48 protein-coding genes (1 of these 48 running past the window's edge) are annotated in these 57,671 nt (G+C 40.9%); 25 read left to right on the forward strand and 23 right to left on the reverse strand.

Annotation, left to right across the window (positions count from 1 at the left end):
* The first annotated feature begins 101 nt into the window (after nucleotides 1-101).
* From hppD to ACFQ1G_RS11480, 10 genes are all read left to right on the forward strand, one after another.
* Nucleotides 102-1,238, forward strand: coding sequence for a 4-hydroxyphenylpyruvate dioxygenase (gene hppD / locus ACFQ1G_RS11435; protein WP_380739662.1), 1,137 nt, complete (start codon nucleotides 102-104; stop codon nucleotides 1,236-1,238).
* Nucleotides 1,239-1,535: 297 nt separating this feature from the next.
* Nucleotides 1,536-2,309 (forward strand): DUF3108 domain-containing protein, encoded by a 774-nt coding sequence (locus tag ACFQ1G_RS11440; protein WP_380739664.1) that lies wholly within the window; start codon nucleotides 1,536-1,538, stop codon nucleotides 2,307-2,309.
* Nucleotides 2,310-2,313: 4 nt separating this feature from the next.
* A complete protein-coding gene (locus tag ACFQ1G_RS11445) occupies nucleotides 2,314-3,285 on the forward strand; it encodes a tryptophan 2,3-dioxygenase family protein (RefSeq protein ID WP_380739666.1) in 972 nt (323 codons plus the stop codon).
* Complete coding sequence (locus tag ACFQ1G_RS11450) at nucleotides 3,282-4,517, forward strand: M23 family metallopeptidase (protein WP_380739668.1); 1,236 nt, start codon at nucleotides 3,282-3,284, stop codon at nucleotides 4,515-4,517. The genes ACFQ1G_RS11445 and ACFQ1G_RS11450 overlap by 4 nt, the downstream gene beginning before the upstream one ends.
* 14 nt (nucleotides 4,518-4,531) lie before the next feature.
* Entirely contained in the window at nucleotides 4,532-6,163 is a 1,632-nt protein-coding gene (pgi, locus tag ACFQ1G_RS11455) for a glucose-6-phosphate isomerase (RefSeq protein ID WP_380739669.1), read from the forward strand.
* Nucleotides 6,164-6,351: 188 nt separating this feature from the next.
* Complete coding sequence (locus tag ACFQ1G_RS11460; protein ID WP_380739671.1) at nucleotides 6,352-8,898, forward strand: TonB-dependent receptor; 2,547 nt, start codon at nucleotides 6,352-6,354, stop codon at nucleotides 8,896-8,898.
* Nucleotides 8,899-8,910: 12 nt separating this feature from the next.
* Nucleotides 8,911-10,071, forward strand: coding sequence for a hypothetical protein (locus ACFQ1G_RS11465; RefSeq protein ID WP_380739673.1), 1,161 nt, complete (start codon nucleotides 8,911-8,913; stop codon nucleotides 10,069-10,071).
* Nucleotides 10,072-10,174: 103 nt separating this feature from the next.
* Entirely contained in the window at nucleotides 10,175-11,524 is a 1,350-nt protein-coding gene (locus ACFQ1G_RS11470) for an endonuclease (RefSeq protein WP_380739675.1), read from the forward strand.
* 90 nt (nucleotides 11,525-11,614) lie between these two features.
* On the forward strand, nucleotides 11,615-12,052 hold the full coding sequence (locus tag ACFQ1G_RS11475) for a hypothetical protein (protein ID WP_380739677.1): 438 nt from the start codon (nucleotides 11,615-11,617) through the stop codon (nucleotides 12,050-12,052).
* A gap of 105 nt (nucleotides 12,053-12,157) precedes the next feature.
* Nucleotides 12,158-13,234, forward strand: coding sequence for an acyltransferase family protein (locus ACFQ1G_RS11480; protein ID WP_380739679.1), 1,077 nt, complete (start codon nucleotides 12,158-12,160; stop codon nucleotides 13,232-13,234).
* Nucleotides 13,235-13,258: 24 nt separating this feature from the next.
* Here ACFQ1G_RS11480 and ACFQ1G_RS11485 read toward each other — a convergent pair whose 3' ends face one another.
* Nucleotides 13,259-14,317, reverse strand: a complete 1,059-nt coding sequence (locus ACFQ1G_RS11485; RefSeq protein WP_380739680.1) for an endonuclease/exonuclease/phosphatase family protein — start codon at nucleotides 14,315-14,317, stop codon at nucleotides 13,259-13,261.
* 105 nt (nucleotides 14,318-14,422) lie between these two features.
* On the opposite strand from ACFQ1G_RS11485, the gene ACFQ1G_RS11490 reads away from it, so the two are divergent.
* Together ACFQ1G_RS11490 and ACFQ1G_RS11495 are read left to right on the forward strand one after the other, a co-directional pair.
* Nucleotides 14,423-17,233 carry a carboxypeptidase-like regulatory domain-containing protein gene (locus ACFQ1G_RS11490; protein WP_380739683.1) on the forward strand — a complete coding sequence of 937 codons (2,811 nt, stop codon included), beginning with the start codon at nucleotides 14,423-14,425 and terminating at the stop codon, nucleotides 17,231-17,233.
* A gap of 4 nt (nucleotides 17,234-17,237) precedes the next feature.
* Entirely contained in the window at nucleotides 17,238-18,635 is a 1,398-nt protein-coding gene (locus ACFQ1G_RS11495) for a DUF5689 domain-containing protein (RefSeq protein ID WP_380739685.1), read from the forward strand.
* Here ACFQ1G_RS11495 and ACFQ1G_RS11500 read toward each other — a convergent pair.
* On the reverse strand, nucleotides 18,628-20,832 hold the full coding sequence (locus ACFQ1G_RS11500) for a S9 family peptidase (protein ID WP_380739687.1): 2,205 nt from the start codon (nucleotides 20,830-20,832) through the stop codon (nucleotides 18,628-18,630). The two genes, ACFQ1G_RS11495 and ACFQ1G_RS11500, sit on opposite strands and share 8 nt — an antisense overlap.
* 144 nt (nucleotides 20,833-20,976) lie before the next feature.
* Here ACFQ1G_RS11500 and ACFQ1G_RS11505 point away from each other — a divergent pair, with 144 nt between their 5' ends.
* Nucleotides 20,977-22,530, forward strand: coding sequence for an NAD(P)/FAD-dependent oxidoreductase (locus ACFQ1G_RS11505; RefSeq protein WP_380739689.1), 1,554 nt, complete (start codon nucleotides 20,977-20,979; stop codon nucleotides 22,528-22,530).
* Nucleotides 22,531-22,562: 32 nt separating this feature from the next.
* On the opposite strand, the gene ACFQ1G_RS11510 is transcribed toward ACFQ1G_RS11505, so the two are convergent.
* The 12 genes from ACFQ1G_RS11510 to ACFQ1G_RS11565 all read right to left on the reverse strand — a co-directional run bounded on the left by ACFQ1G_RS11510 (nucleotide 22,563) and on the right by ACFQ1G_RS11565 (nucleotide 32,659).
* Entirely contained in the window at nucleotides 22,563-23,324 is a 762-nt protein-coding gene (locus ACFQ1G_RS11510) for a hypothetical protein (protein ID WP_380739690.1), read from the reverse strand.
* Between the two features lie 94 nt (nucleotides 23,325-23,418).
* Nucleotides 23,419-24,639: a GTPase HflX gene (gene hflX, locus ACFQ1G_RS11515; protein WP_380739691.1), complete on the reverse strand. Its 1,221-nt coding sequence runs from the start codon at nucleotides 24,637-24,639 to the stop codon at nucleotides 23,419-23,421.
* A 123-nt stretch (nucleotides 24,640-24,762) separates the two neighbouring features.
* Nucleotides 24,763-25,653, reverse strand: a complete 891-nt coding sequence (locus ACFQ1G_RS11520) for a DUF3078 domain-containing protein (RefSeq protein WP_380739693.1) — start codon at nucleotides 25,651-25,653, stop codon at nucleotides 24,763-24,765.
* Between the two features lie 3 nt (nucleotides 25,654-25,656).
* The gene (locus tag ACFQ1G_RS11525; RefSeq protein WP_380739695.1) at nucleotides 25,657-26,160 is read right to left on the reverse strand and encodes a DUF2480 family protein; all 504 of its coding nucleotides are present in this window, start codon (nucleotides 26,158-26,160) and stop codon (nucleotides 25,657-25,659) included.
* 12 nt (nucleotides 26,161-26,172) lie between these two features.
* Nucleotides 26,173-26,496 (reverse strand): SUF system Fe-S cluster assembly protein, encoded by a 324-nt coding sequence (locus ACFQ1G_RS11530; protein WP_093111660.1) that lies wholly within the window; start codon nucleotides 26,494-26,496, stop codon nucleotides 26,173-26,175.
* 4 nt (nucleotides 26,497-26,500) lie between these two features.
* Nucleotides 26,501-26,878 carry a SufE family protein gene (locus ACFQ1G_RS11535; RefSeq protein WP_380740801.1) on the reverse strand — a complete coding sequence of 126 codons (378 nt, stop codon included), beginning with the start codon at nucleotides 26,876-26,878 and terminating at the stop codon, nucleotides 26,501-26,503.
* Between the two features lie 93 nt (nucleotides 26,879-26,971).
* Nucleotides 26,972-28,210, reverse strand: a complete 1,239-nt coding sequence (locus ACFQ1G_RS11540) for an aminotransferase class V-fold PLP-dependent enzyme (protein WP_380739697.1) — start codon at nucleotides 28,208-28,210, stop codon at nucleotides 26,972-26,974.
* Nucleotides 28,211-28,243: 33 nt separating this feature from the next.
* On the reverse strand, nucleotides 28,244-29,557 hold the full coding sequence (gene sufD / locus ACFQ1G_RS11545; RefSeq protein ID WP_380739698.1) for a Fe-S cluster assembly protein SufD: 1,314 nt from the start codon (nucleotides 29,555-29,557) through the stop codon (nucleotides 28,244-28,246).
* A 76-nt stretch (nucleotides 29,558-29,633) separates the two neighbouring features.
* The gene (gene sufC / locus ACFQ1G_RS11550; RefSeq protein ID WP_380739700.1) at nucleotides 29,634-30,389 is read right to left on the reverse strand and encodes a Fe-S cluster assembly ATPase SufC; all 756 of its coding nucleotides are present in this window, start codon (nucleotides 30,387-30,389) and stop codon (nucleotides 29,634-29,636) included.
* 34 nt (nucleotides 30,390-30,423) lie between these two features.
* Entirely contained in the window at nucleotides 30,424-30,825 is a 402-nt protein-coding gene (locus ACFQ1G_RS11555; protein ID WP_380739701.1) for a hypothetical protein, read from the reverse strand.
* A 4-nt stretch (nucleotides 30,826-30,829) separates the two neighbouring features.
* Nucleotides 30,830-32,275 (reverse strand): Fe-S cluster assembly protein SufB, encoded by a 1,446-nt coding sequence (gene sufB / locus ACFQ1G_RS11560; protein ID WP_380739703.1) that lies wholly within the window; start codon nucleotides 32,273-32,275, stop codon nucleotides 30,830-30,832.
* Nucleotides 32,276-32,329: 54 nt separating this feature from the next.
* The gene (locus tag ACFQ1G_RS11565; protein ID WP_380739705.1) at nucleotides 32,330-32,659 is read right to left on the reverse strand and encodes a HesB/IscA family protein; all 330 of its coding nucleotides are present in this window, start codon (nucleotides 32,657-32,659) and stop codon (nucleotides 32,330-32,332) included.
* Nucleotides 32,660-32,946: 287 nt separating this feature from the next.
* Here ACFQ1G_RS11565 and thiL point away from each other — a divergent pair, with 287 nt between their 5' ends.
* Nucleotides 32,947-34,002, forward strand: a complete 1,056-nt coding sequence (gene thiL, locus ACFQ1G_RS11570) for a thiamine-phosphate kinase (protein ID WP_380739707.1) — start codon at nucleotides 32,947-32,949, stop codon at nucleotides 34,000-34,002.
* 327 nt (nucleotides 34,003-34,329) lie between these two features.
* Here the strand turns inward: thiL and ACFQ1G_RS11575 are convergent, their stop codons facing one another.
* Together ACFQ1G_RS11575 and ACFQ1G_RS11580 are read right to left on the reverse strand one after the other, a co-directional pair.
* Nucleotides 34,330-35,103 (reverse strand): alpha/beta fold hydrolase, encoded by a 774-nt coding sequence (locus tag ACFQ1G_RS11575; protein ID WP_380739709.1) that lies wholly within the window; start codon nucleotides 35,101-35,103, stop codon nucleotides 34,330-34,332.
* An 89-nt stretch (nucleotides 35,104-35,192) separates the two neighbouring features.
* Nucleotides 35,193-36,485, reverse strand: coding sequence for an aminopeptidase P N-terminal domain-containing protein (locus ACFQ1G_RS11580; protein ID WP_380739711.1), 1,293 nt, complete (start codon nucleotides 36,483-36,485; stop codon nucleotides 35,193-35,195).
* A 235-nt stretch (nucleotides 36,486-36,720) separates the two neighbouring features.
* On the opposite strand from ACFQ1G_RS11580, the gene ACFQ1G_RS11585 reads away from it, so the two are divergent.
* The 4 genes from ACFQ1G_RS11585 to ACFQ1G_RS11600 all read left to right on the forward strand — a co-directional run bounded on the left by ACFQ1G_RS11585 (nucleotide 36,721) and on the right by ACFQ1G_RS11600 (nucleotide 41,453).
* A complete protein-coding gene (locus tag ACFQ1G_RS11585) occupies nucleotides 36,721-37,386 on the forward strand; it encodes a succinate dehydrogenase cytochrome b subunit (protein ID WP_380739713.1) in 666 nt (221 codons plus the stop codon).
* 9 nt (nucleotides 37,387-37,395) lie between these two features.
* Nucleotides 37,396-39,399, forward strand: a complete 2,004-nt coding sequence (locus ACFQ1G_RS11590) for a fumarate reductase/succinate dehydrogenase flavoprotein subunit (RefSeq protein ID WP_380739714.1) — start codon at nucleotides 37,396-37,398, stop codon at nucleotides 39,397-39,399.
* 71 nt (nucleotides 39,400-39,470) lie between these two features.
* Nucleotides 39,471-40,214 (forward strand): succinate dehydrogenase/fumarate reductase iron-sulfur subunit, encoded by a 744-nt coding sequence (locus ACFQ1G_RS11595; RefSeq protein ID WP_380739716.1) that lies wholly within the window; start codon nucleotides 39,471-39,473, stop codon nucleotides 40,212-40,214.
* Nucleotides 40,215-40,298: 84 nt separating this feature from the next.
* Nucleotides 40,299-41,453: a methionine aminotransferase gene (locus ACFQ1G_RS11600; protein WP_380739718.1), complete on the forward strand. Its 1,155-nt coding sequence runs from the start codon at nucleotides 40,299-40,301 to the stop codon at nucleotides 41,451-41,453.
* On the opposite strand, the gene ACFQ1G_RS11605 is transcribed toward ACFQ1G_RS11600, so the two are convergent.
* Entirely contained in the window at nucleotides 41,450-41,968 is a 519-nt protein-coding gene (locus ACFQ1G_RS11605) for a DUF1440 domain-containing protein (RefSeq protein ID WP_380739720.1), read from the reverse strand. The two genes, ACFQ1G_RS11600 and ACFQ1G_RS11605, sit on opposite strands and share 4 nt — an antisense overlap.
* A gap of 104 nt (nucleotides 41,969-42,072) precedes the next feature.
* Here ACFQ1G_RS11605 and ACFQ1G_RS11610 point away from each other — a divergent pair, with 104 nt between their 5' ends.
* Nucleotides 42,073-42,852, forward strand: a complete 780-nt coding sequence (locus ACFQ1G_RS11610; protein WP_380739722.1) for an amidohydrolase — start codon at nucleotides 42,073-42,075, stop codon at nucleotides 42,850-42,852.
* Here ACFQ1G_RS11610 and ACFQ1G_RS11615 read toward each other — a convergent pair.
* Both ACFQ1G_RS11615 and ACFQ1G_RS11620 read right to left on the reverse strand, forming a co-directional pair.
* Complete coding sequence (locus ACFQ1G_RS11615; RefSeq protein WP_380739724.1) at nucleotides 42,839-44,452, reverse strand: Ig-like domain-containing protein; 1,614 nt, start codon at nucleotides 44,450-44,452, stop codon at nucleotides 42,839-42,841. The genes ACFQ1G_RS11610 and ACFQ1G_RS11615 overlap by 14 nt on opposite strands.
* 50 nt (nucleotides 44,453-44,502) lie before the next feature.
* Nucleotides 44,503-45,183, reverse strand: coding sequence for a ComF family protein (locus tag ACFQ1G_RS11620; RefSeq protein ID WP_380739726.1), 681 nt, complete (start codon nucleotides 45,181-45,183; stop codon nucleotides 44,503-44,505).
* A gap of 70 nt (nucleotides 45,184-45,253) precedes the next feature.
* On the opposite strand from ACFQ1G_RS11620, the gene ACFQ1G_RS11625 reads away from it, so the two are divergent.
* From ACFQ1G_RS11625 to ACFQ1G_RS11650, 6 genes are all read left to right on the forward strand, one after another.
* A complete protein-coding gene (locus tag ACFQ1G_RS11625) occupies nucleotides 45,254-46,135 on the forward strand; it encodes a hypothetical protein (protein WP_380739728.1) in 882 nt (293 codons plus the stop codon).
* Between the two features lie 64 nt (nucleotides 46,136-46,199).
* Nucleotides 46,200-47,738: a glycine--tRNA ligase gene (locus ACFQ1G_RS11630; protein WP_380739730.1), complete on the forward strand. Its 1,539-nt coding sequence runs from the start codon at nucleotides 46,200-46,202 to the stop codon at nucleotides 47,736-47,738.
* Between the two features lie 114 nt (nucleotides 47,739-47,852).
* Nucleotides 47,853-50,819: a GEVED domain-containing protein gene (locus ACFQ1G_RS11635; protein WP_380739732.1), complete on the forward strand. Its 2,967-nt coding sequence runs from the start codon at nucleotides 47,853-47,855 to the stop codon at nucleotides 50,817-50,819.
* 101 nt (nucleotides 50,820-50,920) lie between these two features.
* Nucleotides 50,921-51,688: an exodeoxyribonuclease III gene (locus ACFQ1G_RS11640; protein ID WP_380739734.1), complete on the forward strand. Its 768-nt coding sequence runs from the start codon at nucleotides 50,921-50,923 to the stop codon at nucleotides 51,686-51,688.
* A gap of 22 nt (nucleotides 51,689-51,710) precedes the next feature.
* Nucleotides 51,711-52,664, forward strand: coding sequence for an OmpA/MotB family protein (locus tag ACFQ1G_RS11645; RefSeq protein ID WP_380739736.1), 954 nt, complete (start codon nucleotides 51,711-51,713; stop codon nucleotides 52,662-52,664).
* Between the two features lie 369 nt (nucleotides 52,665-53,033).
* Nucleotides 53,034-54,218 carry a hypothetical protein gene (locus ACFQ1G_RS11650; RefSeq protein WP_380739737.1) on the forward strand — a complete coding sequence of 395 codons (1,185 nt, stop codon included), beginning with the start codon at nucleotides 53,034-53,036 and terminating at the stop codon, nucleotides 54,216-54,218.
* A 56-nt stretch (nucleotides 54,219-54,274) separates the two neighbouring features.
* Here ACFQ1G_RS11650 and ACFQ1G_RS11655 read toward each other — a convergent pair whose 3' ends face one another.
* The 4 genes from ACFQ1G_RS11655 to ACFQ1G_RS11670 form a co-directional block, all read right to left on the reverse strand.
* Nucleotides 54,275-54,757 (reverse strand): hemerythrin domain-containing protein, encoded by a 483-nt coding sequence (locus ACFQ1G_RS11655; RefSeq protein ID WP_380739739.1) that lies wholly within the window; start codon nucleotides 54,755-54,757, stop codon nucleotides 54,275-54,277.
* A gap of 214 nt (nucleotides 54,758-54,971) precedes the next feature.
* Complete coding sequence (locus ACFQ1G_RS11660) at nucleotides 54,972-55,181, reverse strand: YgaP family membrane protein (protein ID WP_380739741.1); 210 nt, start codon at nucleotides 55,179-55,181, stop codon at nucleotides 54,972-54,974.
* A 175-nt stretch (nucleotides 55,182-55,356) separates the two neighbouring features.
* Entirely contained in the window at nucleotides 55,357-56,724 is a 1,368-nt protein-coding gene (radA, locus tag ACFQ1G_RS11665) for a DNA repair protein RadA (protein ID WP_380739743.1), read from the reverse strand.
* 12 nt (nucleotides 56,725-56,736) lie between these two features.
* Nucleotides 56,737-57,671, reverse strand: the 3' portion of a protein-coding gene (locus ACFQ1G_RS11670) for an alpha/beta hydrolase (RefSeq protein WP_380739745.1). 211 nt of this gene lie beyond the right edge of the window; only the last 935 of its 1,146 coding nucleotides appear in the window; the start codon falls outside the window, past its right edge; it ends in the stop codon at nucleotides 56,737-56,739.

Below are 57,671 nucleotides of genomic sequence, written 5' to 3' on the forward strand. Positions count from 1 at the left end.
CAGTTCCCTAAATATTTTTATGTTTGAGGGCGATTAAATAAGAAATAATAAAAAGCACATCATATTTCAGAAGTCTGAAATATGAAAAAAAATAGAAGATTATGGCGACAGAAAACACAACAGAAATTAAAAAAACAGTTCCGGCAGCAGAAGACTTTTTGCCAATCCTGGGAACTGATTTCGTGGAATTATATGTTGGAAATGCGAAACAGGCAGCCTATTATTATCAGCAGGCCTGGGGTTTCCAGCCGGTAGCATATTCCGGATTGGAGACTGGTAGTAAAGACAGTGTGTCTTACGTTCTTCAACAAGGAAAAATTAGATTGGTGCTAACTTCTCCAATTCAACCGGGAGGTGAGATCAACGCGCATATAGATAAGCATGGTGACGGGGTGAAAGTCGTAGCATTATGGGTAGATGATGCTCGTAAAAGTTATGAAGAAACCACTAAGCGTGGTGCCGAATCTTACATGGAACCTAAAGAGATCAAAGATGAGAACGGGCATGTGGTTCTTTCAGGCATTCATACTTATGGTGAAACAGTACACGTGTTCGTGGAAAGAAAGAATTATTCAGGTCCATTTTTGCCGGGCTACAAGGTTTACAAACCAAACTTCAAGGTAGAAGATGTAGGTTTGAAATATATCGACCATATGGTTGGAAATGTTGGCTGGAATGAAATGAACAAGTGGTGTGAGTTCTACGCCAAGGTGATGGGCTTTGCACAGTTAGTTTCTTTTGATGACAAAGATATTTCTACCGAATATACTGCCTTAATGAGTAAGGTGATGAGTAATGGAAACGGAAGAATTAAATTCCCGATCAATGAGCCTGCCGAAGGAAAAAAGAAATCTCAGATAGAAGAGTATATTGATTTTTATAACGGCGCAGGAGTACAGCACATAGCGGTTGCCACAGATAATATTATTGAGACAGTGACCCAACTGCGTGACCGTGGAGTGGAATTTCTTTACGTGCCGGAGGCCTATTATGATGATGTACTTGACAGAGTTGGGGAGATAGATGAAGATCTTGAGCCATTAAAGGAACTGGGAGTTTTAATTGACAGAGACGATGAAGGCTATTTATTGCAGATATTTACCAAGCCTGTTTTAGACAGACCAACCATGTTCTTTGAGATCATTCAGCGAAAAGGAGCTCAATCTTTTGGAAAAGGTAATTTTAAAGCCCTTTTTGAGGCTATAGAAAGAGAGCAAAGTTTGAGAGGAACATTGTAGATTTTTGAATAAAAATAGCTAATATTTAATTTTAATCAACGAAACCACTATTTTCTGCGAATAATGCGTTAAAGTTAATTTTCTGTTTGTTTTTATTATACAATTAGAAGACTTTTGCACCGCAATTTTGGAGTGGTTACCAGAATTGGAAAAAAATAATTTTTTTTTCATAATTTAAGTTTTAGTTGGTTAATAAGATTAAAAACCCCGTCATTCACTTGACGGGGTTTTTTTGATTTAATACATTTGGAACAGAAATTGTAATTGTAATCCCCCAATATAAAAGTTATATCATTCATGAAGAAGATAATTACAATTGTAATTTCCCTAATAACTCTTAATGTCGCAGCCCAGTCTCACCAGGCTTATGACGGTGGGGAATGGTTTAAGTTCAGGATACATTACGGTGTTTTCAACGCCAGTTTTGCCACTCTTGAAGTGAAAGAATCCACCTTTCGCGACCAACCCGTTTATCATGTAGTTGGAAAAGGAAGATCTACTGGACTTCTTCACCTGTTTTTTAAGGTTGATGATAACTACGAGACCTATATTCACAAAGAAACGGGTTCTCCTATGCGCTTTATCAGGAAAATAGATGAAGGTGGGCATACCAAGGATATTCAAATAGACTTTGACCACCAGACGAACACGGCTCATGTTTTCAATAAAAAGCATAACAAAAAAGAATCTTTTCAGGTTCAGGATAATGTACATGATATGCTTTCGGCCTTCTATTATCTTCGGAATAATTTAGATGTAGAGTCTATAGCTCCTGGAGAGATGATGACCATGAATATGTTCTTTGATAATGAAAATCACGACTTTAAGTTAAAGTTTCTCGGAAGAGAGGTCGTGAAAACAAAATTGGGTAATATTGCAACGCTAAAATTTAAGCCTTATGTGCTGGCTGGCAGAGTGTTCAAAGAAAAGGAGAGCCTTACCATATGGGTAAGTGACGATAAGAACAGAATGCCGGTAAAGATCAAAGCCGATTTAGCTGTTGGATCCCTGGATGCAGATATCGACGCTTTTAAAGGATTGAAACATCCTTTAAAAATAATAATGAAATAAATACATGAAAGATATTAAACCTGAGATTGCCGATAAGGTCAGGCAGCTGGAAGAGAAATTTAAAAATTCCGGTCAGGATCTGGGTTCATACCTTGACGGCTTATTATATGACAGGTATTTAACGTATTGGGATTACATTCACCTGGATACGCTTTTAAGTCTGCAAAACCCGAGAACGCATTTTCCCGATGAAGAGATCTTCATTGGTTACCACCAGATCACAGAGTTATATTTTAAGCTTATCATTCATGAGCAGAAGCAAATAGTTGATTCTGAAGATCTTTCTGTAGAATTTTTCACTGAAAAAGTGAATAGGATTGTTCGTTATTTCAGGATCCTTACGAATTCTTTTGACGTGATGATAAGAGGGATGGAAAGAGAGCAATTCCTGAAATTCAGGATGGCGTTGCTTCCGGCAAGCGGGTTCCAATCGGCCCAATTCAGAATGATCGAGATGTTTTCCACTCCTTTAGGGAATTTGGTGCATACAGATGTTCGAAATGACTTCACTAAGGAAAATTCTGTAGAAGAGTTATATGAGAACATATACTGGAAAAGAGGCGCCACAGACCTGGCTTCAGGAGAAAAAACCTTAACTTTAAAGCAATTCGAGGAAGAATACACCCCGCGCTTTCTACGCCTGGCAAACAGGGTGAAAGGTGGAACGATCTATGAAAAATATCAACAGTTATCTTCCGAAGAAAAGAATAATAAAAATCTTATTGATGCGTTGCGTAGTTTAGACGTAACGGTCAATGTCAACTGGCTTCTTATGCATATTGGGGCGGCACACCGATACCTGATGGCAAAAAAGCAAGCGGTTGCAGCAACCGGGGGCACGAATTGGAAAGAGTTCCTGCCGCCAAGTTTTCAACGTATTTCTTTCTTTCCTGAACTTTGGAGTGAAGAAGAGATGCGGCAATGGGGCAAAGAATGGGTAGATGAAACGTTTAATAAAAAAATGCACACGAATTGAAAAAACTTAGTTACCTGCTACTGATGATGATGGCTGTTACGGCCTGTAATGACGAACCAAAGAATGTTGAAATAGCCGATAACGCAATAGAAGAACCGGCTCCCGTTATCGTGGAGGAGTATGGTTTTGTGTTGAATGATTTTGAGGTAGTTAGAGATACAGTGAGATCTGGAGATAGCTTCGGAATTATCCTGGGAAGCCATGGGGTAGATCCCGGAAAGATCTTCCAGATCGTTGAAAAGGTGAAAGATACTTTTAACCCCAGGAAAATTGTGATCGGGAAACCTTATATGATCCTTAAGCAAACTGATTCTATAAGTGAACCGAAGGTGTTTGTTTATGAAAATGACCGTATCAATTATACGGTGGTTGATCTTAGGGATAGCATTTCTGTATATACAGCAAAAAAACCGGTCTCTGTGATTAAAAAAACGGTTTCAGGTGTAATTGAGTCAAGTCTTTCAGAAGCTATCGAAAACGCAGGTTTAAATTATATTCTCGCTCATGAGATGAATAATATATACCAGTGGAGTATTGATTTCTTCCGTCTTCAAAAAGGTGATAAGTTCAAGCTGGTTTATAACGAACGATATATTAATGACACTATTTATGCCGGTGTTGAGAGCATAGATGCGGCTGTATTCTATCACCAGGAAAAACCATATTACGCTTTTAGTTTCCTGACTGATTCTGTCTCGGGTCGACCTGATTATTATGATGAAAAAGCCAGGCCTCTTCAAAGTTTCTTTTTAAAGGCGCCTTTGAATTTCAGTCGTATTTCTTCCAGGTATAGTCCGCGCAGGTATCATCCGGTTCAGAAAAGATGGAAAGCCCATAAAGGAACTGATTATGCCGCGCCAAGAGGGACTCCAATCTGGTCTACTGCGAACGGGGTTGTGATCGCCTCCTCCTATACTTCCGGAAACGGAAATTATGTGAAAGTTAGGCATAACGATACTTATACAACACAATATCTTCACATGACCAAGCGTGCGGTTAAAAAAGGACAGCGCGTAAAACAAGGCGACGTGATCGGGTATGTTGGAAGTACCGGTCTTGCGACAGGACCTCACGTTTGTTACAGATTTTGGGTAAATGGAAGACAGGTTGATCCTTTTAGGCAAAACTTACCTTCCGCAGAGCCTATTGACGAAAAATATATTCCATCATATTTTACTGCAATTGAACCTTTAAAGGCTCAATTGGAAGCAATCGAGTTTAAAAATATCTAACCATATCAAATATAATGAGAAGTACTAACCCTACTCAAACTAAAGCCTGGGAAAGGCTTGAAGCGCATTTCGCTGACATAAAGAATATCGATCTTAAAAATGAATTCCGTGAGAAACCGGGACGTGCTGATGATTTTACAATTCAGTGGGAGGATTTCTATGTGGATTTTAGTAAGAACTTACTTACATCTGAAACTCAAAAGCTTTTGCTGGAACTTGCTGAAGAAGTTGGTTTAAAAGAGGCTATTGATTCCTATTTTGGAGGAGATATAATAAATAAAACAGAAGGTAGAGCTGTTCTGCACACTGCTTTAAGGGAGCATAAAGATGCTGTTGTCAATGTAGATGGTGAAAATGTAATTCCTGAAGTGTATGAAGTGAAGGAAAAGATCAAAGCCTTTAGCGAATCAATCATTAGTGGTGAGAAAAAAGGATTTACCGGGAAAGCTTTTACCGATGTCGTGAATATTGGTATTGGTGGTTCAGATCTTGGGCCTGTAATGATTACAGAGGCCTTGGAGCACTATAAGAATCATCTGAAAATCCATTTCGTTTCAAATGTAGATGGTGACCATGTGCATGAGACCATTGAAGGATTAAATCCTGAAACCACTTTGTTTGTTATTGTATCAAAATCCTTCTCTACTCAGGAAACCCTTGCCAATTCAACTACTATCAGAAAGTGGTTTATGAAGAAAGCTCCTGCAGACGCAGTGGCAAAGCATTTTGTAGCGGTTTCCAGTAATGTTCCAGCAGTGGAGGCTTTCGGTATCGAGACTCAGAATATTTTCCCTATGTGGGACTGGGTTGGTGGAAGATTCTCTCTTTGGAGCGCAGTGGGTCTTTCAATAAGTCTTTCTGTTGGGTACAATAATTTTGATTCTTTATTAAAAGGTGCGCATGAAATGGATTCACATTTCAAAAACACCTCTTTTGAAAAGAACCTTCCTGTGCAGCTTGCTCTTTTGACCGTGTGGTATAATAACTTTTTTAAAGCTGAAACCCAGGCCATCATTCCGTATACTCAATATTTACATAGATTCCCTGCTTACTTACAGCAGGCTATCATGGAAAGTAACGGGAAGAGTGTTGACCGGGAAGGGAATGAGGTGCAGTACCAAACCGGAAATATCATCTGGGGTGAGCCGGGAACCAATTCTCAGCACGCTTTTTTCCAGTTGATCCACCAGGGAACCAAATTGATCCCTTCTGATTTTATTGGTTTTAAAAATTCACTTTTTGAAGATGCAGATCACCATAATAAATTAATGGCTAACTTCTTTGCTCAGACTGAAGCATTACTTGCTGGAAAAAGCGAAGAAGAAGTTAGAGCGGAGTTTAGATCCAAAGGGCTTTCCTCTTCTGAAGTAGAAAAGTTGGTGCCTTTTAAAGTTTTCTCCGGAAACAAGCCTACAACAACTATTTTAATCGATAAACTAACTCCAGAAAGCCTTGGAAAGCTGATTGCCTTATATGAGCATCAGATTTTCGTGCAGGGAATTATCTGGAATGTATATAGTTATGACCAGTGGGGTGTGGAATTGGGTAAACAACTTGCAAACAATATTTTAGAGGAAATTGAAAAAAATGACATTTCAGAGCATGATTCTTCTACCAAAAAAATGTTAAAATTTTTTCTTGAGTAAATTTCTTAACAATCAAAGAATTCCCACAAAGCATCAAAAGCCCTGATTATCAGGGCTTTTTGCTTAAATACTTGTTTCACAGGGAATTGTTCATGTTTTGTGTATAATTCTTAACGTTCAGTTAAAGTTATTTTTGAGAAAATGCGTTCTTTTGCATCAACAAATTAAACTCAAACACAAATTTCACAATGAGAAAATTTTTAGCATTAGCGTTTTTTTTAACGTCAGCTACAATTTTTGCGCAGGGGACCATTACCGGGACGGTATTTGATTCTGAACTGAACGGTCCACTACCGGGTGCAAACATTAAGGTAGTTGGAACTACCAATGGTACAGTAACCGATTTTGACGGGAACTTCACTCTTGAAGTTAAGAAAGCTTCCGGCGAAATCGAAATCAGTTTCGTAGGTTATGAGCGTAAAGTCGTTCCTTTTTCAGTACAAAATGGAGCTACGCAAAATTTAGGTCAAATCATTCTTTCACCAGATGCTGACGCCTTAGAAGAAATCGTTATTACAAGTTTTTCATTAGCTATTGATCGTAAAACACCGGTTGCGGTTTCTACAATTAAAGCTGCTGATATTGAAACGAAAATCGGAAACCAGGAATTTCCTGAGATCCTTAAGTCTACTCCTGGAGTATATGCTACTAAACAAGGTGGAGGATTTGGTGACGCCGAATTAAGACTTAGAGGTTTCAACTCTGAGAATATCGCGGTTATGATCAACGGGGTTCCGGTAAATGACATGGAAAACGGTCGTGTTTACTGGAGTAACTGGGCTGGTCTTTCTGACGTAACTCGTTCTATGCAGGTTCAAAGAGGTCTAGGGGCTTCTAAAGTTGCCGTTCCTTCTATTGGAGGTACTGTGAACATTGTTACTAAAACTACCGATGCCGAAGAAGGTGGAAACTTATTTGCCACTACGGGTAACGACGGATACATGAAATTTGGAGCTACTGTGTCTACAGGAGTTCTTGATAACGGAGTAGCAGCGACAGTTTCTGCTTCTAAAACTTCCGGTGACGGATATATCGACGGAACTGAATTCGAAGGATATTCTTATTTCTTGAACGTCGCTAAAGATTTCGGTGAAGATCACCAGTTATCTTTTACTGCGTTTGGTGCTCCTCAGAGACACGGGCAAAGAGAGACTAGACACCTTATTGAGACTTACAGAAAAAGTGATCGTGGGACTAAGTTTAACAGTGACTGGGGTTATTTGAATGGCGAGGTTAAGCACGTACAGGATAACTTCTACCACAAACCACAAATGTCTCTTAACCACTACTGGAATATTTCTGAAAAAACTAATTTATCAACTGCTGTATATGCTTCTTTCGGAACCGGAGGAGGTGGTGGATTCACAGGTGATGCTGATCTTAGAAATATTGATTCTGAATACAGAAGTGGATATTTACAGCCACTTGATCTAGATAAGGTTGTTGAAGAAAACGTTGCTAACGGAGATCTGGGATCTAGAACTATTCTTTATGATTCAAGAAATGATCATAACTGGTACGGGGCTCTTTCAACACTTTCTACTGAATTGACTGAAGACATCGAATTAATGGGAGGTTTGGATGTTAGATATTACAAAGGAGAACACTTCCGTGAGGTAAAAGATCTTTTAGGAGGTACTTACTGGTTAGAGGATTCAGATGAGAATAATCCTAATGCTGTTGCAAGAACCGGAGATAAGATGTCTTATTACAATGATGGTATCGTTCTTTGGGAAGGTGGATTCGCACAGGCAGAATATTCTAAAAATGATCTTTCTGCATTTGTTTCTGTAGCGGCCTCCAATACTTCTTACAAGAGAGTTGATTACTTTAACTACCTAGATAGCGATCCTGAGCAGGAAACAGATTTCATTCATTTCTTCGGGTATAGTGCAAAAGGTGGTGCTAACTATAACATAGATAACAATCACAATGTTTTCGCAAACATTGGATATTTTGAAAAAGCGCCTTTCTTTAATGCCGTTTTCCAGAATTTCCAGAATGACATTAATGAAGATGCTGAGAATCAAAAGATCTTCAGTGCAGAGTTAGGATATGGTTTCCGTAGTGCTAACTTTAGAGCAAATGTGAACGCCTATAGAACTCTTTGGGGTGACAGAACCTTTACCCAGTCATATTTCGTGAGAGATACTGGTGAAACATATTTTGCAAACATCTTAGGAGTAGATGCAATTCACCAGGGTATTGAAGTAGATCTTTCTTACCGTCCGTTTGACAAACTTACTCTTACGGCCATGGCTTCTCTTGGAGACTGGAAGTGGGATAGTGATGTAAGGGATGTTTTTGTATTCGATGAGGACCAGAATGTTCTAAACCCGGACGCACCAATTGAATTATTGTTGAAAGATGTTCCTGTTGGTGGATCTGCACAACATACTTATGCTTTAGGGGCTAACTATGAGGCCTTACCTGGAACGAGATTAAGGGTTGATTACAACTACTATGACAAATTATATGCAGATTTTGATCCTAACAATGTTGGGGAAGGATACCAGCCTTGGGAAGCTCCTGATTACAGTGTAGTTGATCTTGGATTGACTCACGATTTTGAATTTGGAGATTTTCAAGCTACTTTAATAGGGAATATTAATAACCTATTTGATACTGAGTACATCTCCGTTGTTCGTGATGGAATGGATTCTAATGCTCGTACCGCAGAAGTATGGTATGGATTTGGGCGTACGTACACTGTAGGAGCTAAAATTAAATTCTAACAATATACTAAGATGAAAAAGACATTTTATTTATTATTCATGTTCATTGGTCTGGTTTTTACCAGCTGTGAGCCCATGGAAGATATCCATGATGAAATTGATGCCGAGATTGAAGGGAAAATAGCTGGAACTGCTTCTTATACCCTTACTGAAGATGATTATAAAGAAACATTAGATTTTTCTTTCGCAAACTTTGGAAGTGTTGATGAGGCAAAGGAATTAGTTCCTGTTGTTCTTAACGATGTTTTCCCAAGTTTTGGAGCTGAATCATCTGTAAATGTAACTTTCGACATTTACGCTCCAAAAAGGGATGAGAAAAGTCTAATTGTATATGAAGCTACAGATGTTGATTATACGACTTATGGTGACGATACCTATCCTAACTTCGATAGAATGTGGCAGGTTTTTGACCTAATTGAGGACAAATTTTCTGATGTTCCTAACAGGACTCTAGTTTCTCTTACCTACGACTATTATGAAGGAGGTACTACCGAAAGAAATGATGGGTTTCTTTTAGTGGATGGCGAATGGATCTATGCCTTCGGATTTACGGAGGACGAGTACAACGCTATGGGTGAAAGCTATCCGAACTTTTCTAACGAAGATGAGGCAGAGGCTAAAATTCCGGTATTTTTAGCTGAAAAGTTCAAGTATGAGCCAGCAGAGGAAGGTGCCATTGTTCCTGTTATGTATAAACTCTATGGGGATGATGTATATGATATTGACGGTGACGGAAACACTGAGGAAAATAAAACTACAAGTTTCGTAAAGTATTTTATTTTCAATGGAATGAACTGGGAAGTTTATAACAACTTGCTAACTCAGTCTTTACAATTTGGTCACGATGGTACTAACTGGGTGCCAGATAATACAATCAGATATACTATGACAAAAGCAGATTACGGAATCATCGAATCTGCACTTCTTTCTAAATATCCTGGACCAGCAGAGAATGCCGGTTATTTTGGAAGCTTTGATGTGCGTAAAACTTCTGATAACTACTGGAGCGACGAAATGCTTTTGGAAGCATTCAATGTTTTCTTAAACGAGTTTGATCCAAACGCAGAAATAGGTCAGAAATATGTTCTTAGCTATGCTGTATATAACGGGGCGACTGTTACAATGCAAAGTAGCTTGATTAAGACTGAAGCTGGGTGGGTTCTTAATAACTAATCCTTTTTTTGTAAAAAAATGAAAACCTCTTGCCTATCTTAGGCAAGAGGTTTTTTATTAATATTTTTGTTAAAACCTTACTTGATTATAATTATACGATCTTATGAAGAAGATGTTTTATGTGGTGCTAAGTCTATTAATCCTAGGATGTTCAGGAGAGGACACGCCACAGCCTACCCCAACTCCCGAACCTGTTGAAAATCCTGTAGCCAACGATGACTCCCGTGAGGTTCTTGAGAATGAAGATTCGGTTTTATCGGACTTTACAGAGAATGATAAGATTGTTGATAATTCGAGAATTAAATCTTTTGATACCGAAACTTCTCAGGGAGGTTCGGTTAAAGATAATCGCAATGGCACTTACACATACACTCCCCCTGCTGATTATATAGGAGAAGACTCATTTACTTACACCCTTTGCGTACCTGGTGATTCTGATAGATGTTCTACAGCAACAGTTTTGATTCTGGTTTTAGATGGCGGAAGTCCTGAAGCTACAGGTGACACAGTAAATACCATGGAATCTGTAAGCATAACAATTGATGACCTTCTCGCAAATGATGTTATAGTTGACGGAAGTACTATCTCTTCCGTAGAGTCCAATAGTGCCTCAGGAACGGTTAAGCTCAATGAAGATGGGACAGTAACCTATACACCAGTTGACGGCTTTACCGGTGAAGATAAATTCACATACACCATTTGTGATAATGACCAGCCTGAATCAACCTGTGATACGGCTATAGTAGTTGTAAATGTTTATGGAGCGGTTTCCTTTAACATCCCTTCTGAGTTACAGATTTACTATACGAATTTCGCAGTCACAGAAAATGAGGAGATCAATTACACCTTCATTTCTGAATTCACTTCAGAAAAGCATACTACCTATCTTACTTACGGTCAGCGTCACGAATATTTGTATGATGCAGATGAAGATCTTGAAAATCCTGATAATGTAATTCTGATGTATTCCGGAGAATCAAGATATTGGGAGGAGTACTGGTCAGACTGGAACGACTATGAACCACAGACTTTTAATACTGAACATATCTTTCCTCAATCTAAATTAAACTCCGAACTGGCGGTAGCAGATATGCACCATCTTCGAGTGGCAGATTCAGATGTTAACTCTCTTCGACTAAATTATCCGTATACAGAAGGATCAGGAGAATATGGTTTGGTTAATGAAGAAACGTTTTATCCGGGTGATGAATGGAAAGGAGATGTTGCCCGTATGATCATGTATTTAAATATTCGCTATGGTGAGAATTTTGAACAGGTAGGAGGACTTGAATTGTTCTTGAAATGGAATGTTGAAGACCCTGTTTCTGCTTTTGAGATCCAACGTAATAACGTTATTGAAGGGGCTCAGGGGAACCGAAACCCTTTCATAGACAATCCATACCTGGCAACCCTTATTTGGGGCGGTGATGCTGCTGAAAATAAGTGGGAGTAAGATTCATAGTATTATCTTTTAACCGCTCCTCACATGGGGCGGTTTTTTTCATTTCAAAAAAACTATCTTTAACCCTCAAAACCGACTTTTATGTATTCAACTGTACAATTTATTCATTCCTGGTGGGCTTATTTGGTCCTTGTCGTCCTGATCATCGCCAGCATCAATGCCTTAATAGGTTACTTTTCTAAAAAAGAATACGGAGCCAACGATTTTCGTATTTCCTTATTTACTTTGATCGTGTCCCATATTCAATTGCTTATTGGTATAGTCCTTTATTTTGTATCTCCTTATTTTAATTCCTTTTCGGAAGGTGGAATGGGTGGAGTTATGAAAGATTCTACCTTAAGACTTTATTTAGTGGAACACCCTTTTATCATGATCATTTCTGTGGTGTTGATAACAATGGGATATTCAAAACATAAAAAGAAATTGACGTCCCAACCTAAATTTAAGACGCTTGCAATATTTTATACCCTGGCGCTGGTATTTGTGCTTTCACGCATTCCGTGGAACGCATGGTTTTAAAAATATGATCCCCGTTTATTCGGGGATTTTTTTTAGCTTAACCTTACTAAACTTAAATTAGGTTGCTTGATTAAAGGGATGGATTCAAAGTCTGGATTAACCTATATGCCTCAATTAGATTCATTGAGGTTCTTTGCGGTATTACTGGTTATGATTGAACATTGGATCCCTCATAGATTTTTTCCGGTTGAGTCTCTTTTTTTAGGTAATTCCGGCGTGACTTTTTTCTTTGTCTTAAGTGGTTTCCTGATTTCTAAAATACTTTTAAGGAATAAAACTGAATCTCAAGGCGCTGATTCGCAACCTAAAAGACAGGTCGTGAAAAATTTCTTTGTCAGGCGGTCTTTGCGTATTTTTCCCATCTACTATTTATGCATCATTCTCTTTCTTTTATTACCCTTTCCTTTTACTGATGATATAAATAACAACGCCGCCTATTATCTTTTATATCTTAATAATATACTTTTTTACATCCAACAGGATTGGCAAATCCTGGGTCATACCTGGACTTTGGCTGTCGAAGAGCAGTTTTACCTCCTCTGGCCCTGGGTAATATTATTTATACCGTCTAAACATCTCCTGAAGACTTTGATCGGATTTGTCTTATTAGGGTTTGCAAGTTATTATTCCCTGTATTTTCTTTCTGTAAGTTTTGGTCATATTGATTTACCTGAGGGATTTTATACTATTCTAACCCCTGCTCGCTTTGATGCCTTTGCTCTTGGTGGCATTATTGCATGGCTTCAAATGAATAGACCAGATTATACCTCCAAATTATACAGAGTTGCCGGGCCGATATTAATTCTTTTACTGTCCGTCTGGTTCTACCTTTTGACAGTTCAAAATGGAGATGTTTTCTTTTATTCCATGAAATTTTTTGTCGTGGTAATATCCACTTTTGTAGTTCTCATAGCCTCTAAAGGATTTAACGGAATCCTCGGGAAGGTCCTAGAAACCCCGGTGCTTATTTACTTCGGAAAGATCAGTTACGGTCTTTACCTTTTCCACTTCATAATCAGCACTTTGTACGAAAGATTCGAAGGAGGGATTCTTCCTGAAATTTCTCAGGTTGGGATCAGGTTTATGATATACTTTTCCCTGACGGTGCTGACATCAATGCTTTCCTGGCACTATTTTGAAAAGCCTATAAATAGCCTTAAACGTCATTTTAAATATTCTTGACGAACAGGGTAATTTTAGGCAAACCTATTCGATCTTTTTAATAAGTAAAATGTACACCGGAAAATGATCGCTGTAACCATCGGTAAAACCGCCACTTCCAAAACTTCTAAATGGGTAACCCTTATATTGACCGGTTGGTGTGATTAAAAATGAAGGATTGAAGATTCCGGCTTTAAAATAATTATATCCGGGAGCATTTTTTTCCAGTAATGGTTGAGAAATAAGTATCTGATCGAACAAGTTCCAGCTATCCCTATATGCTAAACTACCTATGCCTTGTTGAAATAAATTCATCATAGGATTGTAGAACTCCTTAAACCCAACTTCCTTACTTTCAGGTTTTGGCGCCAATACCTTTTTGAAACTTTTACTGTTTGGATCATCATTAAAATCTCCCATGGAAATTATTTTAGTATAGGGATTGATCCTTTGCAGGGAATCAATGATCATTTTATTTAAAAGAGCCGCTTTTTCCCTTTTAGGACTGCTGGCTTTTTCCCCGCCACTTCTCGATGGCCAGTGGTTGACAATCAGGTCAATTGATTCACCGTTCAAAAGGCCTGAAACTACTAGTTGGTCACGAGTATAAATTCGCTTTCCTGGAATTTTTGGGTCTTCAAGTATTAACTCATGTGATATTGAATTTAATGGTTGAAAATGCTTTTTCCTGTATAAAAGGGCCACATCAATTCCGCGTAGATCAGGTGAATCGTAATGAATGATCCCATACTCATAATCAATTAATGCAGGTTGGGAAATCAGGTCTTCCAGTACTGATATATTTTCAATTTCACAGACTCCAATAATGGCAGGAGGCGAATTAGTTTCCTCCAAACCTATCTGGCTAATGGCAAAAGCCATATTTCGGATCTTCTTTTGATAAACTTCCTCCGTCCAACGATCTTTTCCTAGCGGAGTTCTGTCGTCATCAAATTTTAAAGGATCGTCATGAATGTCATACAGATTTTCAAGGTTGTAAAAAGCTATTGATAAAATGTGATACTCCAATTTCTGCTGAGCGAGACATGCTATAAACTGGAAGTTGATCAGGAAAAAAGTGAAGATTATTTTAATACTCCTCATGTTGTAACTGTTTGAAAAATAATTTGTTAAAAACAAAGGAGGTCGTTCAAAGATAAAATTAAAAAATGTAATATTGTTCAATAATTGTCTCCCGCTGTTATAATTATGGCTTTAAAGATCAACTGCGGGGGGAGGCTGTTAATTCTCCTTTCTTTCTATTCCCTTTCCCTTTGTGCCCAAAACTTTTCGGTGCGCGGAAGAACCATCGATGAACGAACCAATCTGCCAATTTCAGGAGTTACGGTGTCGTCCGAAGGAACTTCGATCCTGGTTTTAAGCGATTCTGATGGCGCCTTTGTGCTAAATGAGATCCCAGAAGGAGAACATATTTTAGAATTTACTAAAAATTCATTTTTTAGTAAGCGGTTACCCGTTTTGGTGCAAGCAGAACTGGATATAGGAAATGTATATTTAGAGCCCGACCTGGTCTCGGTTCAACAACAAACGGCTATAATAAACCTTTCAGATCATGATCTTGATGAAGAGTCGGGAGGTTTTTCCAATATCTCCGGATTGCTTCAGTCCTCCAGGGATGTTTTTCTGAATGCTGCAGCCTTTGATTTCAGTTCAAGTTTTTTTCGTCCCCGTGGTTATAATTCCGAATACTCAGAAGTCATGATAAATGGGATTTCTATGAATAAGTTTTTCAGCGGAAGACCCTTGTGGAGTAATTGGGGCGGACTCAATGATGTCCAAAGAAACCAGGAATTTTCTAATGGTTTGACACCTTCCGAAGTATCTTTTGGAAAGCTTGCTGGAACCACTAACATCATCATGAGGGCTTCGCATAACTCCCCGGGAGGGAAAGTCTCAATTGCTATGGCCAATCGTTCATATACCGGAAGGTTGATGGGTAGTTACCACACTGGGTTAAATGCTAAGGGCTGGGCTTTCTCCTTTTCTGCAGCGCGTCGGTTTGCAGAAGAAAGTTACGTGCAGGGCTCGACCTATGAATCCAATTCTTTTTTTGCTTCGGTGGAAAAACGACTCAACCCAGATCACAGTTTGAATTTCACGGGATTTTTTACACCGGTAAAACGGGGGAAATCCTCGCCTAACACTAGGGAGGTTTTTGATCTGAAGGGCAATAAATATAATTCGTACTGGGGTTATCAAAATGGGGAAATCCGAAATTCCAGGATCCAAAGAGTGGAAGAGCCCGTTTTAATGCTTAATCATTACTGGAATATCTCTCCTGGCACGAATTTAAATACTGGTATTTCTTATCAGTTCGGAAGAGTGGGCAACAGCCGTATTGATTATGGAGGGAGTCGTCTTTTTTTCAATTCCCAAGGTGAAGATATATTTATAGGAGGTGGCACAAATCCTGATCCCGCATATTATCAAAAATTGCCTTCCTATTTTTTACGTTCAGAAGATAGACTTGATTATCGTTCAGTCTATTTGGCACAACAGGATTTTCTTAAAAACGGACAACTTAATTGGGAAGAATTGTATGCGGCGAATCTCAATCAGGCTCAAAATGGAGGGAATTCCCTGTATGTTTTGTATGAAGATATAAATGACGATCAATTGGTTTCTTTCAACACCTTACTTCGGAAGGAGTTGAATGCCAGGTGGGTTTTAAATTCCGGCCTTAATTTTCGATCGCTGAAAAGCGAAAATTTCGCGCAGGTTGAAAGTCTGCTGGGAGGAACAGCTTTTTTGGATGTTGATTCCTTTTCCGAAGGATCTAAAGCTCAAAATGATCTATTAAACCCTAATCGGCTCGTTGGTGAAGGGGATAAATTCAAATACCATTATGACCTTCTTGCCAAGGATCTCGGCTCTTTTGTTCAATTTCAATACTTCGGAAAGAAATGGGAATTTTATACAGCTGTTGAAGGGTCATATTTGATCTATCAAAGAAATAGCTTTTACCAGAATGGTAATTTTCCAGACACCTCACTAGGGAAAAGCGAAGAACCTGACTTTTTAAGTTATTCCCTTAAAGGTGGCCTAAATTATAAATTATCGGGCAGACATATTTTTAGTGCGAATCTGGGTTACTTCAGGAAGCCGCCTACCTTGAGAAATAGCTTTTCAAATGCCAGGCAGAATAATAAAGTTGTAAAAGATCTTACCCAGGAAAAGATTGAAATTGCAGATCTCGGTTATGTATATCGCTCTCCTAAACTTAAAGGCCGAATAACAGCTTTTTATGCCGAATTCAAAGATGTTACTGAGCTCTCCTTTTATTTTGCCGATGGACTTTCCGGATCAGGAAGGGACTCTACTACTGCTTTTGTACAGGAGGTGATGACGGGTATTGAAAAAAGGCATATCGGGATTGAATTTGGTTGGGAATTTCAGGTTACCACTACTCTCAAAGTAAAAACTGCAGGATCCTTCGGAGAATATGTGTATAACCGAAATCCTTCAATTTATCTGACTTCAGATGATTTTACCGAAGATCGTGAAATGGGGAGGGCTTCCTTGAAGAATTACCGGGTTCCGGGAGGCCCGCAACATGTGGCACAGATAGGGCTAGAATATCGTGATCCTGAATATTGGTGGATAGGAGTGAGCGGAAATTATTTTTCTCATGCCTTTTTAGATATAGCACCGTTACTAAGGACTTCCAATTTTTTGACCGATAATGATGGACTTCCCATCAATGATTACGATCTGGAAACCGCAAAACAACTTCTGAAACAGGAAAAATTTGATGATTATTTTCTGGTAAATATGGTTGGTGGAAAGTCCTGGCGCATAAAGGATAAATACCTGGGTTTCTTTGCCAGCATCAATAATCTGCTTGAAGTTTCTTATATAACCGGTGGCTACGAACAATCCCGAAATGTGAATTATTCTTTACTCAAGGAAGATAAGGAAAGAGATCACCCCCTTTTTGGAAATAAGTACTGGTTTGGTCCGGGAACAACCTATTATGCGCATGTTTATTTTAGATTTTAGAATTATGAAAACTTACTATTTGTGTTTGCTCACTTTTCTTATTGTGGGTTGTGGTGCCGATGATGACTTTGAATTGCCAGAAGGAACAGGCGGGGCAAATAAAAACCCTGTCCCTAATACCGATTTGCAAGCGGTATTAGGGACTTATTACCAAAACCCCGAGGATATTATCACTTTTGAGAATGATCAGATCTTTGAAGCTTATGTGGTTTCCAGTGACGAAGCCGGGAACTTTTATAAAGAGCTGGTGATTCAGGATAAAGCGGAAGACCCGTTAGCAGGAATCGTCATCAAGCTTAACATGGCCTCCTATTTTCAATTTTTCAACTTCGGAAGAAAGCTGATCATAAATGCGAAGGGACTGAGCATTGGCGAGATGAATGGTGTTGCGACCCTGGGTGTTCAAAATGGAAAAAGAATTGAGAATATTCCGGCTCCTGTAATTGGGGATCATCTTTTCAGGACTTCAGAAGTGGCAGAGATTGTCCCGCTTTCCCTGGAAGCGATTCAATTCAGTGACCAATACGAGAATCTGTATGTACAATTAAGCGATGTTCAGTTTTCAGAATTTTTGGTCAACCCGGAAGATCCTTTTACCTACGCCAGTGAAGATACCGATGAATTTGACGGGGAAAGGCGGGTGGAAAGTTGCAAGGGAGATTTTCCGTTTATTTTAAGTACCAGTACTTATGCCGACTTCAAAGGCTTTAAGCTTCCTTCCGGAAATGGGAGTCTGAAAGGCATTCTCACGCGGGATTTTTATGATGAATTTTATACGATTTATCTGAATTCCCCGGCAGACATAGATTTCAGTATAAATGAACGCTGTAAACAAGACCACTTAGATTGTGGCCTCTCTGAAGAAGAGGGTTCAAAAGTGCTTTTTTGGGAGGACTTTTCAAGCCAGACCAATAACAAACCCATAAAGGGAAATGGCTGGAAATTAATAGTAGAAGAAGGCTCAAAAGAATGGGAAGCCTTTACCGCTAGCGGCGGAAATGCATCTTTAGGAAAGTCGGCCAGGATTAGACCTGCAGGATCTGGAGACCGAAAAACACAGAGCTGGTTAATTACTCCCAGTATTAATTTTGATTCCACTTCGGGAGAAGTTCTCAGCTTTAAAACATCAACCAGTTTTGCCAATGGAAGTATGTTGGAAGTGCTGATCTCCACCGATTGGGACGGTTCAGAAGAGAATTTTGGGCTTGCTACATGGAAAATTCTCTCTTCCGCATACATTGCTCAAAACTCTGACTTTTTTGGCGACTGGATATCTTCGGGGAATATAGATCTGTCCTGTGTAGAGGGGAAAGGCTATATCGGATTTAAATATACCGGTAGCGATTCCCCGTATTACAATGGGATCTATGAGCTGGACGATATCGTACTTACGGCTAATTAGAGCCTGCAGATACTGATTCTGTTTGTATCATGTTTTCCAGTTTTAACAGGAAAGCATATTCCAGCGCGATTTCCTTAAAGCGTTCAAATCTTCCCGAAGCTCCGCCATGCCCGGCTTCCATATTGGTGCGCAAAAGAAGGAGATTGTCATCTGTTTTCTTATCCCGCAACTTTGCCACCCATTTCGCCGGCTCCCAGTATTGTACCTGCGAGTCAAACAGCCCGGTAGTGACCAACATGTGCGGGTAATTCTGTTCTGTGACATTGTCATAAGGGGAGTACGACAACATGTATTCATAACTGTCTTTATTCTTTGGATTTCCCCATTCGTCAAATTCATTAGTAGTAAGCGGAATGCTTTCATCAAGCATTGTGGATACCACATCTACGAAAGGTACTGATGCGATCACCCCATTGAATTTTTCCGGCGCCATGTTAACAACGGCTCCCATTAATAAACCTCCGGCGCTTCCTCCCATTGCATACATATGTTCTGCCGATGTGTAATTATTTTCGATCAGAAATTCCGCAGCATCAATGAAATCTTTGAAAGTATTTTTCTTTTTGAACATCTTGCCGTCCTCATACCATTGTCTTCCCATTTCCTGCCCCCCGCGAATATGTGCAATGGCAAAAATAAATCCGCGGTCTAAAAGACTAAGTCGATCTGAACGGAACCATGGATCTATAGAAGACCCGTAGGAGCCATAAGCATATAATAGGGTTGGTGTGTCCGCTCCCAGTTCGGTAGTCTTTTTGTACACTAAGGTCAGTGGGATTTTCGAGCCGTCTCGGGCTTCTGCAAATACTCTTTCCGTAGTATATTCTTTCGGAGTATGGCCTCCTACAACCTCCTGTTGCTTCAATACTTTTTTCTCCCTGGATTCCGTATCATATTCTATGGTTGACATTGGTGTAGTAAGTGAAGAGTAGACGTATCTTAATTTATCTGTATTGAATTCCGGGTTGACCGAAGTATATGCCACATAGGCCGGTTCATCGAACTCCAAATAATGTTCTTCCTCGTTGTCCTGGTTCATAATTCGCAATTGCGTAAGCGCATCGCTTCTTTCACTTACCACCAGGTAATCGTTAAAAACTTCTATTCCGCTCAGCAATACTTTTTCTCTGTGAGGAATCACCTCTTTCCAATTTTCTTTTGAAGTGGCATTTTCAGGAGTCTCCATTAATCTGAAATTTTTAGCATTCCAGTTCGTCACCACGTAAAACTTGTCTTTGAAATGTTCTATGCTGTATTCATGATTCCTTTCCCGGGAAGCAAACTGACGGAATTCTCTCATCGGATTTTCAGCATCGAGAATATAATAATCATTACTTACAGTACTCCCGTTCCAAATAATGATATACTCATCAGACTTGGATTTGGAGACCCCGATATAAAATGAAGGGTCTTTTTCTTCATAGACCAGTTTGTCCTGCTCTGCATTTTGTCCCAGGGTGTGGCGGTAGATCTTTTCCGGAAGCAAGGAAACCGGGTTCTTAGTGGTATAGAAAAACGTTTTGTTGTCATTTGCCCATGCCCCGCCACCGGTACTATTATCCAGTTTGTCTGGAAGGATCTCACCGGTTTCCAGATTTTTAAATTGTATGTGATACACTCTGCGACTAAGAGTATCTGTACCAAAGGCCAGGAGCTTATTGTCAGGGCTTACTTCAAGTCCGTTGACCGAGAAGTATGCATGCCCCTCAGCGAGTTCATTTACATTGAGCAATATTTGTTCATCAGCCTCCATTGTTCCCATTTTTCGGGCATAGACGGGGTATTCTTTGCCTTCCTCGTATCGGGTATAGTACCAATATCCATTTTTAAAATAGGGAACAGACTCATCGGTTTGTTTGATGCGGCCCACGATCTCTTCATAAAGATTCTTCTGAAGTGAATCGGTATCCTTCATTACGGTTTTGGTATAGGCATTTTCCGCATTGAGGTAATCCAGAACCTTTTGAGTCTGAGCATCGGGTTTTTCTGCCATTTTCTGCTCATCTGTAAGGCGCATCCAGAAATAAGGGTCTGTACGGCTGTCACCGTGAATGGTGAGGGTCGAATCCTTCTGCATGGCATCGGGTGCTTCGGGGTAGGCAGAAGCCTTAACTAAATCTTGTTGCTGAATTTGGGCCCAGGCTGGTGAAGCGGTTACAAAGAACATACAAACTACACCATAAAGAAATTTGTGCATAATAAAAGATGTTTAATGAGCAGGGAGTGACTTTTTAGAGTCATCGGAATTAGATTTTTAAGATAAGGAAAAATGGAATAGTATTAAAAATTTCTTGATTGTGCCAAGTTGCTAATATCTATCTTTGCACAAAATTGAAAATCAGTGCAACGCGAACTCTCCTTTCAGGTCTCTCCTCAAGTGGCTGCAAATTCAGAAGCCCTTAAACTTTTCGTAGCTAAAAAGGACGGACTGGCTTTTTCTGATATAAGACACGTAGAGATCCTTAAGCGAAGTATTGATGCTAGGCAAAAAAATGTTAAGATCAATCTTAAGGTTCTGGTTTTTGTAAACGAGGATTTTCAGGAGCAAAAGATCGAACTGCCGGAATATAAGAATGTGACCAACTCTGAGGAGGTTATAATAATTGGTGCGGGTCCTGCCGGTTTGTTTGCCGCTTTGCGTTGTATAGAATTAGGGAAAAGGCCTATAGTCATTGAGCGAGGCAAAGATGTGAGGGCGAGAAGAAGGGATCTCAAAAAGCTGAATATTGAACATGTTGTGAATGAGGATTCCAATTATTGTTTTGGTGAAGGAGGAGCAGGGACTTATTCAGATGGGAAATTATATACCCGTAGCAAGAAAAGAGGTGATGTAAAACGGATTTTAGAACTCCTGGTTGGTTTTGGAGCAACTTCTGAGATCTTGGTAGAGGCACACCCGCATATTGGAACTAATAAATTACCAGCCATCATTCAGGATATCACAAAAACCATTATTGAACACGGTGGAGAAGTACTTTTCAATTCACGGGTTGTCGATATACTAGTGAAGGATCAGGAAATTTCCGGAGTTAAACTTTTGGATGGCCAGACGATAAGTGCCAAAAAGGTGATTTTAGCCACAGGACATTCAGCGCGTGATATTTTCACCCTTTTAGACCGGAAGAATATAAAGATCGAGGCAAAACCTTTCGCTTTAGGGGTTCGGGTAGAACACCCGCAGTCATTGATCGACAGGATACAATATCATACCGATGACAGAGGCGAATATTTACCGCCATCTTCTTATAGCCTGGTAAAGCAGGTGAACGGCCGTGGGGTCTATTCATTTTGCATGTGCCCCGGCGGAATAATAGCACCTTGTGCTACTTCCCCCGGCGAGATCGTAACCAATGGCTGGTCCCCCAGTAAAAGAGATCAGGCGACCGCTAATTCGGGTATTGTAGTTGAGGTACGACCAGAAGACTTTAAGAAATACGGAAACTCTCCGTTGGCGGCCATGTACTTTCAGCAGGAGGTGGAACAAACTGCCTGGGCGGCAGGAGGAAAGACCCAGACAGCACCGGCACAACGGGTGGTCGATTTCAGTAACGGCAAAACATCTTCAGATTTGCCTGTAACGTCCTACAAACCGGGAATCACTTCAGTAGAATTAGGATCTGTTTTACCGGATTTCATTTACAAAAGTCTTCAAAAAGGCTTCATTGAATTCGGGAAAAGTATGAAAGGTTATTTTACGAATGAGGCTGTAGTCCACGCCACCGAGTCAAGAACGTCCTCTCCTGTTAGAATTCCGCGTGACCCTGAAAGTCTGGAACACATCCAGATAAAAGGTTTATATCCTTGTGGAGAAGGAGCGGGTTATGCCGGAGGAATTGTTTCCGCAGCTATCGATGGGGAAAAATGTGCCGAAAAAGCGGTTTTAGCTTTGGGTTAGAACTTGGAAGGGCAATTTAATTAGAATTTGTACTATTCGTCTTCGTCCTCTTCTTCGTTTTCGTTTTCGTCCTCATAGGCTACCCGGTATGGAGACCAGATCTCGTACATGGGATCGCCTTTTGAACTTTTTCCTTTATGGTGCCATTCATTATCATTTAGCGTATAGTCAAATGGAATTTTGGCGCCAGCACGACTGTTATCTCTGGAGAAAAACTCAATGTTTTCAGTGTATTTACCATTTTCTGCGGAATAGGTTCCTCCTCCGGTACCAAAGAATTCTCCGGTTTCTGAATTAAAGGCGATCCATTGGAAACGATCACCACTTAATATCTTTATCGTTCGACGGGCACCGGGAGTACTTCTTTGCATTTTTCCATCCCTTTCTCTACCTGTAAATACCCATGTGCCTGAAAGATTGTTTTTGTTGACTGAAATGCGTTTCCATGCTTTTTCAACACCTCCACCAATTTCCGCCAGGACCAGTCCGTCATATCTGTGAAATCCTTCAAAGGTTATTTCTCTGCCAACCAGGGTAGAGTCTGAAGTATGAAAATCATATTTCTCGGAATACCCACTATCAATAAAAAATTCGCCACCTGCGGCAGACAGGAACTCATTCGTATTGGCATCCCAGGAAGCATAAGCGAAGTAACCATCCTGATAGATTTTGATGGTTATGGTGTCTTCTACCGGTTTCTCATCCAGGTAGATCAACTGCCAGGCACCGTCCATATTCTGGGCTGAAAGGAAATTCCATGTAAAGAATAATATCGCTAAAAATAACCTGTTCATTAGTAGGTGTTTAGCTTATAAATTTACGGATTTAAAAAACAAAAAAACAGCCCCAATGTGAGAAGGGGCTGTTAAATGTGTAGGAAGGAAGAGCTTACTCTTCCTCTCCGTAAGTGTCATATTCCGGATAAAGGAAGTTGTTATAAGGGAAGCGGGTAATATGTATCTGCCTTACTGCTTCGTATACTTTCTTTCTGAATTCTTCTAAATTTTCCTTGTTAAGGGCTGATATGAAGAGTACGTCATCTCCTAACCGGTTCATCCAGGTTTTTTCCCATTCTTCAAGGGTGAAGTGAGAACTCGTTTTTTCGGTCATCAGATCATCTTCTTCGATCTTTTCAGCTTTATATGCATCGATCTTATTGAAGACCATTAGGGTAGGCTTATCTGCACTCTTAATTTCTGCTAGAATCTGGTTTACCGAAGCAATGTGATCTTCAAAATTAGCATGAGAAATATCAACTACATGAAGTAAAAGGTCAGCTTCCCGTACCTCGTCGAGCGTAGATTTAAAAGACTCGACCAATTGTGTAGGTAATTTTCTTATGAATCCAACCGTATCAGTCAATAAGAAAGGAAGGTTCCTAATTACCACTTTACGAACGGTAGTATCAAGGGTGGCGAAAAGCTTGTTTTCAGCGAATACCTTACTCTTACTGATGACATTCATCAAGGTTGATTTTCCTACGTTTGTGTAACCAACCAGAGCTACACGAACTAACTGCCCTCGATTCCCGCGCTGTACTTCCATCTGTTTGTCAATGGTCTCCAGCTTTTTCTTTAAAAGGGAAATCTTATCACGGACGATCCTACGGTCAGTCTCGATCTCTGTTTCCCCCGGTCCACGCATTCCAATACCACCTCGCTGTCTTTCAAGGTGAGTCCACATACCTGCCAGTCGTGGTAAGAGGTACTGGTATTGTGCTAACTCAACCTGAGTGCGGGCGTAACTGGTAGTCGCTCGCTGGGCGAAAATATCAAGAATAAGGTTCGTTCTGTCCAGAACCTTGCAATTCAGTATTTTTTCAATATTCTTTTGTTGAGCCGGTGAAAGTTCATCATCAAAAATGGCGGTGCCTATCTCATTTTCTTCCACAAAATAACGGACTTCTTCCATTTTCCCCGTACCGATAAAGGTCTTGGGGTTAGGCATATCCATTTTCTGTGAAAAACGTTTTACGACTTCTCCTCCGGCCGTATAGGTTAAGAATTCAAGTTCGTCAAGGTATTCCGTTAATTTTTCTTCATTCTGGTCTCGGGTTACGATCCCGATCAAAACAACCTTTTCGTATTCTAAATCGCTCTTTTCTAGCATAAATGTTTTTGAGTATACCTGCAAAGTTACACAATTGCTCGGTTTGCAATGTATAATTCAGGTGACTGTAATCTTAAACATTCCCTAATGTTAAGGCAGGATGTTAAGATTTAAATGTTGTTTTTAAAAAGTGTAATTGAATCCGGCTCCAAAAACTTCTCTTATCTGAAATGCTGCCACGGTATTATCATCATAGATGGCCTGGAAAATGAGGTTTGCAGAAATGAATTTATTTACGCTCATTTCAAGGTTCATCAAGTAGTCTATGTCAATGTTACCGGGTTTTGAAAGGTAATTTGAATATAGGCTGAGATTATTTTCCATGGAGACATTCTTTACGATGTCAAATTTGGCGTATGCGTTCAAAGAAGCACCTAATTCGAATCTGGAACTTTTACCTTTGTCAACACCAAAATAGCTGCCATCCTGATAAGTAGGACCTGAAGTGAAGTCCTTGTCAACGAAAATGAATCTGGCAGTTGCCGGAGCCAGGTTAACCCAGAGATTGTCGCTTTTTTTCCACATCATACCCGGGCCAAACTGAAGGTATGCCGGAGATAAAAAGTGAGTGGTCTCAGATCTTATTTCTTGTCCGGTAATATCATCTTCAGCATAGACATAGCCTTTACTGAATTGTGTTCTGAAGTTAGTGAAAAAGGTAATATACCAGTTAGAGTCATCAAGCTCTCTTCCTGCTATGGAATTTATTTCAAGTCGGTCACTTGTTTTTCTGGTGAACTCGTCATCCTTTAGTTTAGTAAGACCGTAGTTTGCCAATAACTTGTTATCCCAGGAAAATTGTCCTTTTCGGTAGTTAAGCTGGTAATCCAGAATTAGGTTTCCAGCCATGCTGGAGGTACCTCCGCCGGTCCATTCTTTATTGAAAGCCGACTGATTGAATAATAATTGAAATTTTCCGGTGGAATTCCATCCTTGTGGATCTTCTTCTTTTTCTTCCTGAGCTGTGACTGTAAGTCCGAATAAAATAAAAACCGCAAGTAAAAATTTCTTCATTTTTTATCGTTTAAAAAGTGGTACAGATGAGCATGCTTCCCCGTACATAATGCTTTTTGCAACGGGTTGCAGCTTATTGATAACCTGAAGATACGCATTTTTTGGAACTGGCTTTTTAGAACAACCTTTAATTATAACCGGTAGATCTTTATATTCTGAAACATCCAATTCCTGGATAATTTCAGTGTAAAGAATAGTTTCCAGGGTTTCCAGGTCGCCCACTACCACTTTTTGTGCAACCGGGGTAAGGTAAGTGGTTAGCAGCATGTAAGCCCAACCGGGAATAATAGCATCTGTAGAACAGGTGAGGGCGACAAAACGATCCTGATATTGAGACCAGTCATGCGACTTTGCACTTTCCCGGAAATCCTTCTCCCTAAGGACAAGTCCTTCCAATAACCAGTCTTTAATGTCAAAAAGGATCCTTTCTCCTTCCGGATAAAAGTCCTCAAGGTCGAAGGTCACTAATTTACTATTCGCTACTCTGTTTACAATTTCTTCTGCCATAGATAGAATAGACTAAAGCATTCCTAATTCCAGTTTTGCTTCCTCGCTCATGAGTTCCTGGCTCCAAGGCGGATCGAAAGTGATCTCCACTTCACAATCAGTTACTTCATCCATAGATTTGACCTTCTCCTCAACTTCCATAGGTAATGATTCGGCTACGGGACAGTTAGGCGTAGTAAGCGTCATAAGGATCTTGATCTCATTATCAGTGCTTACCATGACGTCATAAATTAAACCTAATTCATATATATCTACAGGAATTTCAGGATCGTAAATGGTCTTTAGGACCGTCACGATCTTTTCTCCTAAAACTTCTGAGTTCTTAGCGTGTTCCATTTTTTTAGTTCAATTGGGTTTGATATGCCACCGCATACATTTTAAGTTGTTTGATCATACTCACCAGGCCATTTGCACGGGTCGGGGAAAGGTGCTCCTTCAGTCCTATCTCGTCAATGAACTGAGTATCGGCCTCGATAATGTCCTTTGGATGTTGGTTTGAGAACGCCCTAATGAGGATGGCTATGATACCTTTGGTGATGATCGCGTCACTGTCTGCAGTGAAAACCAGTTTATCATCGTTAAGTTCAGCATGAACCCACACCTTACTCTGGCAACCTTTGATGAGGTTATCATCGGTTTTATATTTTTCTTCAATAAGCGGAAGGGATTTTCCCAGTTCGATCATATGTTCGTAACGCTGCATCCAGTCGTCGAACATTTCGAACTCGTCTACTATCTCATCCTGTATTTCTTTAATTGTGCTCACAGTGTGTCTATTTTATGCTTCGGAAGCCTTCCGAAGAATTCACTTTTAAGATAACATGTTTTTGGCTCTTTTGACAGCCTCTACAAAGGCATCGATCTCCTCCTTTGTATTATAAAAGGCGAAAGAGGCTCTTACCGTCCCCGGAATTTTGTAAAAATCCATTATAGGTTGCGCGCAGTGATGTCCTGTTCGCACGGCAATTCCAAGCTTGTCGATGATCGTTCCAATGTCGTAAGGATGTATCTCGCCAATATTGAACGAGATCACAGCTGTTTTTTCTTCGGAAACGCCATAGATCCTCAAGCCTTCAATCTCCTGAAGTTTCTCGGTAGCATATTCAAGCAGTTCCTGTTCATAAGCAGCGATCTTCTCAAATCCGATGGCATTCATGTAATCCAGTGCGGTGCCAAAAGCTATGCCTCCGCAAATATTTGGAGTTCCGGCTTCAAATTTATGAGGCAGATCTGCGTAGGTGGTCTTTTCAAAAGTAACCGTCGCGATCATTTCGCCCCCACCCTGGTAGGGTGGTAATTTGTTAAGCCATTCTTCTTTTCCGTAAAGGACGCCCACTCCCGTAGGTCCGCACATTTTGTGAGCAGAAACCACATAGAAATCTACATCCAAATCCTGAACATCAGCTTTGATATGAGGCGCAGCCTGTGCTCCGTCTAAAAGTACTGCTGCGTCTACGGCGTGTGCTTTTTCAATGATCTCTTTCACCGGGTTTACGGTTCCTAAGGCGTTCGAAACATGATTTACAAAGACCAGTTTTGTCTTTTCAGAAAGAAGCTTGTCGTATTCTTCCATTTTCAAGGTCCCGTTCTCATCCATAGGGATCACTTTTAGAACGGCACCGGTTCTTTCGCATAGCATTTGCCAGGGAACAATGTTCGAGTGATGTTCCAAGGCAGATACTATGATCTCATCTCCTTCATTCAATAATGCAGAAAATCCACTGGCCACCAGGTTGATGGCGTTGGTGGTACCTGCAGTATAGATGATCTCATGTGCTTTGGCAGCATTAAAATGCTTTTGGATATTGATCCTTGCCTGCTCATAAGCATCTGTTGCTTCCTGGGACAATGTGTGAACACCCCTGTGGATGTTGGCATTATACCGGGAGTAATAATCTACTATCGTATCAATTACCTGTTGTGGAGTCTGCGAGGTAGCTGCATTGTCAAAATAAACCAAAGGGTATCCATTCACTTTACGGGAAAGTATGGGAAAATCCTTTCGGATCGTTTCGACATCAAAATGTGCTTTTTCGGCGGCAACTTTCATTTCAGGTAAATTGGGTTTTTTATAATTCAGGATCTACAGGTTAAAGCCCACGTTCACCCCAAGTTTTTCAGCAAGGATTCCGTTGATCCTCTTTTTAAGTTCAGGGATCTTCACACTTTCCAGAACGTTGTTAGCAAAGGCGTACATCAATAAGGCCTGAGCTTCTTTTGCAGGAACTCCACGAGAACGCAAGTAGAACAAGGCTTCATCATCTAACTGACCAATGGTACAACCATGACTACACTTCACATCATCTGCAAAGATCTCAAGCTGAGGTTTAGAGTTGATAGTTGCCTTATCGTCTAACAAGATATTGTTGTTGGACTGGAACGCGTTTGTTTTCTGGGCTTCCTTTTCCACCTTGATCTTTCCGTTAAAAACACCCACAGCGCTCTCTCCAAAAACACCTTTGTAATCCTGGTGGCTTTCACAGTTTGGCTCGGCGTGGTGAACAAGGGTATTATGGTCAACATGCTGTTTTCCGCCAATAACAGTCACCCCTTTTAAGGTAGAATCGATCCTTTCTCCTTTCTGATAGAAGTTTAGGTTGTTTCTCGTAAGGTTTCCTCCAAAGGAGAATGTATGCACTGAAACGTTACTTTCACGCTTCTGCTCAATAAAAGTGTTATCAATAAGCGAAGCTGTTTTATTATCATTTTGGATCTTGTAATAATCCACAATAGCCCGCTTGTCTGCAAAGATCTCGGTAACCGAATTGGTCAATACCGGGTGATCTGTAAGACTCTGGTGTCTTTCTATGATCTGAACATGTGAATTCTCTCCAACCACGATCAAATTCCTTGGCTGCACCATTAAAGCGGATTCATTACCGGTAGAAAAGTTGATCACCTGTATTGGCTTATCAGCCATGGTGTTCTTCGGAATATTGATATACGCGCCCTCGTGAGAGAATGCCGTATTCAATGAAGTAAGACTTTCCTGTGGCGCGACCTTGTTGAAATAATTTTCAATGACCGGCTTATACTTCGAGTGGTTCATCGCCGAAGACATTAAACAGGCATCTATCTTATCGTGAGTCGTTGATGACAGATGAGACGAGTAAATTCCGTCGATGAATACGATCTTATAAGTATCGATATCATCTATGAAATATTTCTCAACGTCTCTGTATTCTATAGTTTCCTCTTTTCTTGGGAAAACCGTGTAATCATGCTTCAGGACCTTGTTAAGGGAAGTGTATTTCCAGGCCTCCTGTTTCTTAGTAGGAAAACCGACGGTCTCAAAATCTTTTATTGCACGGCTTCGTATCTCGTGAATATCAGTATTTGTATTCACGTTTTCTTCGAATGCCAAAAAAGAGGATAATAATTTATCTTTTAATTCCATTGTTCTTGTTTATTGTCTTTCCCAAAAAGGGAAATAATTGTGGGCGAAAATTTGATCTTCCAAAAGGGAAATCAACTTATTGAGCGTCCACTTCTTCCTTGATCCAGTCGTAACCTTTTTCTTCAAGCTCAAGAGCAAGTTCCTTGGTTCCCGACTTTACGATCTTTCCATCATACATAACGTGTACAAAATCTGGCACTATATAATCCAGTAATCTCTGGTAGTGAGTGATCACTAAAGTTGCATTTTCAGGGGTTCTTAATTTATTTACACCGTTAGCAACAATTCTAAGGGCATCAATATCAAGACCTGAATCGGTTTCATCCAATATCGCCAGTTTCGGCTCTAACATCGCCATCTGGAAGATCTCGTTTCTCTTCTTCTCTCCTCCGGAAAAACCTTCGTTCAAAGAGCGGGAAAGGAACTTACGGTCGATCTCCAAAAGTTCAGATTTCTCCCTGATCTTCTTCAGCATTTCATTGGCAGGCATATCTTCCAGGCCTTTCGCCTTCCTGTTCGCATTGATAACCGTTCTCATGAAGTTGGTAACGGTCACTCCAGGAATTTCAACAGGATACTGGAAAGAAAGGAAGATACCTTTATGCGCTCTCTCTTCAGGGGCAAATTCTCCAAGGTCTTCACCTTCCATGATGATCTCCCCGCGAGTTACTTCATACTCTTCCTTCCCGGCAATAACCGAAGAAAGCGTACTTTTTCCTGAACCATTCGGTCCCATTATGGCATGAACCTCTCCCGGATTAATCTCCAGGTCAATACCTTTTAATATTTTAAGACCTTCTACTTTAGCGTGTAAATTCTTTATTTTAAGCATAATTTCTATTGAATTTCCTGTTGAACAGGGTTTTCTAATTTTTGTTTGGAACGGCAGTTTTTACGCTGTCCGCTTTTCTTTCCGGGATTTCCAGAATTTCTCTTATTTGTGCGATCTCATCCCAACCTTCACGCCCGGGATTATCTATTATCTTAGCTTTAACTACCACAGGGATCATATCGAATTCGTCCCTTTTTAAAGGTTCTACTTTCTTGACCAGGGCCATTGAAACCGAATCCAGTTCAACTCCGTAAATAAAGCTGCGTCCTTTTAGTACAGCTGCATCGGCGAGATAAATGAATTCTGCTTCTACAGTTGTAAGACTGTCTTTGACCACTTCTTCAACGGGTGCTTCCACCTCTTTCTTTTTCTTCTTGCCTTCACAAGCCGAAAGCAGGAACAAGCCAATAAGCAGCGTCAATAATGTTCTTTTCATATCTTTATCCTACAGATCCTTCTAAAGAGATCTCTAATAGTTTTTGAGCCTCTACCGCGAATTCCATTGGTAGTTTGTTCAGTACTTCCTTACTGAAACCATTTACGATCAACGCGATCGCCTGTTCGGTATCAATACCTCGCTGATTGCAGTAGAAGATCTGATCTTCTCCAATCTTACTGGTAGTCGCCTCATGTTCAACTTTAGCCGTTTTATTTTTGGCCTCTATGTAGGGGAATGTATGCGCTCCACATTTATTACCCATCAACAATGAGTCACATTGTGAGAAATTTCTTGCGTTTTCCGCACGACTGTTTATTTGTACGAGTCCGCGGTAACTGTTCTGACTTTCTCCTGCTGAAATACCTTTTGAAATGATTGTACTCTTGGTATTCTTTCCAAGGTGGATCATCTTTGTTCCGGTATCTGCCTGCTGAAAGTTGTTAGTTACGGCAATAGAATAAAATTCTCCAACCGAATTATCCCCTTTTAGTACACAAGAAGGGTATTTCCAGGTTACTGCAGATCCTGTTTCTACCTGCGTCCAGCTTATCTTGGCGTTCTTCTCACAAAGACCACGCTTGGTCACGAAGTTGAAAACACCACCTTTACCTTGTTTGTCTCCAGGATACCAGTTTTGAACGGTCGAATATTTTATTTCGGCATCATCAAGAGCGATCAGCTCTACCACTGCCGCGTGTAATTGATTTTCATCTCTAGAAGGAGCGGTACAACCTTCAAGGTAGCTTACATAGCTTCCTTCATCGGCTACTACAAGAGTTCTTTCAAACTGGCCTGTACCTGCCTGGTTGATTCGGAAATAAGTTGAAAGCTCCATCGGGCATCTAACACCCTTAGGGATATAACAGAATGAACCGTCACTAAATACTGCTGAATTTAAAGCAGCGTAAAAATTATCTTTTTGAGGAACAATGGTTCCAATATATTTTTTCACAAGTTCAGGGTGCTCCTGAATTGCTTCGGACATAGAGCAGAAAATGATCCCTTTTTCAGCAAGCGTCTTTTTGAAAGTCGTAGTTACCGAAACAGAGTCCATAACCACATCTACTGCTACTCCTGCAAGTTTCTTTTGCTCGTCAAGAGAAATACCCAGTTTCTTGAAAGTATCCAGCAATTCTGGATCTACTTCATCAAGGCTTTCGTATTTAGGTTTCTTGTTAGGTGCCGAATAGTAAGAGATATTCTGGAAATCGGGTTTTTTGTAGTGCACGTTTGCCCATTCCGGTTCGATCATTTCCTTCCACGCTTTGAACGCTTCCAGTCTCCAGTTCGTCATCCATTCGGGCTCGTTCTTCTTCTTGGAGATCGCGATCACGATATCCTCATTAAGTCCTACCGGGAATGTATCCGATTCTATATCGGTGTAAAACCCGTATTTGTATTCCTTATTGTCGAGCTCCTTCTTTAAATCGTCTTCAGTATATGCCATTTTTTCAGTTTAATGTTGGGTTGCAAGGCAAAAACCCTGCAGGGAAACCAGGTTTTAGAGAGAAAAACTCTCTCCGCAGCCACAGGTGCGCTGAGCATTTGGGTTATTGAATACAAAACCTTTGCCATTTAAGCCGCCTGAATACTCTAATATGGTTCCGGCCAGGTATAAAACGCTTTTTTTGTCTACAACAATTTTAATTTCGTTGTCTTCAATCAATTTGTCCCCATCTGTTTGAGCTTTGTCAAACTTTAATTCATAGGAAAGACCAGAGCATCCACCGCTCTTTACACCTACACGAACGTAGTCGCGCAAGGCGTCATAACCGTCCTCTTTCATAAGGTCGGTAATTCTTCTTTTGGCGCTTTCACTTACCTTGATCATATCTTATAAAGATTAATTCTAAATTACGTGCAAATATAATACAAACAATAGGTTTAACCATGCTAAAAAGCATTAGAAAAAGGAATATGGCCATTGCATTTGGCTATTTAAGGCTGCGCAGCTCTGTAGAGGGTTTTTGGGTGGTTAAAAAATTGAAATTCAGTTTAATGTGTAAACTTTCAGGGGTCTTATAATGAGATATTGAATTGAAATTTAGGATTTTTCACGCATCAGTCGTCATTTGAATATTTAACCTTTAATTTTGCACCACACAAACAATTATTTATATGTTCGAGAATAGTCAGGAGAGCAGAACCAGCCTTTCGGAATACGGTGAATTTGGATTGATTGATCATTTGACCAAAAATTTGAAGATCAACCATGAATCTACCATTAAAGGAATTGGAGATGATGCCGCGGTGTTGGATTTTAAAGATGAGAGAGCCGTTGTGACCACAGATCTTTTAATAGAAGGCGTACACTTTGACCTTTCTTACATGCCGCTAAAGCATCTTGGTTATAAAGCAGTAATGGTTAATCTTTCTGATGTTTATGCCATGAATGCCACACCAAAACAGATCACGGTTTCTTTTGCGGTTTCTAACAGATTTCCGGTAGAAGCCCTGGAGGAATTGTACGCTGGAATTCAGCTGGCAGCTGATCTTTATAAGGTAGATGTGGTTGGGGGAGATACTTCGTCGTCAACTTCTGGGTTGATCATAAGTGTCACAGCTTTGGGATCTGCTAAAGAGGAAGATGTTGTTTACAGAAGTGGTGCTCAACCTAACGATTTGCTTGTAGTGACTGGTGACCTTGGGGCTGCTTACATGGGGCTTCAGGTATTGGAGCGCGAAAAAGAGGTTTTCAAAGTGAACCCTCAGTCACAACCAGATCTTGAGCCTTATACATATCTTATCGAACGTCAGTTAAAGCCTGAAGCCAGAAAGGATATCCCACCGTTATTAAAGGCGTTGGATGTCAAGCCTACCTCAATGATAGATATCAGTGACGGTTTATCTTCTGAAATTATTCATATCTGTAAGAAATCAGAAAAAGGCGTTTATCTCTATGAGGAAAAAATTCCGCTTGATCCTGCTGTGATTTCTGTTTGTGAAGAATTTAAAATTGACAGTACTACCATCGCTTTAAGCGGAGGTGAGGACTATGAATTGTTGTTCACTATCGCGCAATCTGATTTTGAGAAGATCAAAGGCAATCCTAATTTCACGGTGATTGGTCACATGGCCGAAGAAAAAGAGGGGATGCACTTAATTACCCGTGCAAATCAAAAAATACCTTTGATCGCTCGTGGCTGGAACGCCATGAAGGAAAAAGAAGATTAAGAAGCCTTAAAAAGGAGTTTCTTATTACGGTTCAACCGGCGTTCATGGATATTTGCCAATAAAGAATTGGCCTCCTGAAGCCTTGGGGTGAGTTTGGCTAAAAAGCCATTTGCCGTATCGGTCATTTCCTGCCCACAACGTGAGCAGGAATATTCCTTTACATGATTGGTTATCTTTCTCGAGATAAACAACCGGTGGCCAAAATACAAACAAATTAAACTGCCAATTGAACATAGAAATGGGGACTTTCTCGTATGCATATTGAACAATGTATTGGTTAGTGTAGGATAAAACTATGTAAAGAAATTCAAAAAATCGACGAAAAGACTATTTTTTCGATGAAATACACAAATTAAGGAATTCATTCCTACACTCCAAATAGCTTAAATGCCCCCCCGGGAGCACGATATGACTGGTTTCACATTTTTTTGCTAACGATCTGATTGTCATCAGGTCAATTAAAGAGTCTTCGGCTCCGGAAACGATGATTTTTGGTCCTGAATGCTTTTTTAAGGTCTCAATTCGATTTGTGCGAATTTTCATACCTTTTAATGCGGCCGTAATTCCTTTGGTTGGAAACGCCGATGCTCTCCTTTTCAGTTCAGCTACTTCCTTGGAGAAGATCTTTTCATTTTCCGGAGTGAGGAGGTTTGAGATCGCCATGCTTACAAATGCTTTCTTATTTCTTTGGACCACTTCTACGGCCCGATCCCGGTTCGTTCGTTTTTCTTCGGAATCTTCTTCGGGAGTTGAATTCAGTAACATGAGCTCGTTGACCATTTCAGGATTGGCCTCCAGGAATGCCAATGTCACATAGCCCCCCATGGAATGTCCTATGAAATTCGCTTTTTTGACTCCCAGCTCTGATAGTACTGCTTTCACAACCTGCGCCATTAATTCCATGGTATGAACTTCTTCAATGCATTCAGATTTACCATGCCCCGGTAGATCAATAGTAATGATGCGACCATATTTGGAGAATTCAGGAATGAAATTGGTCCAGATCTCTTTTGATTCCAGGAATCCGTGCAGGAGAACGAGCGTTTCCCCTTTGCCCGTATCAGTATAGTGGATCTTTTTATTTTGAAATTCTATGGTCATAGTTTTTAAATGTTTCAGAAAAAAGAAAGCCACAAATTACCATTTTAAAAAGGTGATTTGTGGCTTTGATTTTATCTCTTTCAAGAAATTTAAGAATTCATGATCTCTTCAATTTCATCTGCTTCAATAGGAATATTTCTCATTAGGTTGAACGGTTCACCTTTTTCCTGGATAACCACGTCGTCTTCCAGTCTTATTCCGAAGCCTTCATCAGGAAGATAGATTCCAGGCTCAACGGTGAAGACCATGTTCGCTTCCATTGGCTCGTATAAAAGTCCGTAATCATGGGTGTCCAGACCAATGTGATGAGAAGTACCGTGCATAAAGTACTTTTTATAGGCAGGCCAGTCCGGATCTTCGTTTTGAACATCTGCCTTGTCAAGCAGGCCTAGTCCAAGCAGTTCGGAGGTCATTAATTTCCCGACTTCCACGTGATAATCTGCCCATATAGTTCCCGGAACAAGCATTTTTGTAGCTTCATTCTTAACACGGTTTACAGCGTTGTAAACTTCCTTTTGTCGTTTGGTGTAACGCCCTGAAACAGGAATGGTTCTGGAAAGATCACTGGAATAGTTCGCATATTCGGCACCTGTGTCCAGTAGGATCAATTCCCCTTCCTTACATTGCTGGTTATTCTCGATATAGTGCAGAACATTAGCATTTTTTCCGCTGGCGATGATCGGTGTATAAGCAAATCCGCGGGAGCGGTTGCGAATCATTTCATGCCAGTATTCAGCTTCGATCTCATATTCCCAAACTCCCGGTTTGATGAATTTTAATACTCTGCGGAAGGCTTTTTCGGTAATATCACAAGCTGTTTGCATCAGGTCAAGTTCGATAGGGTCTTTTACTGAACGTAACTTCTGAAGTATCGGGTTGCTTTTAGCAACTCTGTGCGCAGGATATTGTTCTTTGCACCATTTAATGAAACGGTCTTCACGGGTTTCAGTTTCAACATTTGCGCGGTAGTGTTCATTTGTGTTGAAATAAACAGTGTCTGCCTGGGTCATTACTTCGAAAAATATTTTTTCAAAATCCTTCAGCCAGAATACATTTTTGATGCCTGAAACTTCAAAAGCTTTTTCCTTAGTGAGTTTTTCACCTTCCCAAACCGCGATATGGTCATTGGTTTCGGTAAGGAAAAGCATTTCTCTGTGCTTCTCGTTTGGAGCATCAGGGAATAGCACAAGGATACTTTTATCTTGATCTACACCACTCAGGTAGAACAGGTCCCGCGCCTGTTCGAAAGGAATGGTACTGTCGGCACCAATAGGATAGATATCATTAGAATTGAAAACCGCCAGGCTTTTCGGCTGCATTTGGGCCGTAAAGTTTTTGCGGTTCTTTATAAAGAGATTTCGGTCTATAGGATGATATTTCATATTTGAAATTTTAGTGTGTGCCACAAATTTAAAAAATTAAAGGCGAGGATCCCGAAAAGTATGCTGGAAATCACATGTGATCATGGCACAAAATAAGATGCCGGAAGCATCTCTTTTTCAATTAAGAAAAGGTTATAGTTAATTACTTTAAACCCATTCTAAATAACCTCTTAATCTTTGGTAATGATTTGAAAGAACGTATTTTTGGGCTAATTATTTAAAAATTTCGAATCAAATGGGTGGAATCCTCAAATCTTCCATAGCAAGAAAGCTTGTTATGGCATTGTCAGGACTCTTTTTAGTCTTGTTCTTACTCCAGCATTTTCTTATCAATTTTACTTCTGTTTTAAGTGCTGATCTTTTCAATGAAATCTCCCATTTCATGGGGACTAATTTCTTTGTTCAGTTCTTGTTGCAACCCGTACTTATTTTGGGTGTGATCGTACACTTTGTTATGGGTATTGCATTAGAAATAAAAAACAGAAATGCTCGTGTAAAAAAATACGTTCGTTTTAACGGTGGCGCTAACTCTTCCTGGATGTCAAGAAACATGATATGGACAGGACTTGTGGTACTTGCCTTTTTAGGCCTGCACTTTTATGATTTCTGGTTTCCGGAAATTTATCACAAGTACATAGCGATCCATCCGGAAGATCCAATGAGATATTATGGTGAAACAGTTGCCAAATTCCAGGACCCAATAAGAACCGGATTATATGTGATCTCATTTATATTCCTGGCCCTTCACCTGCTTCACGGATTTTCTTCCTCTTTTCAGACAGTTGGATGGCACCAGAAATTTTATAAAGGATTAAGAGGTGCAACCGTTGCATTCTCTATCCTTATACCGCTAGGGTTCATTTTTATCGCCCTGTTTCATTACATTAATCAAGTTCAATAACTAAGGTTTATGTCAGTTTTAGATTCAAAAATACCAAAAGGTCCACTGGCAGATAAGTGGACCAATTATAAAAATAGTATCAACCTGGTTAACCCTGCCAATAAGCGTAATATTGATATTATCGTTGTAGGAACGGGACTTGCAGGAGGTAGTGCTGCTGCCACGCTTGCTGAACTTGGTTATAACGTTAAGACATTTTGCTACCAGGATTCTCCGCGTCGTGCTCACTCTATTGCCGCGCAGGGAGGTATCAACGCGTCAAAGAACTATCAGGGAGACGGAGATTCTGATTACCGTCTTTTCTATGATACAGTAAAAGGTGGTGACTACCGTGCCCGCGAAGGGAACGTGTACCGCCTTGCTGAAGTTTCAGGAAATATCATTGACCAGTGTGTTGCTCAGGGAGTTCCTTTCGCACGTGATTATGGCGGACAATTAGATAACCGTTCTTTTGGAGGGGTTTTGGTTTCCCGTACTTTCTACGCAAAAGGACAAACAGGACAGCAGTTGTTGTTGGGTGCTTACTCGGCAATGAACAGGCAGATAAACCGTGGAAAGATCGAGTCTTACACCCGTCATGAAATGCTTGATGTTGTGATCGTAGACGGAAAGGCGCGAGGGATCATTGCCCGTGACCTTGTAAGCGGAAAGATCGAAAGACACAGTGCTCATGCGGTTGTGGTCGCTTCGGGTGGATACGGAAACGTCTTCTATCTTTCTACCAACGCGATGGGAAGTAACGCCACCGCGGCCTGGAAGGTTCATAAAAAAGGAGCCTTTTTCGCAAACCCTTGTTTCACTCAAATTCACCCAACCTGTATCCCGGTTTCGGGAGATCACCAGTCTAAATTGACGCTGATGTCTGAGTCACTTAGAAATGACGGACGTATCTGGGTTCCGAAGAAACTTGAGGATGCAAAAGCAATTAGAGAAGGTCGTTTGAAACCAACAGAACTTGCTGAGGAAGACAGAGATTACTACCTGGAAAGAAGATATCCTGCATTTGGTAACCTCGTGCCTCGTGACGTGGCTTCGAGAGCTGCTAAAGAGCGTTGTGATGCCGGATTCGGAGTAAATAAAACAGGAGAGGCTGTTTATCTTGACTTCGGGAGTGCTTTTATGCGCTACGGAAAAGAGGCGGTTGCGACTCAAAAAATAGAAAATGCTACAGATGCCCAGATCAAAGCTTTGGGTCAAAAAGTAGTAGAGGCTAAATACGGAAACCTTTTCCAGATGTATGAAAAGATCGTGGATGAGAACCCGTATGAAACGCCAATGAAGATATATCCTGCGGTTCACTATACTATGGGTGGGCTTTGGGTTGATTATGACCTGCAAACTACTATTCCTGGATTGTACGCGGCCGGAGAGGCTAACTTCTCTGATCACGGTGCAAACCGTCTGGGAGCATCGGCCTTGATGCAAGGGCTTGCTGATGGTTACTTCGTGCTTCCGTATACAATGGGAGACTATCTTGCGGCTGATATTAGAACCGGTGCTATCCCAACCGATAGTCCTGAGTTCGAAGAAGCCGAGAACAAGGTGCGCGGACAACTTGAAAAGTTGATGAACACCAACGGAACCAAATCTGTTGACCACTTCCACAAACGTTTAGGAAAGATCATGTGGAACAAAGTTGGGATGTCTAGAAATGCTACTCACTTGAAAGAAGCAATCGAAGAGATCAGACAACTGAGAGAGGAATTCTGGAAAGATGTTCGTATTCCGGGTGAAATGAACGGAATGAACACTGAGCTGGAAAAAGCCGGAAGAGTGGCAGATTTCCTTGAATTAGGTGAGCTTTTCGCGAAAGATGCACTTCACAGAGAAGAATCATGTGGAGGTCACTTTAGAGAGGAATATCAAACCGAAGAAGGGGAAGCCCTAAGGGATGATGAGAACTTTATGTATGTAGCAGCCTGGGAATACAATGGTGACCCGGGAACCGAAGTGTTGCATAAGGAAGACCTCGTATACGAGAACATCGAAGTAAAAACAAGAAGCTATAAATAGAATTGAGAAGTTAGTATTGAGAAGTTAGATTTTTCTCAATACTCCATACTCAATACTCAATACTATAAAATATGAATCTTACACTAAAAATATGGCGTCAAAAAGACGCCGATGCAAAAGGAGGAATCGAGACCTACCAAATTGGAGGGGTTGATGCTGATATGTCTTTTCTTGAAATGCTGGACGTTCTTAACCAGGACTTGATAGATAAAGGAGAAGAACCTGTTGTATTTGACCATGACTGCCGCGAAGGAATTTGTGGTACCTGTAGCCTCCAGATCAATGGAGAGCCTCACGGTCCTGACCGCGGAATTACTACCTGCCAGTTGCACATGAGAATGTTCAACGATGGAGACACTATTGTCATTGAACCATTCAGAGCGAAAGCTTTCCCGGTGATCAAGGATTTGATGGTGGATCGTTCTTCTTTTGAAAGAATTCAGCAAGCCGGAGGATATGTTTCTGTAAATACTTCTGGAAATACCCAGGATGCCAACGCTATACTTGTTCCAAAAGATAAGGCAGACACTGCTTTTGATGCTGCTACATGTATTGGTTGCGGTGCATGTGTGGCTGCTTGTAAGAATGCAAGTGCCATGTTGTTCACTTCCGCAAAAGTAAGTCAGATGGCTTTGCTTCCGCAGGGAGAGATCGAGGCAGACAGACGTGTTCTTGCTATGGTAGAGCAAATGGATAAGGAAGGTTTTGGTAACTGTACCAATACCGGAGCTTGTGAAATAGAATGTCCTAAAGGAATTTCTCTTGAGAACATCGCGAGAATGAACCGTGAATACTTAAGAGCGAGCACTAAATAAACAATTTAGTAAACTGATATAGTTGAGATCCCGGGCTTTGCAGTCCGGGATTTTTTTTGCACCTTGAGGACAAACAAAATTGCTGTGAACTTCGATAAACACTCAAAACTACCCGATCATCAAACCAGTATTTTTTCGGTAATGGGGAAAATGGCTCTTGATCACAATGCCGTAAATCTTTCTCAGGGCTATCCCAATTTTGAAACAGATGATCATTTGAAAGATCTTGTCACCAAGGCCATGAATGATGGGTATAATCAATATGCTCCACTTGCAGGTGTCCCTAAGTTGAGAGAGCAGATCGTTCAAAAAATTGCTTCGCTCCACGGAAAGGAATATGACCCTTCCAGGGAAATCACTGTCACAAACGGTGCAACCCAGGCATTGTTTTTAGCTATTACGGCTTTTGTTCATCCCGGTGATGAGGTGATAGTACTGAAACCTGCATATGACAGTTATGAGCCGGCTATTGAGCTGAATGGTGGGAAACCCGTTCTGGTGCAATTAAAAGGTAAGGAGTATAGTGTGGACTGGGAGGAGGTAAAGCAGGCTATTTCTTCTAAGACCCGTATGATCATTATAAACACGCCCCATAATCCTAGCGGGAATGTGTTCAGTAAGGAAGACATGACCCGTCTTGAAGAAATATTTCGGGATACCAATATCATTGTTCTAAGTGATGAGGTTTATGAGCATATTGTTTTTGGCGACGCTAAGCACCATAGTGCATCGGCATTTCCGGGACTCGCAGAAAGAGCGGTTGTATGTGCTTCCTTCGGAAAGACCTTTCATAATACCGGCTGGAAAATGGGATATTGCGTAGCTCCTTCAGAATTAATGAAAGAGATATGGAAGGTGATGGAGGTGAACGTATTTTGTGTTCACCATCCAACCCAAAGGGCTTTCGCTGAATACCTCAAAGAGCCCAGGCATTATCTGGATCTAGGTAAGTTCTACCAGGAGAAAAGAGATCGATTTCTTGAATTGATTAAAGATACCCCGTTTAAGGCAATTCCGTCGAACGGAACCTATTTCCAATTACTGGATTATTCGGCTATTACAGATGAACGGGATGTTGATTTTGCCCGCCGACTTATTCTGGAATATAAACTGGCCAGTATTCCGGTTTCTGTTTTCAACAAAGATCAGTTAGATCACAAGCAACTGCGTTTCTGCTTTGCTAAAAAAGAAGAAACCCTCGTAAGGGCTTCCGAAATTCTGAAAAAGTTCGAGGTTTAATTTTCCTCCTCTCTTTTCCGAAGTTTTTCATCTACAAAACCTCTAACAACTTCCGTGGTAACTCCAAATATTACATGAGCTGCGAGTTCGTGGAGCTGTGTTTTTAATGGAATCTTTTCAGGACTTCGATCAAGTCCCATTAGTGGAAGGCTGGTTTCATGTGTAGAAGCCCAGGTGGTTCCTCCCAGGATAACACCGTCCAGGATATTGGTTTCTTGCCGGTCCCTTTTTCCGTAGCCATACACTGCTCCTACAGTCGCTCCCAGGGGAATGTTGACCATTTGTTCCACGATTGCTTCATTTTCAATTTTGATAGGGGTCCCCGTGAATTTAACGGCAAGCTGGTCCATAACCTTGATCTGTGCCGATTTCTCATCGATCTTTCTAACTTGTAGGAAGCGTTCAACAGTTGATTTGATGGCACTGCCGGCAAGACCGCCGATAAAACCCGCCAGGATTCCGCGAGAGGCATTTGAAGGATAAGAATCCTTCTCGAAAAAATTATTCAAATTCATAGCAATTATTTTTTTAGGCAATTAAAACTATTCATTGCATCAGTGCTTTACAAGCATTTAACACGTATTTAGCAGCATCCCGACAATTTTTGATAAATTTACATATGACACAAAAATTAACGACCGCACTGCTTCAGGCCAACCTTTTTTGGGAGGATATTGAAGCCAATAGAACCTTTTTTGAAAGGAAGATCAATGATCTTTCCAATGATGTTGATCTCATTATTTTACCCGAAATGTTTACCACCGGTTTTACCATGGATGCCCATTTCTTAGCCGAACCTCCCCATGGTCCTACTTTGGAATGGATGCAAAAAATTGCTTCGGAAAAAGATTCTGCCATAACGGGAAGTGTGATCACAAAAGAAAATGACCTTTATTACAACCGTTTGTATTTTGTCTTTCCTGACGGTAGCTTCGAAAAATATGATAAGAAGCACACTTTTACGCTGGCTAACGAGCATGAGACCTATGCTTCGGGGAGCGAAAGACTGATCGTGGAATTCAAAGGTTGGAAGATTTGTCCGCTTATATGTTATGATCTTCGGTTTCCCGTTTGGTCAAGGAATACTGAAGATTATGATATCCTAATCTATGTGGCAAACTGGCCGGCTTCAAGAATTATGGCATGGGATACCCTTTTAAAGGCCCGTGCCATTGAGAATATGAGCTACTGTATCGGTCTGAACCGTGTGGGAACAGACGGAAAAGATCTGGACTACGTGGGTCATTCGGCAGTGTATGATTGCCTGGGCCAAAAGATCTCCATAAATTCCTCGGAAAATGAATTTTCTGAAGAGGTTGTGCTGGACAAGAACCAATTGCAGGAAACCCGATCCCAGCTGAAATTTTTACAGGACCGCGACCGGTTTACTCTACGTTAAAGGCCTGGGTGACGTCCCAGTTGGCACGAACATCCAGTACATCTTCGAAATAAACTACCTTTTCGGCCTGTCTTCTTTCCAGAAATCTTCCGCTGTCCCAGATACCATTTGCGTTGCTGTCGTATATGAGACGTAGAAAATACTTTCCGGGTTTCACATTTCTGAAATTCAGGGAAGTTTCACCGGTGCTGTATTTTTCTACCTGCACATCTCCTTTTTCGGTAGTTAGCTGTACGATCACCGGGAATTGCTCCACATTCTGTAGGTTGATCACCACGTTTCCATAATCTGATAAGGCTTGGGTCCTCACCTGCGCCTTCAAAGTATCATTTTGCTTTCCGAAGAAATCTGTGAAGGCTCCTGGCAGAGCTGTTAGGCGATAGATGTAACTTTCTTTCTTGTCAAATGTTATGATGTACTCATTTTTCCAGTCATCGTACCTTGTCTTAAAGGGCACCGGTAAGGTGTCTTTATCTGTGATGCTTATCAAAGAATCATTGGTCTTGGAAAATGGTATGTTTGGAATGATCTTCAGGTCCTGTTCAAAATTGATCGAAGACTTAGGTTCAAACGAGATCTGCAGGGAATCTCTGTCCATCTCCTTTAATCTTGTGATCAAAGTATCGCGGTAACCGGGCATTTGTACTGCAAAACGTAAAGTGTCTGTTACTTTAGCCGGTTTGTACCAATAGTGTAAAGTGTCTTTATCGGCATCTTTGGTAATGGTACTCGTAAAACCTTCGGGCTTTGGGGTAAGTAGTTCGATGTTTAGACTGTCTGGTTGAGGTTTACCCACATATCCAAAAAGTAAATGCTGTTCCGATTTTTGCTGAGGCTTTGTGAATTTAAAATCAACCAGCTCCTTGAAAAGTATCAGGTCAAAGACAGATTCCGTAGGGATGGTGATGTATTCATCGGCAAAGGCGATCTTATCAGTCCCCGGCTCAAAAGTGTAATTATTGTTGACATCTCTCATTCCCACCAATTGATACGTACCTTCTTTTAAATTTTTAAGCTGAAAAGTGGTGGCGCTGTCAAGTGTATTGGTGATATACCTTGGAATTCTATTGTAAACAGCCGAATCGTTGTAGGTGGAATCGACCTCATACAGCATCACCGAAATGAAAGGATCCGGAACTTTCAGCAAGGCATCAGAAACATTTCCTGAAACTGTGAGAGAATCGATGTAAGGTCCGGTGGAAAACGCATACGTGAAATAATCCAACGGATTTCCTTCATTATTGTCGGTAATACTTCTTCCGAAGTTAATGGTATATGTAGTGTTGGGCTGTAAAGTGTCAGAAATGTTGATCCTGATAGATTTACTGGCGGTTCCGAGAGGGGTGATCTCAGGCCTTGGATCCATAGGAGGAGAAATAATGATCTGCCGTTGTGGATCGTTCATCTTGATGTATTCATCAAAATAGATCCTGATCTCGCGGGCATCAAAATTAGTAGTGAAATTTTCGGGTTTCGCGCGTACATACTTTGGTGGAACTTCATCTTTTGGGCCACCGTCAGGAGTTCCTCTTTTTGCGCAAGCGGCAAAAACCGAAACAACTAGTATCATAATCAAGGCACTGAAACCGGGTCTTTTCATTCGAATGGAATTTGTACAAAGAAACGATTTATTCTTTTATTTCTGAAGCCTCAGTGCGTGACAGCCATAGTGGCAATACTGATCTTTATTCCCGGTATCTGTAAAAGTTTTTCTGAACAGGCTTCGAGTGTGGCTCCTGTGGTCACCAGGTCATCGACCAGTAAAATATGGGCGCCTACCAGAGAATTTGGCTCTTCAACAACAAATGTTTCGCCAATACTGCCCCAGCGGGCGAACCTTTTTTTGACGGTTTGCGTGTCCGAAGCCGACTTTTTCAAAAGAACCCGATCATTATAAGGAACCTGAAGGGCTGCTGCTATCTCTTTCCCGAATTTTTCAACCTGATTATAACCGCGTTTTTTTAACTTGTTCTTGTGAAGTGGTACAGGAATCACAGCGGTAATTTCTTTATATCTCTTTTCAGTCTTTAGTTCTTCTCCCAGCCACTTTCCAAGAAAACTTCCAATTTCCTGATGTCCCTTATATTTCAGGTTGTGAATTAATTTTTGGGTGATTCCTTTTTTTTCAAATAAAAGTAAGGAAGTTGCGTTCTCGATAGGAATTCTTCCGTAGAAGATCTTGTCGGTTTCATTATCCGGCTCAAGATGGTTTTGAAGTGTCGGGAGAGTGTGTAAACAGTCGGTGCAAAGGACTGTTTCAGAGGGGAGTAATGCTGTTTCACAGAAATTACACAGACGCGGGAATAATAAGTCTAGTAAATCGTGAAACATTTGTTAATAAATTAGTGAAAACAGGCGCAAAACCTATAAATTTACAAAGTAAACTGAAAATACTACAATTATGTCTGACCAAAAAAGTAATAATGCATTAAAGATCCTTACCGGTGTATTAGCCGTCGCTTTGATCGCATTAGGAATATACACGGTTAAATTTTATAACGAAGAAAAAGAAAACCAAGAGCTTTTAGAAAAAGAGAAAGCAGTTATCGAAGGAGAATTGAATGACTTGATCATAAAATATGATGAAGCCATCGAAGAGAATGAGGGTCTTGATTCTGAACTTGTAGCAGCCAGAGAGCGCATCGTTATGCTTCGTGATTCGGTTAAAGATAATGAAGCGAACCTTGCTTTGATCTCTCGTTTCCGAAGAGAAGTGAGCAATCTGAAAGCTGAAAAAGAAGAATTGTTCAGAGTGGTGGATAGTTTAAGTAACCAGAACAGAATGCTGATCACTGAAATTGATAGCACCAATAATGTGTTACTTGAAAGAACCCGTTTTTCTGATTCCCTGAAGGTGCAAACCCAGGTGATGGCTAACAAGATCGACCAGGCATCTCAATTAAAAGTGAGTAACCTGCGAGGAGAAGGTGTGATCGAAAGAAACAGTGGCCGTTTGGTTGAAAATGACCGTACCAGAAGGGTTGACAAGATTAGAACCTGTTTTTCAATTACCCCGAATGCCCTTGCCGAAGCCGGTGAGAAACAACTTTACGTTCAGGTCTATAACCCAAACAACAATCTTGTGGGAGACCAGATCGCTGTTCAACATGATGGTGGGGTGATGGTATATAGTGCTGCTACCAAAGTGTTCTATGAAAATGAGGAACTTGACGTTTGTATTCTGGCCAATACCCTGGAAGAGAATCTTATAGAGGGAACTTACAAGGTTCTGGTATACAATGGTCCAAGCTTAATTGGAGCTACCACCTTTAGCCTGAGATAAAAACATTCAATAATAAATACAACCGCCTTGATACTAATCGGGGCGGTTTTTTTATTTTTGCCCTATGGCAAAACAAGAAGATCTTTTCAAAAATGTTATTTCCCATGCCAAAGAGTATGGGTATATTTTCGCATCAAGTGAAATCTACGACGGACTAAGTGCCGTTTATGACTATGGACAAAACGGTGCCGAATTAAAGAAAAATATTCGTGAATACTGGTGGCGTAGCATGGTGCAGTTGCATCAGGAGATCGTGGGTCTCGATGCTTCCATCCTTATGCACCCAGAAACCTGGAAGGCTTCAGGCCACGTTGATGCTTTCAATGATCCTTTGATCGATAACAAGGATTCTAAAAAGCGATACAGAGCAGATGTTCTTGTGGAGGACTATGCTGAAAAACTGAACCAGAAAGCTCAAAAGGAAATTGATAAGGCCAAAAAAAGGTTCGGAGATTCTTTTGATGAGGAGCAGTTCGTGGCTACAAACGAAAGGGTTCAAAGATATTTAGGTGAAAGAAAAGCTATTTTAGAAAGGCTTGGTGATTCCCTTACAAAAGAGGATCTTAAGGATGTAAAAAACCTGATCGAGGAATTGGGAATTGCTGATCCTGAAACAGGTTCCAAGAACTGGACAGATGTAAGGCAGTTCAACCTTATGTTCGGAACAAAATTAGGTGCTTCTTCAGATACCGCCTCAAACCTGTATTTAAGACCGGAAACTGCCCAGGGGATTTTCGTGAACTTTTCAAATGTTCAGAAAACAGGAAGGATGAAAATTCCTTTCGGGATCGCTCAAACCGGAAAAGCCTTCAGAAATGAGATCGTCGCCAGACAGTTCATTTTCAGAATGAGGGAGTTCGAACAAATGGAAATGCAATATTTTGTGCGTCCGGGAGAGGAACTTAAATGGTATGAACACTGGAAAGAAGTAAGACATAAATGGCATTTATCACTAGGCTTGGGAGAAGAGAACTACCGTTTCCATGACCATGATAAACTGGCACATTACGCTAATGCAGCGGCAGATATTGAATTCAACTTCCCATTCGGATTTAAGGAACTGGAAGGAATTCACTCAAGAACAGATTTCGACCTTAAAGCTCATGAGGAACACTCAGGAAGAAAACTACGTTTCTATGATCCTGAGTTGAAAGAGAATTATGTGCCGTACGTGATCGAAACTTCGATTGGTCTTGACCGTATGTTCCTGGCTGTACTTTCAGCTTCTCTAAAAGAAGAAGAATTGGAAGACGGAAGCTCAAGAACCGTATTAAAATTGCCTGCAATCCTGGCACCTTATAAAGCTGCCGTGTTGCCGTTAGTTAAGAAAGACGGCCTTCCGGAAGTAGCCCAGGAGATCATTGAAGATCTGAAATGGGATTTCAATGTTCAGTATGACGAAAAAGACGCGATTGGAAGACGTTACCGTAGACAGGATGCAGCAGGAACCCCACTTTGTATCACGGTAGATCACGATACCCTCGAGGATAGAACTGTTACTGTTCGTTTTAGAGACACCATGGAGCAAAAAAGAGTTCCTATCTCTGAACTTTCCTCAGTGATCGATGCTGAAGTGAACTTCAAACACTGGATGAAGAGATAAGTGAGATTTCTTTAATTAAAGTTAAAAAAAGGATAATTCAGTAATGGATTATCCTTTTTTTAGTTCCCACTCATTTTTAAATCTGTAATTTAGCCTTTATAAAAAGCTCCCTGAATGCTTAAAAAATACCTTTTTTTACTATTTCTTTTCCTGGCGAGTGGAAACCTGTTTTCACAACAGGTTTTGGAGAGGTCAAAACCTGTACTGGCAGGTTCTGCCAGGGCGATCAGTACCGAAGCTTTATCCAAAAAAGATCTCTTACCTCCTTCCGGGGAATTCAAAATATACAATCCGAAGAACCGAAGTTCAAATATCGTGGTACCCGGAAAAGGGTACCCCAAGAATCTTGATGCCGCCTGGCAAAAGGAGGTTGGACAAATACCAAATAAGAAACCTATTCTTGTCTTTGATGCTGCTACCTCGGGTTCCACTCCAACTGATCCTACCGGAGCAGTAGGGCCTAACCATTACGTGAATGCATGGAACTCTGCTTTCGCTATTTATGATAAGGAAGGAAATTTGCTTTCTCCTCCTGCAGATCTGCAAACTATTGGAGGAACATTTGTGGGTGAAGACCTGGGAGACCCTATCGTTTTCTATGATGGTTTCGCTGACCGATTCGTGATCACACAGTTTAGCGATTCCCCCAATAGTTTGCTGGTTGCGATAACTAAAGGACCTGATCCCGTGAATGACGGTTGGTATACTTACAGGTTTGACACTGGCACCTTTCCTGATTATCCCAAATTCTATGTGTGGGGTGACGGATATTATGTCACCACGAACCAGGATCCGGATGAAATTAGGGCTCCGGGTGATCCAACTGATAATTTAAATGAGGTTGTTTATGTCCTGGAAAGGGACAAGATATTGCTGGGAGAGGAGGCGCAACATTTAGGCTTTCCATTACCGGGAATAAGAGTGAACGGATTTTATAGCCCTGCAGGTTTTTTTGCTGTTGGTAAAGAACAGCCTCCCAAAGGCAATGCACCGATCATGTACTACCAGGATGATTCCTGGCTCGGGGTGAATGAGGACCATTTGAAAATATGGCTGATCAATGTGGATTGGAAGGATCCTTTGAATTCTACTATAGAAGAATCTCAGAATTTGGGCCCTTCTGATGGGGTAACTCCTTTCCATTCGGTCTTTGATGGAGGGTCATTCCATAACCTTTCGCAACCCGGAAATGCTCCCGACGTGGATGCTTTACAGGGGGCGATCATGTATCCGGCGGCATACCGTCAATTTCCAGATCATAATTCGGTCGTATTCAATTTTGTAGTAGATATCGACCCTTCAGTTGTAGAACACGCGGGAATTCGCTGGTATGAACTACGACAGGATGCTTCGGGTGGTCCATGGAGCGTGTATCAGGAAGGAACCTACGCTCCTGATGGCAGTGACCGTTGGTGTGGAAGTATAGCAATGGATAAGAACGGAAATATCGGGATGGGCTTCACGGTACTGAATGATAGCCCTGAAAATCCTATTTTTCCTTCCTTAAGATATACCGGTAGATATGCCGACGACCCCCTTGGGATGATGACGCTTCAGGAAGAGACCATAGCCAAGGGTGTCAGTGCCAATCCCAGTAACCGCTACGGAGATTATTCTCATATAACCGTGGACCCTACAGATGAGGAGACCTTCTGGTTCATTGGCGAATATTTTGCGCAGGGTTCCCGCCTTAATAAGGTTGGGGTCTTCAGGATCGCACCAGAATACGTAAATGATGTTGGAGTGGTAAGCCTTGTTTCTCCGAAAAATGGAACGTTGGGGAGTCAGGAGCAGATAACAGTGACCATCCGAAATTTCGGAAGTGCGCCTCAATCTAATTTCCCTGTGACTTATTCAGTGGACGAAGGCACTTCTGTAACCGAAACTTTTAACGGCACCATTCAGCCAACAGAGCAAGCCGAATTTACCTTTTCTGCCCGTGCTGACCTTTCTGAAGTGGGAACCAATTACAGTTTTTCTGCAGGCACCCAGTTGTCAACTGATGAAAATCCGGAAAATGATTTTCTGGAGCTCGTTATCAGAAACCTTCCGCCCAATGATGTGGGAATAACCGATATTATTTCTCCTGAGACTGGTGAGAACCTTGGCATGGAGCAGGTAGTGGTCATTGTAGAAAATTTTGGAGGGGAACCTCAGAATAATATTCCTGTAGCTTACAGACTTGATGAAGGAAATCTTATAGAAGAAACCATTAATCAACAGTTGGCGGTTGGAGGGCAATTATCCCATACTTTTCAGACTCCGGTAGATCTTTCGGATCCCGGAAAATATGAAATCTTCGCTACAACTATGCTTGTCGAGGATTCTAATGAAAAGAATGATTCTGTTGTGGAAACCGTGGCAAATCTCAACTGTATTCCTCGAGGATCTGACTGTAGTTTTGGAGACGGGATCTACAATTTTTACCTGAATGAGATCGTGAATGAAAATATTTACTGTACAGACGGGTATTACGATTTCACCGGACTTTCTACACCCTTGGACAGGTCACAACGAACTTTTAAAGTTGGGGTATCGAGCAGATTTTCTGATAACCGGTTTTCACTTTGGATAGATTTCAATGACAACGGATTCTTTGATCCAAGTGAGTTGCTTATTAGTTCACAGGTTTTGGAATTATCGAATGTCGTCTACACGTTCGAATTTACCATCCCGGCAGATGCTCCTTTAGGAGAACATCTCATGAGAGTGAGGGCAGGAGACACGTCCTATTCCGGGAGCCTTAATGACCCATGTAGCGTGATGGAATTTGGTAATACCATGGATTATACCGTGGTGATCAAAAGTGACATAGAAGCCTCAGCTTTGGAGGATGGAAAATTGCTGATTACCTCTGCCGACCAGAATATCTTCGACATTCGTCTTACCACCAGTTACCAGCAATTTTTGTGGGTTACTGTTCATGATATGTTAGGTCAAAAACTGGTGGAGAACAGGATCGATAAGAGCTATAATGGCTATGAGTATATGCTCGATATGTCTTATGCCGCCCCGGGAGTATATTTGGTAAGAGTAGGTACCCGAAAAGAAGGGAAAGTCAAACGCATCATCGTGCGGTAGGTCTTAATTTCTTTATTCGCTTTTTCTTCGGAAATATTTTCTTTCAATTCGTGAAGAAAGTCCGAAAACCTTATTTTTGAACTTCGGAAAAAATCGATCGAATGAAAATTATCTCCTATAACGTCAACGGAATACGTGCGGCAATCAGAAAAGGTTTTGTAGAATGGCTTGAACAGGTAGACGCCGATGTGGTTTGCCTGCAAGAGATCAAAGCTACTCCCGAACAATTTGATGAAAGTGTCTTTGAAGATATCGGGTACAAGTTCAATTCCTGGTTTCCGGCGGTCAAAAAAGGCTATAGCGGGGTGGCTATTCTCAGTAAGATAGAACCTAAAAACGTCGCTTTTGGAACAGGTATAGATTATATGGATTTTGAAGGCCGAAATATTCGAGCTGATTTTGAAGATGTTTCGGTAATGAGCCTTTACCTGCCTTCAGGTACCAATATCGCCCGGCTGGATCATAAGCTTCAGTACATGGATGATTTTCAGAAGTATATTGATGAGCTGAAAACGGACCTTCCGCATCTTGTCATTTGCGGGGACTATAATATTTGTCACCAGGAAATTGATATTCACGATCCTGTTCGGCTTAAGAATACTTCGGGATTCCTTCCGGTAGAAAGAGAATGGATAGGAAATTTCATCGACAGCGGATTTATTGACGCTTTCAGGCACCTAAATGACGAACCGGGACATTATTCCTGGTGGAGCTATAGAGCAGGCGCCAGGGGCAATAATAAAGGCTGGAGAATTGATTACAGCATGGTGAGTGAGCCTTTGCAAGAAAAGATCAAACGCGCCGTTATATTACCTGAAGCTAAACACAGTGACCATTGCCCGGTATTGTTGGAACTTCATAAAAATTAATTAAACCTAAAGCCTCCCAATAATGAAAAAAATCACCCTCTTTGCCATTTTCAGCAGTCTGGTGCTGTCCTCATGCGTTTCTTCAAAAGTGTATAAAGACCTGGAAGGTCAACACACGGAACTACAACAAGAAAACGCTGAATTGAAAGATGAATTCCGGCAATTCAAAACAAAGACCGATAAGGATCTTGCCACGTTGAATGAGCGTTATGACAATTTAAAAGCCGAAAAAGAAAGTCTGGAGCAGGAATTGGCTGCGACCAAAGAGCGTCTTGCAAAATTGCAGTCCTCTTATGATGCCTTAGAAGCGAACAGTTCTTCTGCGCTGGCTGAGAATTCAAAAAGAAACCGCGAGCTTTTGGCTGAGCTTGAAAATAAGGAAAGAGCGCTGGCTACAGAGAAGGCAAGGCTTGAAAAACTTGAGAAAGACCTGGCTGCAAGATCAAAGCGTGTGAATGAACTTGAAGGTGTGATCGCCGCCAAAGATGCCAAAATGAATGCTCTTAAAAATTCACTTTCCAAAGCTCTTACGAATTTTGAGGGGAAAGGCTTAACGGTAGAGCAAAGAGACGGGAAAGTATATGTTTCTATGGAAAACAAGTTATTGTTCAGTTCAGGTAGCTGGTCTGTTGGAACTGAAGGTAAAAAAGCGGTAGCCCAATTGGCATCTGTTCTTGCTGAAAACCCTGATATCGCCGTCTTGATCGAAGGGCACACAGATAATGTGCCGTTTAACGGAAGTGGACAACTGACAGATAACTGGGATCTTTCTACAAAACGTGCGACCTCCATAGTGCAGTTATTGAGACAAAATTCAGGGATCGATCCTCAAAACCTTACAGCTGCGGGTAGAGGAGAATATGCTCCTATTGCTTCTAATGACACTGCTGAAGGCAGAGCGAAGAACCGTAGAATTGAAGTGATACTTACCCCTAAACTGGATGAGATCAATAAGCTGCTTCAGGAAATGGAATAAATCCTGAAGGTCTAAAACATTAAAAGCACCGGTGATTCACCGGTGCTTTTTAATTTAGTCCTGTGTATTTCCCGAATGCTTAAAAAATCAGGTTCTCCATAAGTGGTTCTTGAAACTGCTTTCAAGAGTTATGAATGAACCTTCCTCTCATTTTCAAACAGCTAATTTTCAGTACGGTTGACGCTTTGATTTTAATGAAGATAATTAATTTCCTTGAAAATAGTCATTTCAGAATAATGGGAATAAGGTTCAATTTTGGAAAAAAGGATGAAGGAAAAAGGCTTCCGAAGGTAATTAGAAACCCCTTTTACCTATTTTTGGTATGTTAAATGTTAATAGTAAATCTATTAACCCTCTAACTAATATGCCATGAAACGAAAACTACTCATTCTAATCGGGTTTTTTATTCTTGCTTCCTGCAGTAGTGTGAAGCGCAGTCAGCAGGCTTTGAACCAGGGAAATTATAATGAAGCCATCGCAATTGCTGTGGGTAAACTTCAAAAAGACAAAACCCGCAAAGGGAACCAGGAACATATTTTAATTCTGGAAGCTGCTTTTAAAAAATTGACCGAAGCTGAGAAAAAGCGGATCGCTTTTTTGGAAAAAGAAGGGAATCCTGCGAACAGCCGTGAAATCTATCACATTTATTCCAACCTCAGAAGGATCCAAAATAGTATCATCCCTTTATTACCGATGTATATAGTAGACAGTAACCGCCAGGCAAACTTCAATTTCGGGGATTATTCCGATGAAATCATAGATGCGAAAAATGCATATGCAGAGGTGCTTTATCAGGACGGAAGATCCATGATGGAACAAAAAGATAAGCTGGCTTACAGGAATGCCTATACTGTTTTTATGGAGTTGCAAAGACTTTCTCCAAATTACAGGGATACTGAGCAATTACTGGAGGAAACCCATTTTCAAGGGACCGATTTTGTGGTGGTTGAACTGCACAACCAGACGCCTTTCGTGATTCCAAGAAGTTTGGAAAATGAATTACTCGACTTCAACACCTATGGACTTGATGATTTTTGGACAGAATATCATGCTTTCAAAAATCAGGATTATAAATACGATTTTGCTGTGAACCTTAATTTTAGGGAGATCCATATTTCTCCTGAAAGGGTTCTAGAAAAAGAAATTCCACTGGAAGCCGAGATCCTTGACGGGTATTCTTATCAAAGGGATCGAAAAGGGGATTATGTTTTAGACAGTCTTGGAAATAAGATCAAGATCGAAAATTTTATAAAGGTGAAGGGAACGCTGTACAAAACGATTCAAACCAAATCTCTTGCACTTGAGGGTAAGGTTGATTATTTAGATCTTGACAAAAGACAGTTGATGAAAAGTTATCCTTTGGAAACTGAATTTGTTTTCGAGAATGTTTTCGCCCGATTCAAGGGAGATGAAAGACTTTTATCTAATGAAGACAAGGAATTGCTTAAAAACGGATACCATCCTTTCCCATCGACAGAACAGATGCTTGTGGACGCATCAAATGATATAAAAGGCAGGCTGGGGCCTATTCTAAAAAGGAATAAGCTGAGGTAAGCTTGTGCTAGCTAAAAAAAGACCTTTCAAATTCTGAAAGGTCTTTTTTTATGAGGTTATTCTTCACCCTTGCCGTCATTTCCGGGAATGGACTCGGGCCAGGATTTTCGATAATCCTGCATGGTATTTTCATAGTTCTTTGCTAAAGCCTGGGCTTCCTTTTCAGAATACACTTTTTTAGCCTTTTTGAAAAAATCTTCTTCTTCGTCGTCCAGATGATGTTCTACCTGCTCCACTAATTTTTCTACTGTAGCCAGCCAATGTGGTGAGCTCATGTCGGTTTCTTCAAGCTCATGGATCAATTCGTCCATTTCATGATGCTCGGCCATCCCATGTCTGGCGTCTTCCTGCATTTTATCGGTATCAATAAGAGGAGAATAGAAATAGCGTTCTTCGGCAACGGCATGTACTTCCAGCTCTCTTCTTAACTTTTTCCAGAGCTCTTTTCTTTCTTCTGAATTACCAGAGGTTTTTACAATTTTATAACACAGATCTCTCTGGATCTCGTGATCTTTTTTGATGGCTTCGTAAATTTTCATTTTCGCTTTTTTAAGGTCAGAGTACTTTCTTTTCTTTTAAAGATAGGAAACTTCACTTGTTAAAGCTAACCCATAGTCGCCTTAAACCACTGTTAGGGACTCTTTTCACAAAACTTTATAAATAGTCCTCCCAAAAAACTTCAGCAGTTGAAATCAGGATATTTTTTTACTTCTGGTATGCCCAAAATTGACTTCTGAAGCTATCTATTAATGATTACTTAATCTTCGACGGGCAGGTATTTAGTCCGAAAAGGGTGTACAGCGGACAAAAACTAATTAAACTGGTGAGTACAAAAACGCCGGCAAGAACTAATAAAACAATGCCCAAAGTGCCGGTGATCATACCATTGAAATACAGTGTTGCAATGATTGCAGCGATTATTATCCTGATAATTCGGTCTGCGGTTCCCATATTTTTTTTCATTTTGAAAGCTTTTAGTTGGATGAATATTGAATCAGCAGAACAATGCCAGTTATTATTGCCATGCATAATATACACACAAGTAGAAGTTTTACGGCTTTGTGCTTCATGATCCTTTTCGCTAAAATTAGTTCAGAATTATATCCCGTAAAGTGACGAAGGTCACCTTGCTTGTATTTTATCCGAACAGGTAACTTACTACATCTTCGATCTTTGATACCTTCTGAATCGTGATGTTGAAATTACTTTTAGGGATCTTGCTTTGTTTTGATACAATGATGGTACTGAAACCTAATTTTTCAGCTTCGATGATTCGTTGTTCGACACGTGTCACGGGCCTTACTTCTCCTGCTAGGCCTACTTCGGCCGCAAAACAAATATCCTTTGGTACCGCGATATCTTCATTTGAGCTTAAGATCGCGGCAACTACAGCAAGGTCCAAAGCTGGATCATCAACCGAAATTCCTCCTGTAATGTTCAGGAAGACATCTTTTGCACCTAATCTGAAACCCGCTCGTTTCTCAAGCACCGCCAGCAACATGTTTAATCTTTTTGAATTGTAGCCTGTAGCCGAACGTTGAGGGGTGCCGTAAACAGCTGAACTTACCAAAGCCTGGATCTCTATCATTAAAGGACGCATTCCTTCAAGGGTGGCTGCTATCGCGGTTCCGCTGAGGTCTTCCTCGGTTTTGGAAATGAGAATTTCCGAAGGATTACTTACCTCACGCAGTCCGTTTCCTTGCATCTCATAGATCCCAAGTTCATTGGTAGAACCAAACCTGTTCTTATGCGCTCTCAGGATGCGATATACATGATTTCGATCGCCCTCGAACTGAAGTACGGTATCAACCATGTGCTCCAGTATCTTTGGTCCTGCGATGCTACCTTCTTTGGTGATGTGGCCGATAAGAATGACCGGTACAGAAGTTTCTTTAGCATATTTGATCAGCTCGGCTGTACATTCCCTGATCTGGGAAATACTTCCGGGACTGCTTTCGATATAATCGCTGTGAAGCGTCTGAATAGAATCTATGATCACGATCTCAGGTTCCAGTTTTTCTATTTGCTGAAAAATGTTCTGAGTCTTGGTCTCGGTTAAAATATAACAATTGCTGGAGGCAGGATTGATCCTTTCTGCCCGCATCTTGATTTGTTGCTGACTTTCTTCTCCTGAAACATACAAAGTCCGGTAGTTCAGGTGCAGGGAGATCTGTAGTAACAAGGTACTTTTCCCAATTCCGGGTTCCCCGCCCAGAAGTGTAAGTGAACCGGGAACAATTCCGCCTCCCAGGACGCGATCCAGTTCATGGTTGTTTGTGTTGAGTCTTTCTTCTTTGGAAACTTCAATTTCAGAAATTCGAAGCGGCTTAGCTACCCGTTTTACAGGAGCGGCAGAAGTGGCAGATTTCCAGTCTTTTTTCTCCTCTTTTTGAAGGACTTCCTCAACTAAGGTATTCCATTCCCTGCAAGAGGTACACTGGCCCTGCCATTTAGAATGTTGCGCCCCGCAATTCTGGCAAAAAAAAGTAGTTTTTGTCTTAGCCAATATTTCCTGGTTTTAGTACCCGTATTCTTTTTTAATCAATTCGGCTTTCCTAATCATGAAATCGGCAGTGATGAAAGCAGCTTCTTTTTTATCATAAGAACCTTCATACATTCTCATGGCCTTTTTTGTCTTTCCGGTCTCCTCAAGAGATTTAGCGATATAATAACTTCCTAACATGGAGTCAGGATCCTGCTCCATTGCCAATTTCCCCAGTTTTTCCAGGTCATCCCAATTCTCTTTGTGCTCAAGGGCTTTCCCAACGGCTAAAAAGTCATTTAACCGCACCGGAATGTTCAGACCGTACAGGTTCTTAATAATGTTATATTTCTTAGTCAGGTAATTGTATGGCGAAGCATCTGCCGCTTTAATTTCCTCGTACTCATCTAAACTGATAGGTTTGTAAGCTTCAAAGATCTTTTCCAATGCTCTTGGGATGGCGTGAGCTACCAGTGAGTAATGGAATGGCTTTTCAAAATCATCAAATTGATAATGAAGGTTCTCATTTTCTAAAGTACTAAGTGAGTAGTCCAGTTTTTTGATGTACTCCCTCAATTCGGCAACATCATTTGAGGCGGTTGCCAGATAGAACCATTTATCTGAACGGGTATCGCTCAGCGCCTGGTATAGACGGGTGGCCATTTCAGGGGAAAGATCGGGACTTAGGTTTATGTATGCCTGGAATAAAGGATTATCCTTAAACAGGTAGAAGTTTGCGAAGTTAGCCGTAAGGTCATGTCCGGCGATTACGTTAAAGTTAGTAGTTCGATAGTTTCGGTTCAGGAAAGGGAATAATTCAGCCCCGATAAAATCGAAGAAATTCTTACCTGATTTGGCCGGGAAATACTGAATGTCGTTGTAAAAAGTGTCGGCTCTTCTGCTTCTTGACTGGTTGATACCCACAACAATGGCTTCGGGAATATCATCCCAGTAAGAGAAATAATCTACGT

The organism is Salinimicrobium gaetbulicola (genome assembly GCF_042676025.1).
Taxonomy (GTDB): Bacteria; Bacteroidota; Bacteroidia; order Flavobacteriales; family Flavobacteriaceae; genus Salinimicrobium; species Salinimicrobium gaetbulicola.

Coding starts and splice junctions, on each gene's coding strand:
- ACFQ1G_RS11480 (WP_380739679.1), top strand. CDS start 12,158: ATGCCTCAATTAGATTCATTGAGGTTCTTTGCGGTATTACTGGTTATG.
- ACFQ1G_RS11525 (WP_380739695.1), bottom strand. CDS start 26,160: ATGGCAGAAGAAATTGTAAACAGAGTAGCGAATAGTAAATTAGTGACC.
- pgi (WP_380739669.1), top strand. CDS start 4,532: ATGAGAAGTACTAACCCTACTCAAACTAAAGCCTGGGAAAGGCTTGAA.
- ACFQ1G_RS11580 (WP_380739711.1), bottom strand. CDS start 36,485: ATGAAATATCATCCTATAGACCGAAATCTCTTTATAAAGAACCGCAAA.
- ACFQ1G_RS11590 (WP_380739714.1), top strand. CDS start 37,396: ATGTCAGTTTTAGATTCAAAAATACCAAAAGGTCCACTGGCAGATAAG.
- hppD (WP_380739662.1), top strand. CDS start 102: ATGGCGACAGAAAACACAACAGAAATTAAAAAAACAGTTCCGGCAGCA.
- ACFQ1G_RS11565 (WP_380739705.1), bottom strand. CDS start 32,659: ATGATCAAGGTAAGTGAAAGCGCCAAAAGAAGAATTACCGACCTTATG.
- ACFQ1G_RS11490 (WP_380739683.1), top strand. CDS start 14,423: ATGGCTTTAAAGATCAACTGCGGGGGGAGGCTGTTAATTCTCCTTTCT.
- ACFQ1G_RS11660 (WP_380739741.1), bottom strand. CDS start 55,181: ATGAAAAAAAATATGGGAACCGCAGACCGAATTATCAGGATAATAATC.
- ACFQ1G_RS11530 (WP_093111660.1), bottom strand. CDS start 26,496: ATGGAACACGCTAAGAACTCAGAAGTTTTAGGAGAAAAGATCGTGACG.
- thiL (WP_380739707.1), top strand. CDS start 32,947: ATGTTCGAGAATAGTCAGGAGAGCAGAACCAGCCTTTCGGAATACGGT.
- ACFQ1G_RS11500 (WP_380739687.1), bottom strand. CDS start 20,832: ATGCACAAATTTCTTTATGGTGTAGTTTGTATGTTCTTTGTAACCGCT.
- ACFQ1G_RS11555 (WP_380739701.1), bottom strand. CDS start 30,825: ATGAAAAGAACATTATTGACGCTGCTTATTGGCTTGTTCCTGCTTTCG.
- ACFQ1G_RS11535 (WP_380740801.1), bottom strand. CDS start 26,878: ATGTTCGACGACTGGATGCAGCGTTACGAACATATGATCGAACTGGGA.
- ACFQ1G_RS11595 (WP_380739716.1), top strand. CDS start 39,471: ATGAATCTTACACTAAAAATATGGCGTCAAAAAGACGCCGATGCAAAA.
- ACFQ1G_RS11520 (WP_380739693.1), bottom strand. CDS start 25,653: ATGAAGAAATTTTTACTTGCGGTTTTTATTTTATTCGGACTTACAGTC.
- ACFQ1G_RS11465 (WP_380739673.1), top strand. CDS start 8,911: ATGAAAAAGACATTTTATTTATTATTCATGTTCATTGGTCTGGTTTTT.
- ACFQ1G_RS11610 (WP_380739722.1), top strand. CDS start 42,073: ATGACACAAAAATTAACGACCGCACTGCTTCAGGCCAACCTTTTTTGG.
- ACFQ1G_RS11475 (WP_380739677.1), top strand. CDS start 11,615: ATGTATTCAACTGTACAATTTATTCATTCCTGGTGGGCTTATTTGGTC.
- ACFQ1G_RS11635 (WP_380739732.1), top strand. CDS start 47,853: ATGCTTAAAAAATACCTTTTTTTACTATTTCTTTTCCTGGCGAGTGGA.
- ACFQ1G_RS11485 (WP_380739680.1), bottom strand. CDS start 14,317: ATGAGGAGTATTAAAATAATCTTCACTTTTTTCCTGATCAACTTCCAG.
- sufB (WP_380739703.1), bottom strand. CDS start 32,275: ATGGCATATACTGAAGACGATTTAAAGAAGGAGCTCGACAATAAGGAA.
- ACFQ1G_RS11575 (WP_380739709.1), bottom strand. CDS start 35,103: ATGACCATAGAATTTCAAAATAAAAAGATCCACTATACTGATACGGGC.
- ACFQ1G_RS11625 (WP_380739728.1), top strand. CDS start 45,254: ATGTCTGACCAAAAAAGTAATAATGCATTAAAGATCCTTACCGGTGTA.
- ACFQ1G_RS11620 (WP_380739726.1), bottom strand. CDS start 45,183: ATGTTTCACGATTTACTAGACTTATTATTCCCGCGTCTGTGTAATTTC.
- ACFQ1G_RS11615 (WP_380739724.1), bottom strand. CDS start 44,452: ATGAAAAGACCCGGTTTCAGTGCCTTGATTATGATACTAGTTGTTTCG.
- hflX (WP_380739691.1), bottom strand. CDS start 24,639: ATGCTAGAAAAGAGCGATTTAGAATACGAAAAGGTTGTTTTGATCGGG.
- ACFQ1G_RS11640 (WP_380739734.1), top strand. CDS start 50,921: ATGAAAATTATCTCCTATAACGTCAACGGAATACGTGCGGCAATCAGA.
- ACFQ1G_RS11650 (WP_380739737.1), top strand. CDS start 53,034: ATGAAACGAAAACTACTCATTCTAATCGGGTTTTTTATTCTTGCTTCC.
- ACFQ1G_RS11440 (WP_380739664.1), top strand. CDS start 1,536: ATGAAGAAGATAATTACAATTGTAATTTCCCTAATAACTCTTAATGTC.
- ACFQ1G_RS11645 (WP_380739736.1), top strand. CDS start 51,711: ATGAAAAAAATCACCCTCTTTGCCATTTTCAGCAGTCTGGTGCTGTCC.
- ACFQ1G_RS11445 (WP_380739666.1), top strand. CDS start 2,314: ATGAAAGATATTAAACCTGAGATTGCCGATAAGGTCAGGCAGCTGGAA.
- ACFQ1G_RS11585 (WP_380739713.1), top strand. CDS start 36,721: ATGGGTGGAATCCTCAAATCTTCCATAGCAAGAAAGCTTGTTATGGCA.
- ACFQ1G_RS11460 (WP_380739671.1), top strand. CDS start 6,352: ATGAGAAAATTTTTAGCATTAGCGTTTTTTTTAACGTCAGCTACAATT.
- sufC (WP_380739700.1), bottom strand. CDS start 30,389: ATGCTTAAAATAAAGAATTTACACGCTAAAGTAGAAGGTCTTAAAATA.
- ACFQ1G_RS11655 (WP_380739739.1), bottom strand. CDS start 54,757: ATGAAAATTTACGAAGCCATCAAAAAAGATCACGAGATCCAGAGAGAT.
- ACFQ1G_RS11540 (WP_380739697.1), bottom strand. CDS start 28,210: ATGAAAGTTGCCGCCGAAAAAGCACATTTTGATGTCGAAACGATCCGA.
- ACFQ1G_RS11495 (WP_380739685.1), top strand. CDS start 17,238: ATGAAAACTTACTATTTGTGTTTGCTCACTTTTCTTATTGTGGGTTGT.
- sufD (WP_380739698.1), bottom strand. CDS start 29,557: ATGGAATTAAAAGATAAATTATTATCCTCTTTTTTGGCATTCGAAGAA.
- ACFQ1G_RS11510 (WP_380739690.1), bottom strand. CDS start 23,324: ATGAACAGGTTATTTTTAGCGATATTATTCTTTACATGGAATTTCCTT.
- ACFQ1G_RS11470 (WP_380739675.1), top strand. CDS start 10,175: ATGAAGAAGATGTTTTATGTGGTGCTAAGTCTATTAATCCTAGGATGT.
- ACFQ1G_RS11630 (WP_380739730.1), top strand. CDS start 46,200: ATGGCAAAACAAGAAGATCTTTTCAAAAATGTTATTTCCCATGCCAAA.
- ACFQ1G_RS11605 (WP_380739720.1), bottom strand. CDS start 41,968: ATGAATTTGAATAATTTTTTCGAGAAGGATTCTTATCCTTCAAATGCC.